This is a genomic window from Bradyrhizobium sp. Ken51 (assembly GCF_055807435.1).
The window spans coordinates 57,355-113,939 of the sequence record NZ_JBVVPB010000022.1 but is presented as its reverse complement, the minus strand read 5'-3'; the positions used below and the strand labels follow the sequence as shown (position 1 = coordinate 113,939).

Below are 56,585 nucleotides of genomic sequence, written 5' to 3'. Positions count from 1 at the left end.
CCCAGCTGCAATGCTAACGCTGGACCAACATTGCCAATTGCAGAGCGTATAGCATGGAAACTGGGAATGGCACGGTGCCGTTCCTCAATCCATTCTAGGTCGAGGCGAATTGCGCAGCCCGCTACTGCAGCACGCTGCCCTCAGAACCGCAATAACCATGGTCTATCAACTCTATGCCGCGAGATGATTTCCCTCACCGCTGGGCGACCGCCATCGTGTGAGACCGCATTTGTGGCAGAGGCGGTGGAGGATCATCCGGCGCATTGATCGCCAGATACCGGAGTGAGGGAGTGCAATATTGCGGCTGCAGACCAGCGACGTCTCTCATGGTTTTGCATGCGCCTGTGGCGGCGGAATCCATTTGCTTAGCGGTCAGGCGGACGGGTCGGCGCCATCCTGTGTAACCGCCTGCAGCTTTTTGCGACGGTGGACAATGCGGCCGGGGGTAAATCGAAGCAATATCGGTAAATCGCCAATGACGATCCGTCTATCTCCAGGCAACCAGCTTTGTTCTCAATCCCCAGAGCCGGATCGTGACTCCGTCTATTCGGCCGTCTGGGTCTGGCCCGCGACCTCAAGCCTTCGGCAAAACTAGTGAGGAGCAGTGGCAAACTATGGGGAAGGCGGATGAATGGCGCAAAAACATGTAGAGTGCCGCAGCTGCGGCGTTACCGATCCAGACCCCTGCCCTCGAGAGCTCAGGCGGAAAGCGCAGGCTCGGTGCCGACGCATGGTGCTCACGGCCTGTGTGCTCGCGTCGTCGATGGCGTTCATCGATGGGACAGCGCTGCCCGTCGTGCTGCCGATATTGCGCGCCGATTTCGGTGCTGACCTCGCCTCGGTCCAATGGGTTCTCAACGGGTATATGCTGGCGCTCGCCTCCTTGATATTGATCGGCGGAGCGCTCGCTGATGTTTATGGCAAGGCGCGCATGCTCGTCGTCGGTTGCGTCCTGTTCGGTCTGGCGTCCGCGGCTTGCGCGTTGGCGCCTTCGCCCGCTTGGCTGATCACTGCCCGGGTGGTGCAGGGAGCGGCCGCAGCGATTGTTACACCTGCAAGTCTCGCCCTGGTTGGAGCAACCTATCCGCGCGCGGAGCGGAACCGGGCGATCGGCGTATGGGCAGCGGCATCTGCTCTCACCACCGCCGGAGGTCCCGTCCTGGGCGGCTGGCTGACCGAGACTTTTGGCTGGCCATCCGTGTTCTGGATCAACCCGCCGCTCGCGCTCGTAGCAGTGGGAGTTCTGCTGGTCTTTGCAGGCAGAGATGACCTCATCCAGCGCCGGTTCGACGGGATTGGCGCCGCGATCCTTGCTTTAGCGCTCGGGACGCTCACCTGGGCGCTGAGCCAGATCGGACCAAGTCAAACTCGGGCCGCAGCGAACGCACCAGCCCAATCGGTGACGGTGCTCACGTTAGTCGCCGGGTTCGGCATTCTCGGGTTCGCCGTCTACGCCTTCTGGGAGCGCAGAAGCGAACATCCGATGACGCCACCCCGCCTGGTGGAGAACCGCACTTTTCTCGGGCTGAACGTTGCGACCCTGATGATCTATACGGGGATTTCGATCGTGTTCTTCCTTCTACCTTTTGACCTCGTCGACCGCCGCGCCCTGTCGTCGACCGATGCCGGCTTGGCATTCCTGCCTTTCACGCTCGGCTTGGGGCTCTTGTCGAGTGTCTTCGGCGGGTTGGCCGACAAGATTGGCACGCGGACCATGCTTATCGCAGGACCGGCAGGTGCCGCGCTCGCCTATGTCTGGTTGGCGCTCGGTCATAAAGAATCTTTGATGCTCGGCGTGATCGTACCCATGACGCTGCTTGGCCTTTCCTTCGCGGTGCTCGTGACACCGCTCACCGCATCCGTCATGTCGAGCGTTGACCAGACGGATGAAGGGCTCGCCTCCGGCATCAACAATGCCGCAAGCCGGGTTGCGCAGCTTGCCGGTGCAGCACTAGCCGCCGGTGCCGCGTCTTTCGAGTCCGGCTACGAGGTCGGTCTCGCCGTAGCCGCCGCAACCTCGATCTGCGGAGCTTTTACAGCCGCAATAATCGCCATGCCGGCCGACACGAAAGCGGGCGGCTCGGGAGGCGTCTAGACCCATGGAATTCAACTAGATTCGATATTGGCTTGCCAGATGCCCTCAATTCACCGAAGCAGCCATTCGGAGCGGAGTGTCTCGATCCAGGCTCAGACGCACCAGGCGCTGGAACACGAGTTGCCCGGAAGCCGGACTATCGCGATGTTCGCGACGCCGCGAGCCTCTCACGCTGGCGCCGTGAACGCCATCCTCGGACCTGATTACCGGATTCGTTAGCCGCAGGCCTCGGCCGGAAGGTCTTGCCTGACTTCATGAAGATCGGTGCGTTGACGGGCGGATGCACTCACGCCATCGCATCCTCAGGGGGAATGCTGAACGATCATAGAGGGATGGCAGTCGCCTTCCTAGTTAGTCATCTGGAACGCAACGCCGTACGTTATGGCGCGCGTTGTTTGCTGCGCTCGATATCACCGCAGAGTTCGTTACCGCATGCCGCCGACGCACCTGGCAGTCGAGTTCTTGGACGTTATTAAAAGCGATTGATGCTCACGTGAAGGTCTCGCCCATATCATTATGGACAACTAGGCCACTCACCCGGCCCCCCAACAAGCCCGGCTCATCCGCCGACCCGTCATCATGTCCACTCTACGTGATTGAACATCCTCGGCACCTGAGGCTAATTGGAGCCAGATCTGCGCCGCTCAAAGCCGGAAGTGCGTCAAAAGCGCAATCTCGCGTCACCCAGATTTGTTGATAGATGATCTCGCGCGAGAGCATCGGTTGGCCCGGAAGACTTGACGACCCCGGCCGCGCGTCGACCGACCCGTTTGACACCACCAACATCCAGAAGTGCCGTACGCATGACCGAGGGACGCCAACGTTTTTCAAATACATGTTGGCAGCGGCGGCGTGAGGAGCCGCACGCCGCCAAGCTTTGGGGTCACGACGAGCGTGGCCAGCCGGACCCTAAGAGAAGCTCGGACAGTAATGATCGGATAGCTCCAATATCATCGTCAATCCTTGGGGTGTCATCGACGGCGGTGATCTGATCGTGGATCGTCCGGAGGTCGGCGCCGACTTCCTACATGCAGGCGCAAACCCTCGGGAGCGCAGAGGACTTTGTCAATACGGCGGACACGTGGGCAAGTTGGCCCAGGGGGCTGTCGCAAAGGCGCCGACGCGCGGTCCGGGCGCACAACCTGACCTGTAAGATCCATAGCCGTAGGCTCGATAGTATGAATTATAGATTGGATCGCCCCAATACGAACTATAGGCGGGATAACCCCAGTTCGCATCATCGGTGGGATAGGCCGAGTACGAAGGATCAGGATGACCCCGCCGCGCCTGATAGCGCACGTCCATCGTCAGGGCCGGTCCCGGCGCTCTAATCGACGTACCATTAATCGGCGCAGCAGACGACTGGGCGGTCGCGGTCACTGCAAGAGGTACAGCAATCGCGAGGGCAATCGCGAGGCTGCGGGCTTGAATCTTCATGAGTAGCTCCTGTTCGTTCTACCCCCCGGCAAGAATGACGTGGCAAGGCCGGCGAGGGAAATCACCTCTGGCCATAGAGTCGATAGACGATCATTATTGCCGCCGCGCCGCATGATGCCTGAATGAGGGCTCTCAACGACTGCGTCTGCAAATACTTCCATTGCCGCGATCGGGCCCCCATTTTAACTCTGCACATTGCGGTGACGCGGTTAACAATGAAGCTGTTCTTTCATACCCAGGTCTAGCGGTAGCACGGAGCTAAGTCCCCGACCCACCACTCGATCCGAGCAGACCCGGACGTTGCGTCGCACTCGGCCCTTCGGCCATCTCCCGCGTTTTCCGCTTTTGTGCCGCTGTTGAGGGTTACGCCGAAGGCTTGGCATTTCTCCGAACGCTACGACGAGGGACTTCATTACGTTCTCTGAGTGAGCCTCACTCTGCTAGCTGCATCACCAGACAATCGTGCCCCCCCGGACCGCCATTTGTCTCACTGCCGCTGAATTCTTCGTTTCCGAAGGTAATCCCGACCGGATGTGATCAGCTCCAGTAACGCGCCACGGCGCAGCATAGCCGCAGCGGACCCTGAGCTGACCGGTTCTGGGGACGATTTGTAAGAATCGGCGCCGAGTGCATTCGACTCTCGGAGCAGACGATCGTCCGGCAGGTCGGCGAACAAGACTGGCGCGCGGCCATGCTCATCACCCGGTCGGCAGGTGCGGCAAACCGTGGGTCATGTATTATCATGTTCTATTCGCCCGGACGTAGCCGACGCCTCTTGTGGTAGCGTGGAGACGGCGCGCCCAATTAGGCGGGCCGCTAGATGCTAAACGTTCGATTTTCCGTTTCGGGTAAGTCGGTCGATCTACCCTGAAGCTCGAGACTTTCGGACTGGCGCTAGCCCCGCAGGCAGGGAGACGGAGTTACGGACGAAGACCACAGCGGCAATGACGTCCGCCGAGATGAAGATCGGTTGGGGCACTCTTCTGGTGGGCGGGAAAGGCCTAAGTAAGCGATCCACCAAACCGGATCAGACTACGGAAAGACCGCCGCCGAACGATCATCCTTTTAAATCATGACGCGACGATTCGCTGATATTTGCCTCTGACCCATTCCGGCAGTTCGGGGCGCTCCGAACAACATGTCCGCGGTGTCGCAAGTCGACTGGCTTCCACTCACGTATATCTTGGTGGCGCGCCGAGCGCGACAACAGCCCGCCCGTTCAGGTTGAGGCGTCGCGGGATGCATTTTTGCACCGGCTCGGCGCGGCATGCTTCTGCCTATTCTGTCGAATCAAGCAGCTGGCGATTAGTCACGACCGGCTTGCAGATTCTGGCGACTTTTTTGGACACAACCACCCCCGCAGCAGTATTCCCCGCTGCTTTGGAAACTATACATGCCCGCTATTGGAAAACTTCGTCCCGCGCTGGGATCAACGGGTATCGATCTGGCAGATTCCTCAAGGAAGCTCAAGCCGACCCGGAAGGACAAATACCGTCAACTCCATCGAGTGCTAGACAAATGAAATCGTCAACACGTTACCGGTCCATCCGAGCCGACGAATTCAAGTGCGCGACGCTTGTACGAACTTCAAGCGCTGGTTGACAGCGTGGGTTTCGTAGCGTCATGCGGATCGCTCGCATGAAGATCCTCCATATTGATTGTAGCCCGCGTTCAGAATCGCACAGCCGGCAGCTTTCGGCGGCGATCTGAAAAAGCTCCTTGAGGGTGCCCTGCTGCGCGCATCAGCCGGCGAGATCTGGGCAGTTGTCCCCTGTCGCATGCCTCGCCCGACTACGCCACCGCCCTGTCGTCGCCGGCCACGTTGGCGGCTCCGCCAAGCAGCGCGCTGGATCTTACCGAAGCACTTATTCGGAAGTCGAGGCGGCCGACGTCATCGTTATCGGAGCTCCGATGCACAACCTGACCGTTCCCTCGGTGCTCGAGGCGTGGATCGACCAAATCCTGCGCGCGGGGCGCACGTTCCTGTAGACCCCGGCAGGGAAGGTGGGATTGCTCGGGGACCGTCGGGTGTTTGTCGGCATCGCTTCCGGTTGAGTCTTTACTGGCCAGAAAGCCAACCAGCCCGATTTTCTCACGCCGTATCTATCGGCTGTACTGGGCAGGATCGGGCTGAAAACCGTGCAATTCCTTCCCGTGCAGTTACCGCATTCCTCGCTGGGGACCGGGCGACACTAGCGAGAGAGAAAGCGCTCGCGGCGCTCGACCTAACCGTCATGAGGAAGCTTCCGTGTCCGATCGTGTGACGCGTCCGGATGCCTATGCGCCTGGGTCGCAATTCTTATGAAGGCGACCGTCGTAACGGAGTAGGTTACAGGAACTGCCGGGATGAGGATTGTGGAGCGGCCCGAGCCGCAGGCATGGGGCTCGCGCCGCGGCCTGGTCGGAACCGCTGGGCGCTGACCGTTCGGTCAGCCGGAACGCGGCAAGACACACTCGGCAAAGCTGCTGTGTCCGTCCTTGATACCGATAGCGAGCTCGCTGACGACGTTCGTCAAACAAGCTACTAGCTTCGCCAACCAAGACTCTATTGGGATGACCTGGGCCTCAAGTTTTATCACGACGGCCGTCGGCCTTCTCACCGAAAACAAAAAATAGGCTTCGCGCCAAGCAAGAGCATCAACCCTGTCGAAAAGGGCGCTCGCCCGAGACGTTGTCGCCGAACTATCCGGTGATGTGAAGAGATTGCCGAGCCCGTGGTTACACGAGGAGCGTAGATTTGCTGCATTTGACGAGATAACAAGGACGGTGAGTGCTACCTGATGCGAGGCGAAACGATGTCATCGAGGACTACCGATTAGTAGGTTGCTCCATGGGTAGGCTCATCATCTTGCTCGGCCTAAGATATTGCCTATGAGGGAGGCGGATGCGACGTACTGTTTCACATCAACGGTCTTCTCCGATTCCGGTATCGTTTCTTCGCTTCATGTCGCGAGTGCCAGTTTGCCGTTTAGCTATGACTTCGAGCTGATAACAATTCCGATCCTATGAGCGAGCCCGGCCTCTTCTCGGTATCGCGTCGATCCTCTGTTCCTTCGCACTTGCCACGCTGTCCCTCATAGTGACAATCGCCGTTCTGGCTTTTTGTAAACTCCTCGTCGGCACGTATCAAAACGTCCGGAGGCGCTCCCACCATTTTTCCTGGGCGCATCCGGGCAGTGGTTTTGCGCTCGCATCACATGAACGCTCCGTGCACTCTCGGAGGTGTTCGATACGACCGGATGGAGTTTAGACCGAGCCAGCCGGCGCAACGGCGGGAAAGTCCTTTTCGGGATCGAACACATTGTTGAAAAAGTTCGTCAGGGAGTACATGGCCACGAGCGCGACGATCTCAATGACGTTCGCATCCGTGTAGCCGGCATCGCGGACGGTCTTCAGATCGGCGTCGCTGATCTTACCGCGGGTCTCGGCGACTCTGCGCGCGAACTGGATCCCGGCGTCCCGCCTCGGGTCGCTGGCGTGACCTATCCGAGCAAGAATTATTTCATTGGCCGGCAGCTTGGCCATATGATCGGCCGTAAAACTATGAACCGTCAGGCAATAGTCGCAGCCATTCACTTCGGACACAGCGAGACCGATGCTGTCACGCGTCTTCACGTCGAGCGACTTGCTCAAGGCGCCGAGCAGGGCGGCCCATGCGTTGAACGCGATCGGGCTTGCCGCGAAAGTCGCCATCATGTTCGGCGTGAACCCGATGTTCTTGGTGAACATGTCAAGGGTCGGCTTCGACTCGGGTGGCACTTGTTCCGGCTTTAGAGCGGCAATCCTGGGCATCATGTTCTCTGTATTTTGTTGGCTTCACTAATAATCAGACCAGATTCAACACTTCAGCCACAGGCCGTCGCGGCTTCTGTGGCCAGTTTCCCGGACGCTCCGCCCCTACGGACAACAGCATGACCGGTACTTCGTCCTTCGTAAGCGCGAACTCGCGGTGCACTGCTTCAGCATCGAAACCGATCATCGGGGTCGAGCCCAGGCCTAGCGAGCGGGCCGCATAAATCATCGCCGCCGCGCCGAAGGTGCCGGTGCGTACGGCTTCGTCGCGCTGGCGCTGCGGGTATTCCATGTACAGGTCCCGTGCGGGGATCTCCCATTCCGGCACCATCTTTGCCGGCATGATGCCCTCTTTCACCAGCGGTGCCAGACGGTCGGGTACTACGCTGGAGTCGGCCAACTGGCCGCAGATGATGAAAGTAACGGCCGCCTCGGTGATCGCGGGCTGGCTCCAAGCGATCGGACTGAGGCGAGCCTTGGCTTCCGGCGTGCGCACCGCGATGAAGCGCCAGTTCTGCAAGTGAAAGGACGTCGGCGCGGTGGTCCCGATTCGAACCAACTCGCGGATTTGGTCGTCGCTCAACGTGGCGGTAGGGTCGTAGTACTTCGTGGCCCGGCGGCTCAGGATGCATTCGATGACCTCATTGGTCATAGTTCTTCTGCTGGTCATAGTGATTCCGTTGGTCAAGTTGTTGTTCTGCGTGAGGGAGTAGGCTGCGATAATGAGGGCTTTTGCTCCTTTTACTGGAAATGCTACGGAGCCCGCTCGGTAGTTTCCCACGTTGCTCCAGCTCTTCCGATAGGACGCGCCCGGCCACGTGCATCGAAGGCGCACGTCGTTCAGGGACGAGTGCGGATGATCGTCTTCCCGTCGATGCGCTCGGTCGGATTGAAAGCGGCGACGGCGTCATCGAGGATCGAGACGGTGCCGATGTTCGTCCGCAGTCGCCCGTCCCGCACCCGCTGGACGATTTCAGTCAATTGGGCACGATCGGATTCGACGACGAAGTCGACCGCCAAGGCGCCGGCAGCGCGCGCCTCGCTCGGCCCGACGATGGACACCAGCGTTCCTCCGGCGCGGATGAGGCGGGCGGAACGCTTCCCGATGTCGCCGCCGATTACGTCGAACACCAGATCGACTCCGCCGACGTCTTCCAGGACGTCATTGTCAAGGCTAACGAACTCCTTCGCGCCGAAGTCGAGCGCCTTCTGACGATGGGCGCCACGCCCGGTGCCGATGACGTAAGCGCCGGCCTCTCGTGCGAGCTGTGTCACGATTGATCCGACTGCGCCGGCCGCGCCGTGCACGAGAACGCTCTGCCCTGCCTGAAGGCGGCCGTGCACAAATAGCCCCTGCCACGCCGTGAGGCCCGAAATTGGCAGACTCGCGCCCACTATGAAGTCGACGTCACCCGGGAGCGGGGCGAGGTTGCGCGCCTCCATTGCTATATACTCCGCCAGGGTGCCGTCGCGATACCAGTCGGCGAGGCCGAACACCCGCTGTCCAACCGACAACCCCGTTGTGCCATAGCCGAGGGCGGCGACCACTCCGGCCAGCTCGTGTCCGGGAATCGACGGTGTTCGGTCACGATCGAGGCGGTCGGTCCATGTAGAGGGCCACTCCAGCTCAGTCGGGACGAATCCCGACGCATGAACTTGAACGACGACGTCGTTGATCGCCGCTTGCGGCTGGGGCCGATCCACGAGCCTCATACCCGCAGTTCCCGCCGCCTGGTCCGTTACGACAATTGCCTTCATCATCGGTCTCCTTGTGTGTGGTGTGTCGTCATTTTCAAGTTCCCTTGCAGACGAGCAAAAATACGGTCGTGAAAATTGATGGTCTAATGACGGGTGGCTATGTAATCGATGCCAGGGACGCGAAAGCACAGAGCGCGTCGGCCGAGCGAATACCCCGCCGGGCATGGCGCGTCGCGAACTGAAGACCCTGCGGCTATGATAGACTGCGATGCCCCGGTGCTGTGATCGACGGCACGACAGACGGTCAATCCGGAGTAATATTCGGAATCGGGAGCAGAGCCAGGTCATCCTCGTAGCTGGCCTGAGGGCTTTCTTGGTGGCCGGAGGTTGTAACGTCCAGACGTGTGGTGATATCTGCACCAGTACCGAGAATTTGGCCTACGGGACACAGGTTTGCGGCTTCCATCAAGAATGTGCGCTGCTGGGCGTCGAGGTCTCCTTCAAGCACCACGGTGCGCTCGAACGAATCCTTTTCGCCTCGGGAGCCGTGATGAAAGCTGACGCCCACTTTCACGCGCTCCAGCGGTAGTTTCTGGCGCTGAGCCTGGAAACGAACGCTCATAGCACTGCATGCGGCAAGAGACGCGCTGAGAAGGTCGTAAGGATTGGGTCCAGAAGAATTGTGGCCGATGCCATCTGGGCCGCCGACAGCAAACCGAGATTCGCCGACATGGCAAATCAGCGCGCCATGATTGGTGGGGTCGGTTGCGACAACAACTTCGCGAATCTTGGTCACGATTAGGTCCCGATCCTTCGAATGATTGATCCATCGACTTCGACGAGCTTGTCCGCCAGTGACAGCAGGAAATAGATGTTAGCTGTGGTGGGAGATCCCAGCCTTGCGTCCACGCAAGCGAGCACGTTCAGCAGGTAAGTCCGAAGGCCCTTCAGGTAAAGTTATCATTTCCATAATCGCCAGGAATGCTCCGTAGAGCGTATCGTCGTCCGGGTGAACAACTCCATCAATGCGTGTGGCGGGCCTACGGTCCGTCCGGTCACGAAGAATGCATTAAGTTCCAGTCAGCCGAAGTCCCAGAGCGTGGACGAGCACACCGCTTTCCACACTCGGTCCTCAACCGATGCGTGACTTCTTCAGTGATCGTTGCGCCAGTTAAGTCCCATGAGGACGCAACGAAGCCCGTCGTACGAGCTTTGCTCGGAGCCCTTGACGCGACTTCGCGGCGGCATCGATAGCCGGTGACTGCACGCGGCCTAGAAGCCTCTGCAGAGTAACGCGGCGCCCTTGAGTGCGGTGCGGCTTCTGAGGTCCCTCCCTAGGCGTCGTGCTCGCGGGTCGAGCGGCGATAACGACCGTCTATCGACTCCATAGCAAGAGGTGATTTCAGTCACAGACATTGCAACGTCACTCTCCAAAGTATCGTCGAGGGATATTTGCGTTTTCGCGGTCGGCACGCGGACCAACATGGGAATCTTTGAGAGTGGATGGACGTGCTAAACAACGATGTATTCGAAATCCTCGCTCCATGGGCGCGCTGACACTGCGACCTCCGTCCTTAGGGGCGGCGGAGCCTCCCGCGTGTAGTTCGTTTCGTCGCCTTCGGTGCAGCGGCGCGCCGATCGTTCTGCTGCTTGCGTTGGCGCTCGTTGGCTGCCAAGACAAGGCGCAATCGCAGGCGGCCGCGCCTCCGCCACCGTCGGTGACAGTTGCGCAACCGGTGAAACGAACAGTCACCGACTGGGATGAGTTCACCGGCCGGTTCGAGGCGATCGAGGAAGTTCAGGTCCGCGCTCGCGTCGGCGGCTTCATCGACAGGGTCGCGTTCACGGATGGTGCGATCGTTCATGCAGGCGATCTGCTTTACATCATCGATCCACGCCCGTTTGAGGCGGTCGCGTTGCAAGCCCAGGGTCAACTCGACGACGCGCGGGCCAAGGAAGAGCTTGCGAAGCGTGAACTCGACCGTGGCCTGACCCTGGTTCAAACTAGCGCGGTCTCGCAGCAGGTCGTCGACCAGCGTCGTCAGGCGTTGCAGGCGGCTCATGCGGCTGAGACGCAGGCCGAGGGTACATTGAAGGCCGCCCAGCTCAACGTCGAATTCACCCATGTGCTGGCGCCGATCACCGGCCGCGTCAGCCGTCATCTAGTGACCCCGGGCAATCTGGTGCAGGGGAGCGAAAACGGCGCGACCCTGCTGACCTCGATCGTGTCGCTCGATCCGATCTACATCTATTTCGATGTCGACGAGCCGACCTATCAACGAAACAGCAAGCTGTGGTTTCAAGGCAGGCGGCCGAGTTCGCGCGACACCGCGAACCCGGTGCAGGTGTCGTTGACCGGCGAAACGAAACCCTCACATGAGGGCAAGATGGACTTCCTGGACAACCGGCTCGACGTTTCCACCGCGACGCTGCGCAGCCGCGCCATCATCCCCAACAAAGATCTCTCGATCCTACCCGGCCAGTTCGGCCGCGTTCGCCTGATCGGCAGCGCGCCCTATGAGGCGCTGCTGATTCCGGACGTCGCGGTCGCAACCGACCAGTCGCGGAAGATCGTGTTCGTGGTCAAGGACGACAATAGGGTGGAGGCAAGGCCAGTGGTGCTCGGGCCTCTAGATGACGGCCTGCGGGTGATTCGCGAGGGCCTGAGCCCGGAGGACCACGTCATCATCAACGGCATTCAGCGCGCCCGCGTCGGCGCCAAGGTGACGCCAATCATGTCGCAAACGCTGGGGGCCGACAAGACTCCGCCAGGTGCCACGCCATGAATCTCGGAAGACTTTCCATCAACCAGCCTATCCTCGCGATGGTGCTGTCGATCGTGCTTCTGATCGTCGGCACGATCGCCTATCAGACGCTGCCGGTGTCGGAATATCCGCAGGCAGTGCCACCGACCGTCACTGTGACCACGCAATATCCTGGCGCCTCGGCGCAGACCGTTTCCGACACCGTTGCTGCTCCAATCGAGCAGGAGATCAACGGGGTCGAGGACATGCTCTATCTCTACAGCCAGGCGACCTCGAACGGCCAGCTCACCATCACCGTCACCTTCAAGCTCGGCACCGATCTCGACAAGGCCCAGGTGCTGGTGCAGAACCGCGTCGCGATCGCGCAGCCGCGTTTGCCTGAAGAGGTTCAGCGCAACGGCGTCGTCACCCGCAAGAACTCGCCCGACATCCTGATGGTCGTGTTCATGCTGTCCCCCGACGAGAGTTTCGACCAACTCTACATCTCAAATTACACGCTGCTGCAGGTCCGCGACCAGCTGTTGCGGCTCGACGGCGTCGGTGACATTCAGATGTTCGGTGCACGCGACTACTCGATGCGGCTGTGGCTCGACTCGGAGAGGATCGCCAATCTCGGCCTGACCTCGACCGAAGTAATGGCGGCGATTCGGGCGCAGAACCTGCAGATCGCTGGCGGCCAGATCGCGGAGCCGCCGATCGCCGATCGCGCGTTCCAGCCGAATCTCGTCTTCACCGGCCGCCTCAAGGACGTCAGGCAGTTCGAGGAGATCGTGGTGAAGGCCGGCTCGGACGGCCGCACGGTGCGGCTGCGCGACGTTGCCCGCGTCGAACTCGGTGCGCTCTCCTATGCCACCAGCAGCCGCATCCTGCGCAAGCCGGCGGTTGCGATGGTAGTGACCCAACGGCCCGGATCGAACGCGCTTGCCACAGCGAAGGCAATCTCTACGACTATGGTAAAGCTGAAGGACAGATTCCCGAAGGGGCTCGACTACAATATCGGCTACAACCCCACCGAATTCATTGCCCAGTCGGTCCACGAGCTGATCAAGACGGTCTACGAGGCGATGGCGCTCGTCGTCATCGTGGTGCTGGTATTCCTGCAGGGCTGGCGACCTGCGATCATCCCGATCATCGCGATCCCGGTGTCGCTAGTAGGTACCTTCGCGGTAATGGCCGCGCTCGGATTCTCAATCAACAATCTGACGCTGTTCGGGCTTGTACTCGCCGTTGGCATCGTGGTCGATGACGCGATCGTGGTGGTCGAGAATGTCGAGCGACATCTCCGGACTGGTATGAGCCGGCGCGATGCGGCGCTTAAGACCATGGGGGAGGTCGGCGGCGCACTGGTTTCGATCGCACTGGTGCTCTGCGCGGTGTTTGTGCCGACAGCTTTCCTCGGTGGCATCTCCGGGCAGTTCTTCCAGCAATTCGCTGTCACCATAGCGGTCGCAACCGCGATCTCCTGCTTCTGCTCCCTCACGCTCTCACCCGCGCTAGCCTCGCAGATCCTAGTCCCGCATGAGGAGAAGCGGTCGGCTGCGCGTTGGAACCTAATCGCGCGCGGCTGGTCGGCCTTCACTGGTGTCTTCAACCGTGTGTTCGATTGGCTGTCGAATGGCTATGCGGCTGTGGCATTCCTGGGCATCCGGCATTCCGCGCCGATGCTGTTGCTCTATGTCGCGTTGATCGGCAGCGCCGGCTGGTTGCTCGCGACTACCTCGCAGGGCTTCATCCCTGCGCAGGATCGCGGTTACCTCATCATCTCGGTGCAGTTGCCGGGCGCAGCGTCGCTGGCGCGAACCGCCGCGATAGTGCGCGAGATCGAGCGGATTGCACTGGATACGCCGGGTGTCGTCCGTGTCGCGGCGTTCAGCGGCTTTTCCGGCGCAACTCGCACGCAGGCCGGCAACGCCGCGGCGTTGTTCCCGGTGTTCGACGAGCCGGAGGCACGACAGAAGAAAGGGCTGACGGCGATTGCAATCACGGCCGATCTGCGCAAGCGGCTGTCGACGCTCCAGGGCGCTTTCATCATCGTCATTCCACCGCCCGCGGTGCCGGGCATTGGCACCGGCGGCGGCTTCGCTATCCGCATCCAGGATCGACAAGGGCGCGGTCCCGAACTGCTTGCGGCTGCGACCAACGAACTCGTCAGCGCCGCGCAGAAGTCGCCAAAACTGACCTCCGTGTTCTCGCCTTATTCGGCGAACACGCCGCAGCTGTTCGTCGATGTCGATCGCGTAAAGGCGCAGAAGCTCGGCGTGCCCATCGCCAGCATCACCGACACGATTGAAACGTACTTTGGCTCGACCTACGTCAACGACTTTAACCTGTTCGGGCGGACCTACCACGTCACGGCGCAGGCCGACCTTCCATTCCGGAAGGAGACCAGCGATCTTGCGCGGCTGCGCACCCGCAACGCTGTCGGCGACATGGTGATGCTCGGTAGCATCGTGGACTTCAAAGACATTTCCGGGCCCGACCGTGTCGCGCGGTACAATCTATACTCGGCGTCCGAGGTACAAGGTGAGCCCGCGCCAGGTGTGAGCTCGACGACCGCGCTCGACACCATCCAGAAGGTCGCCGACGAAACGTTGCCGAGCGGTTTTTCCCTCGAATGGACCGATCTATCCTATCAACAAGTGACGGGCGGCAATGCCGGTCTCTATGTGTTCCCGATCTGCGTGCTGTTCGTCTATCTCGTGCTCGCCGCGCAATATGGCAGCTGGACGTTGCCGTTTGCGGTGATCCTGATCGTGCCGATGTGCCTGTTTGCCGCGACGATCGGTGTGCGTATCCTGGGCCAGGACGTCAACATCCTGACACAGATCGGCTTTGTGGTGCTGGTGGGCCTAGCCGCCAAGAACGCGATCCTGATCGTCGAGTTCGCGCGTGATATCGAGCTCGAGGGCAGGCCGCGGCTGGAGGCGGTGATCGAGGCCTGCCGGCTCCGCCTGCGGCCGATCCTGATGACCTCGTTCGCCTTCATCCTAGGCGTGCTGCCGCTCGTGGTGTCGACCGGTTCCGGCTCGGAGATGCGCCAGGCGGTCGGGGTTGCGGTCTTTTTCGGTATGCTCGGTGTTACGCTGTTCGGCCTGATCTTCACACCCATCTTCTATGTGGTGGTGCGCAACCTCGCGGAAGGAAAGAACGAAGGCAAGCCGACTCAGATAACCGCGGCTGGGGCAGGGTGACAGGCGGCGGCGCTCATCGGCGACGAGCTGCAACTTTTCAGCGCATGCGAGGAGCGGATGCGTTCACTTCTGCCGACTAACCCGCTTCTATTGCACCAGGCGAGTGGAATGGAAACGAAAACGACCCGGCATTTCTAATGGTTGGCGTGCTGGCTTACCGTTCCTCAGCTGAGCTGTCCCGTGACTGGTTTAGCGAGTGCTCGCCAGCATAGGACCGCGGAGTCGTCCGCTTGGGTCGATGCACTCTCCGCGTCGCAAGGACCCACTGTAGCAACGAAACACGTAGGAGACACCGATGTCTTCCGCTTCATCACCAAGTCTATCCACGCCTACCTCATCGATTATCCCGTCGCGATCGTCCTAATTGCAATGCCGTTCGTGCTGAGCCTCGGCCAGAGCGGACCGCTCGCAATGTGGCTTTCGGCTGTCGTCGGTGTGGCCGCGCTGCTCTTGGCCGGCCTGACCGACCATCCCACCGGGTTCGTCCGCATCATTCCCTACTGGCTGCACCTTTGGGTGGATCGCGCAGTCGGGGTGGTGTTTGTCATCGCACCCTTTGCCTGCAAATTCGATGGGATCGACGCCTGGTATTATTGGATCCTCGCTGCCGCTGTCCTGTTCACGACGTCGGTCTTGAACGCACCTGAGGATCCGGTCACGGTCCGTTCGAGATTGGGCAGGCGCACAGCGGCGTGAAGGCGGCGGCTCCGTGGTTGAGAGTCGAAATGTAGCCGGTGTTGGTCTGCGGCAGTCCGTCGCGAACCCGCGCGGAGCGTGGTATTCACAGCCGCCCTAGCGATTCTCCCGAGAGCGATACGCTTGGAACCTGGGCTGGGATCATTCTTCATAACGCCGATGGTGGGGGGGCTTGCACTTTGCAAGCCTTCGGGCGGTTCGGCCGCATCGCGCGCTTGATATTCAGGAGACTCAAGATGGCGTTTGCTCAGCCGCCGGACCGAAGCGCCGCGTTCGGGCCACGCCTCGACTATTTGGCGCTGACTCCCGCAGCGGCGGCCGTTTGCTACCCTTTTCTACTCCGGGCCTTTCATGCCGCCGTCGTCACGCAGGCCGCAACGCCCTCGCCATTCGCAATTGCCGGCGCGACTTTGATTCTGGCCATGGCGTTCGTCGTGCCGTTCCTCGCGTTCACGCTCGCTTGCCGGCCCGACGCCGATCCCGTGAGGCGGCGGCTCGCCTATGCCGGCGTGGCGACCCCAACGCTTTTCGTCTTTCTTGGCGTCATTCAGGTCCTGATTCATAGCCCATTCCCTGACGAACTCGTGTGGTGCGCGCTTTGGCTTACGATCGCGATTTGGCCACAGACCGCCGGCAATCGCGCCGCGGCACGGGGGCCAACCGTGGGGCGCTGGCGCATTGTCCACGGAATAACGGCGGGGGTCTTGTGCCTATACGTGGCTTTCCATCTAGCCAATCATCTGTTTGGCTTGATCGGCCCCGACGCACATGCGGCCGTCATGAAGATCGGCCGCGTTGTCTACCGCTCTGGCGTGGGTGAACCGCTGTTGGTCGTGGCGATGCTTTTCCAGATTGGCACCGGGCTGTTTCTGGCATGGCATTGGAGTGCCGCCCCGCAGGGCTTCCATCGGACATTTCAGGTCGCCTCGGGGGCCTACCTCTCAGTGTATATCCTTGGGCACATGAACTCGGTTTTCATCTACGCAAGAAGGTTTCTCGGCATACCCACAGATTGGAATTTCGCGATCGGCGCGCCGAGCGGGCTCATTCACGACGCATGGAACATCCGCCTTTTGCCTCACTACGCCCTGGGCGTGTTTTTTGTCCTAAGTCACCTTGCGTCGGGATTACGGATGGTACTGATCGCGCATGGCGTCGATCGGTTCGCTGCAAATCGTCTTTGGGGCGCGGGCATCGCAATAAGCGCCTTGATCTCGGCAGCGACCATCGCGGGTATGTGCGGCATTCGAATCAGCTAGGCGACAGCGGCAGGCTAACGAGCCGAAATATTACCCTGAATGGACCGTTCCGTACTTCCGTTGCTGGCCTACTAGGAAGCCGACGCGACAGCTTGAACCGGATCGAATTTGCAGCCCGACGGGCTCCTTCTGAGAGGTGATTTTCTCCGAGCGGAGAAGGCGGCCACTCTCATGGTCGTTACGCGCAAGAGCCTTAGACCGCACCGTCACCCGTCCACGCTGCGACGCACGCGGGATGATGGGGCAAGGACTAGGACGACGATTTCAGCGAATTTGTATCAACCGGCAGGCTGCGCAGACGCTTGCCGGTCGCGGCGAAGATCGCATTGGTCACCGCAGCACTGACAATGGCTGTCGCAGCTTCACCGACACCACCTGGAGCTTCCGCGTTTTTAACCAAATGCGTGTCCACGACCGGCACCTCGTCGATACGCATCGGCAAATAACTGTCGAAGTTGCTCTGCTCGACCCGACCATCCTTGAACGTGATTGACCCATAGAGAGCGGCGGTCAGACCGAAAAGCGTTCCACCTTGAATCTGTGCTTCGATCGTATCTGGATTGACGTACATGCCGCAGTCAATCGCGCAGACGATCCGCTTAACTTTGACAGAGCCATTCGCGGCCACCTCGACTTCGGCGACCTGCGATGTATAACTTCCGTATGCGAATTGCACCGATATCCCGCGGCCATGCCGCGCGGGGAGGGGTGCTCCCCATTCCGCTTTTTCCGCGGCAAGCGACAGAACAGCAAGTGCTCGCGGATTGTGGCCAAGCAATCCCTTGCGATAAGCGACAGGATCCTGCTTCGCGGCATGCGCAAGTTCATCTATGAAGCTTTCGACCACAAAAACATTGTGAGTTGGTCCGACTCCGCGCCACCAAGACGTCCGGACACCTGGTGGCTCGACCCGGACAAAGTCGACGTGGACATTTGGCAGCGCATAGGGCGGCTCGGCCGCCGCTTCTATGGCATCGGGATCCAGTCCGTCCTTGAAGTACGGAGGATAATAGCGAGCCATGACTGAGGATCCGGCAATTCGATGCATCCAGGCAACCGGCTTGCCAGCGGCATCAAGTCCAGCCGACAATCGATCGAGATAATACGGCCGATACATATCGTGCTGGATGTCTTCCTCGCGGCTCCAGATCACCTTAACCGGCCCGTCGACCTGCTTGGCGATCTTGACGGCGAGGATCGTCCCATCGGCCTCCAGCCTTCGGCCGAACCCACCCCCAATCAGATGATTGTGAATTTTGATCGCATCCATCGGCAGGCGGGTGAGCTCGGCCACTTGAGCCTGCGTGATCGTAGGTGCCTGTGTACCGACCCAAATATCGCAACGATCCTTCTGCAGATGAACGGTACAGTTCATCGGCTCCATCGCCGCATGCGCCAGGAAAGGCACCTGATAGACGGCGTCAACCCGTTGCGCTGCCTCCGCAAATGCCTTCCCTACATCACCCACCTTGCGAGCAACCGCGCCCGGGTTTTTGGATTCTTCCTCCAATTGCTTCACGATATCGGCGCTGCTGACTTTGCCGTTCGGCCCGTCGTCCCAGGCAACGGCGGCGGCCTCGAGCCCCTTCTTCGCCGCACCCATGTGATCCGCCAGCACGGCAACGGCTTCATCTACATTGACCACCTGCCGGACGCCCTTTACCGCCAGCGCGGCCTTCTCATCCAATGATTTCGCCTTGCCGCCGAGCACAGGCGCAATAGCAACCGCCGCAACCCTCATTCCCGGCAGTCGCGCATCGATGCCGTAGAGCGCGCGCCCATCGACTTTTATTGCTGAATCCAGACGCTTGGCACGCTTGCCGATCAAGGCGAACTCATTTGGATCCTTCAATTTCACTTTTGCTGCAGGCGGCACAGTCAATTTCGCCGCGGCGTTCGCAAGTTCGCCGTAGCTCAGATTCTTCGAGCCTGATGCATCGAGCACCACGCCGTCCTTAGCGCGGCAAGTTGCCGGATCGACATTCCAGCGCTTTGCCGCTGCCGCGATCAGCAGACTACGGCCCACTGCCCCTGCCTGACGAAGCGGTGTCCAGAAGGCACGGACAGACGCGGAACCACCGGTATTTTGAATGCCTATAATCGAGTTGACGTAAAGAGCATCATTCGGCGGCGCATGCTGAACCTGAATCTGGTCAAGCTTCACTTCCAGTTCCTCAGCGAGAAGCATCGAGAGCGACGTGTAAACCCCCTGTCCCATTTCGATCATCGGAATAATCAGGGTGACGACGCCGGTTGGATTAATCCGTATAAATCCGTTCGGCGCGAAAGTGCCCGTGACCTCGTTTTCCGTTACCTGCGAAGCACGCGCTGCGAACACGGGCTCTGCGCGTGCCCCGGTCATAGCAAAACCGAGCAGCAAACCTGCTCCCTGAAAAAACGTGCGCCGGGACATGGCGCTTTCACCCTCGGTGTGGTTCGTTCGAATTGGGCTAACCATGCTTCACACTCCCGCTGCTAGCTGTATCGCGGCGCGGATGCGCTGGTAGGTACCGCAACGGCAGACATTTCCCGACATCGCCGAGTCAATTTCCGCATCGCTAGGTTTAGGAGTCTCTTTTAGCAATGCCGCCGCCGACATAATCTGCCCGGATTGGCAGTAGCCGCACTGCACTACTTCCAGATCCAGCCAGGCCTTCTGCAAGGCGGCGCCTTGCGGCGTGCGCCCAACCGCCTCGATGGTGGTAACCGCGCTGTCGCCGATACTATCGACCGACGTCTGACAGGAGCGGGCCGGTCGGCCGTCGATATGCACCGTGCAGGCGCCACACAATGCTTGGCCGCAACCAAACTTGGTCCCGGTCATGCCGAGCACATCGCGCAGCACCCATAGCAAGGGGATGTCGCCGTCGACGCCGATCTCATGGGGTGAGCCGTTGATCTTCAATGTGAAAGCCATGAATGCCTCTTGATCCGCCTAGCGCGTCAGCCATGAGCCGATCAACCGCACTCATGAAATCCGCGAAAGCTCACACATTGATCGCAACAAGGGACGACGCTTTCCAATAACCGGCATGTATAGTTTTCATACCAGCGGGGAATGCCGCCAACCGGATAGCTAGGAGGACGATTAACGCAGCCAGTGTTCGCTTCGGTCTCGCCGCGCCTAGACCTCTCGCCGGATGATAGCCTGAGGGAGAACGAACGCTTCTGGCGTTCGCTCGGCGTGATGTCGTTTTGGAGTCAGCATCTACTTGGTCGATCAACCTACGGAAGGCCTGATGCCAAAGGACTGCGGATATGATCGCGGAACAATGACTAGCCCCGCCGCCGGCGGCGCATGCGTCGCTCTGGTCGAGCAGAACCTACATCCTGTTCATAGACTCCGCGCGTTAGCGCTGACAGCACTGGTCATATAGGGCAGATCGTAACCACACTCCTGGCCGAGCATATTGACGGTAGTTGGTGTGCCGGATCAACTCTTCACACGATAACGCATCGTGCAACGACGTCGCGAGGTTCGCCGGCCGAATGGCCAATATCCCAAACTTGCTAACGAGTTTCTTTACACCTATCCAGCGTCTTTCCTCGTTAGACTTAACACTTCCGCGACATTCAAGCGTGCGAGCGCGGAGGGCGCTTCATAGTCAAAAGCTCCGTCACATCATGCCGATCATCTGCGGATGAAATGGCAATTGTGAGGAATTTACCATCCGGGTGTGTCTTGGCTTTATCGTAAAGCTTGATCAACTGCGAGCGCCAGGCATTACGGCGCTCCTCAAACCTATCTCGTTCTGCTCCCCCCAAGACCACCACGGCGGAAAACCGCCTGTATTCCGGCAGCAAGGTACAAAACGCCCTTGTTTTCTTGTAGCGTAGGGACCAGCCGCGCTTCTTGCCGCCATAGAGCCATTCCGGCGCGAAGACCCCGGGGTAAATTTTCTCAATCCAATTCTGCAGAGAGGCCCAATGCTTGAACGTGCCCGGTCCGATCCAGTCCCGAACGGTGCTATCATCGGGCGATGCTGATTTGTCAGTAATCCTGTCGCCGATTTGGGGGGACTTTTCCATGCCGGTGTCCTTCAATTTTTCACGACCGATTCGAAGCTTGGCGGCCGACCTTGACCTTGTACGAAGGGATGTGTGGGCCTTCTTCCCAGATTCCGCAACTTCTGTCGCGAACCTCTCCACCATTGGGGCTAGGCGAGTTGCCTGTCAAAGCTGATATCGCGCGCGTGGACTTGCGGACACGGAAAACGGACGTCCGGTCCGTTCTTCGGGGACAGGACTGCACTGACATTTGGGGCTAGTCCGTTGCAGTGACGATCTTTCGCGGCAGAACATGAATAAGCATGCGACCACGCTAACGATTCCGCGCGCTTCCGGGCCAGCACGGTCACCAGCCCGCACGATTAGTGTGTGCGCACATCGCTGGCCGCAGCCTTTCGAGGGCGAGCGTGCGGTTCCGATATCGTGCGCCATCGCTGCGCATTGGGTTGCACACCGGTCTTTGGGTTGAAGTCGCAATCCTTAGCTAGGGCGCGCCTGCGTTCCTCGATGGCGCGCCCGGAGCACCTCGTAAGGCGATTCGTGGGACGGCTCGTCCTGCGCGTGTTCGTACCAGAGCAGCCGAGCTTGCAAGGACCTCGCGATGTAAGGCCGTTCATAGTTCGTGATCGCATGGGTTTGCTCGGGCCCACGCGCCAGCGGTCGCGGAACGATAGCCGCCAATTCGGCGCCGACCAGCAGCTGAGCGTCGAGGAGTGGCGCGGCTGCTCGATCCCGCCCGGGGCCCAAATACAGACCCGCCGCTGGTCCACGTGAAACGATCGTTCACCGGCGACGCGCGCATTTTGGCCCCAACGGCCGGTCCATCAAGCGTGTCTGCGGCTTCGACCGCCTTCACATCGTGCATCACATCACCGGCAGCCTGCGCGGCTCTTGGATGAAGTGGGTGTGTTCGACGATATCGTGACGCCGTACGGTGATCCTGACGAAGAATCGTAAGGTCGAGATACTCTAGTCGATCGGGACGCCGAGAGCGCTCGATCCCAGATGGAGCTGATAGCGGCGCACCTCTTCGAAGGTTGCCGGAGCCGAAGACCATCTGATGAACGCTGCGACTATCTGACCAGTTGAAGGTGGTCATGTTGGGTGTTTGGCGCGCACTTGCGTATCGTCATCTCATCGATCATGCGCACGCCGACGCAGCGGGCTCACTGCCTCGTTGGTCATGGGCGGCTCCTCTCGAGGGTGAAGGTTACGAATCCCTTCTCAAGAGAGCAGGCTTCGCTGCGCTATGCTCTTAGCCGCCCCGCCGGCTCTCATGCTCTAGCACTCGAGCGGTGTACTTTGAGGCATTGCGGAACTGGTCGGCTTTAAGGGCGAACGCAATGAACCTTCGTATCGTTCCATGGCGACTTTGGATACCCGACGATTTCCTAGGTCTAATTGAATCGCTGATCGCGACTATCTAGGCTGCATGCGTTAAAGGGGGCGGCGCTCAAAACAGCTCGCTCCCGCCTTCCGGTGGAATACCCCCCTCCCGCGGAAGGTCTAAGGGCGGTGAAGTCCCCCAACTTCATCGCCCGCTTTTCCACTCGATCGAAAGTACCAGAAGGAAGGCACAATGCCCCACTGCTCTCCGAGCCTTAGATCTGGCAGAGCCGCGCGATGCGCAGTTTGTGACGGCAAGTTTGGTCTCGTCCGGCACTACTCGTGGCGAACCCCCCTTTGCTCCAAGAAATGCGTTGACCGGTTCAGAACTCGGAGTGATCGCAATTGGATGGCCTGGCTCCAAATCGCTCTCGACCAGCTGCCGGAGAATGGGCCCAGAGGCGGCTCACGGCCAGACTGACGCGAATGACCCAACCCGGAAATTTGCCTCTGAGATGATGCGGCACTGCTGTGATTTCCAGCCCGTTCGTAGATTTCTGCAGCTACCACAGGAGCACACCTTGAATATCGCGTTAATGTCTCAGTTGGTAGCGGGCGTCATCGTCGCGTCCTTTGTGGCATATAACTTGTTTCATTACGTACTGTTCCTTTTGGTGACCCGACCGAAGGACGCGAGTAAAATCGGCCACCAGCTAAATGAGTTCGAGCAGCGCCAACTGATCGAGTGGACACCAAAGCCGAACGATTTTCTGAAACATGACGACGAAACGCGCACATACGATGACGTGTTCGGCAGGTATCGCGACGAACAATCAAACTACAGCACGTGTGTGTTCCCCCGTTTGACATTTTCGCGCCCTTACGAGGCCGAATATGCGCTTTTGAAGCCGAGAGACGGGATGCGATTCCTCGATCTCGGATGCGGCTCCGGCGCGGCAGCGGAATACCTCGCCAGAAGGAGCAATATCGAAGTTGTGTGCGTGACCAATTCCTCTGTCCAGGCGGAGATCTGCCGGCGCAAATTTGCGAGGCTTGGGGGACGTGGACAGGTGATAGTCATCGACTTCGACAGCCTCGATCTCCCGAATGAGCACTTTGACGGCATCTATGCGCTAGAATCGATTGGCTACACCAAAGATCTGGACGCGTGGCTAGCTAGGTGCTGGCGGATGCTCAAGCCGGGAGGACGGTTGCTGATCCATTCGCCGGGGTCGCTGGATCATTGTCGCCGTACCGAGGATTACGTGAGTGTCACCGCCTTCTTCGAGAATTGGCGTTACAATTTTGTCGGCGCCAATCTTCTGGTCTACAAGATGCGCCGACTTGGCTTCGGTCCAATCCACTATCGGCGCCTACCATTCTTGGCGTGGGGAGTAACCTGGAACTTCATTCAACACATGCTCTTGTGGAAATTCCGGCTGAAGATGCGCACATTCGTGGAACTGGAGCGAATCATTTGGCGCACGTCGAAGGTATTTGTGTTCGGTAACCCGTACAACACGGTGCTGGCCACCAAACCCAGGCACCCTCATGCTCCCACGCTCAGATGTTCGGAAGGAGTGGCTGGGGTTTCCGACACTGACCACGAACTGCGCGCATCAATACCGGCTTCATGATAATCGCTGTCTTAGAGGGCCGCGCCTCGCCGGTCTGACGATGGTCACCAGCGTTCCTCCGGCACGAATACGCCTGCGGACCGCATCTGGATGTCGCCGCCGATGAGATCAAACACCGGATCGGGCCCGCCGACGCCCTCCAAGCCGCCCTTCTCGAGGTCAACGAACTCCTTCACGCCGAAGTCGAATGCTATCTGACAGTCGGCGGCGGTCCGGTACCGATGACACAGGCGAACTGACTGCGCCTGCCGCGCCGTAGCAGTGAGCGGTGACCACTCCGGCCAGCGCGTGCCCAGGGATCGATGGTCTCCAGGCGCGGAGATAATCGCTGGTGTGGTGCTAAGACCCAAACCGCTGGAGCATAGTGTGCTGCGGGTCCGCGGCGCCCTTGGTCACCAGCGCGAGCTTGACGCCGAGCGCCTTCAGCCTGTCGATCGCATCATGCGCGCCCGGTCCGATGGACATATCCTCTTCGCGATAGCTGGTGAAGCGATCGGCCGGGCTCATGGCGAGATCGTCGGGCAGAGCGCGGTGGCCCGCAGCCGCGAGCGCGGCAAAGCCGCCCTTGACGGTCAGATGCCGGGCTTCGGCAAGCTTCAGTCGCCATGAGGCGTCCGCATTGGTCCAGACGATCTCGGGCCGGCCGTGGGCCGACAATGCCGTTGTCCATGTCGATCAGGATGGCGCGGGGGAGAAGCTTGCCCGCGCTCATGGCCACTTCACCTCCGGCGGCAGCGACGACAGGATCGAGTCGACATTGCCGCCGGTCTTGAGTCCGAAAATTGTGCCGCGGTCGTAGAGCAGGTTGAACTCGACATAGCGTCCGCGCCGGATCAATTGCTCCTCGCGGTCTTCGGCCGTCCATGCCGTCGCGAAATTGCGACGCACGATGTCAGGATAGGTCTTCAGGAAGGCGTGGCCGACGTCGTGGGTGAAGGCGAGATCGGCGCCCCAATCACCGCTGTCGTGCCAGTCGTAGAAAATGCCGCCGACGCCGCGCGCCTCTTTCCGGTGCGGCAGATAGAAATACTCGTCGCACCATTTCTTGTATTTGTCGTAATCGGCGACGCCGTTCGCTCCGGTACAGGCGTCCTTCATCGCAGCGTGGAAGGCGATGGTGTCGGCATCGTCCTGGGTGCGCCGGCGATCCAGCACCGGAGTGAGGTCGGCGCCGCCGCCGAACCAGGCCTTGGTGGTGACTACGAAGCGGGTGTTCATGTGCACGGCCGGCACCTGCGGATTGCGTAAGTGAGCGATCAGCGAGATACCGGAGGCCCAGAACCGCGGATCCTCCGCCGCGCCAGGAATCTGCGCGCGAAACTCGGGCGCGAATTCGCCGTGAACGGTCGAGCAGTGCACGCCGACCTTCTCGAACAGGCGGCCGCACATCATCGACATCACGCCGCCACCGCCGGGCGCGCCGGTGTGGTCGGTGCGCCGCCACGGCGTGCGTTTGAAGCGGCCGGCCTCGCCCGGATAGAGGCTTTGTGGCGCGTCATCCTCCAGCCGCTCGAAGCTCGCGCAGATGTCGTCGCGCAAGGATTCGAACCAGGCGCGGGCGCGGGCTTTACGATCTTCAATGATTGAAACGTCCATATCCAAAATCCTGAAGAAACCAGCCCGTAGGGTGGGCAAAGGCGCCCTTGCGCCGTGCCCACCATCCTTCACCGGCGTCTTGAATCGTGGGCACGCGGCGCTTTGCCCACCCTACACGATCTATCCCTGCGGACCGTAATCGGTGCGCTCTCGTTGCAAGTGTGGCGGTGAATGCTGACGCGGATGAGCTTGCCGATATGCCGTAGCCGCCGCCGGACGAAGCGCAATAGGTTTTCCAGGATCGGGGTGATGGGCGGACGATGCCGTGCGCATTCATTCCCGCGCGCGACGAACTCGCGTTCTTCGCCCTGATCTGGCTCTGTCGGAACATCCGTAACCCCCAACGCGCTCCCCAAACTCGTACCTGGGTGCTTCTGGGCTTTAACGTCACCTAAATCACACGGTTTCGCGGTACTCGCTTATGTGCCGCACCTCGCAGCCGGCCCCGTATTCACGCCGCATCGGAGGACGCGACCGTCGAGCCCCGCGTTTTGTCCAGCGCACTCGTCCAGTCGCGAAAACGAGCAACCTTGATAAAGGCGTCGAGCGCCGGCGAATACTGCCTCCCGGCCACGGCCAAAAGCTGCACCTCACGCCGGACAGGGTCGCCCTCGATTGGGATAGCCGCGAGCGACGGCAGCGTGGGAGCATGGTCTGGCGCCAGGATGGCCCCTAAACCGGCGGATGCCATTTGCTGAAGGTGCCTTTCCTGATCGCTCCTGTGCACAACTGTCGGGCCGGGATGGTCGGCAAAACACGCCTGCTTGAATCGCCCTGCGACGTCGCACCCGACCCTTTCGAGAAAAACCAGCTCGTGAAGGTTTTGAAGCGGGATAACTGTGTGACTCGCCATCGGATGCTTCCGTGACAAGACGAGCACATACCGCTCCTCGAAGAGCCGCCAGCGGTTGATGCGCTCAGGTACCTCCACCGCGTCGCCGACGAGTGCGGCATTGATCTTACCATCCAAAAGCATCGCAACGAGCCCGTTGGCATCGGCCTCGCGCAGATCGACTCGAAGATCAGGGATGATCCTGGCGAGTTCCAAGAGCAATTCCGTAATGAGTGCGGCGGAGATTGATGGCGCCAGCCCGATCTTCAGCGGAGCGATGGTCTTCTTTTTATAGCCTCGCGCCTGAAGTCGTACCGACTCCGTCGCGGCAAATATTTCCTCCAGCGTTGGCAAAATCATGTTGCCCAGCTCGGTGAGTTGGGTGAGGTGACGTTCACGGTGAATCAAGGCGCCACCGAGTTCTTGCTCCAGCTTGTGTATCGCCTTTGTCAGCGCCGGCTGAGTCACATTGCATTGCTCCGCAGCCCGCGTAAAATTGAGCGTCCTTGCCAGGGCTAAAAAATATCGCACCTGATGAAACTGCAGCTGCATACTTATACTCGAAAGGGTTGAGGTGGTTCGGACCATTCCAGTTCGTTGCTGGGGCGGGCAGGGGTGATGATAAAGCGGTTTGTCGCGGAGCCTCCCAGGAAACAGGTATTGTGTGCCGGCTCGGCATTCTCGGCCCGCGTCTCGCGGAACTTTTCCTCACCGACACTGCTTTGAATTAACGTTGCGGACCAAGTCATCAGCTTTTGAGCGTCCCAAAGACGCGTCCAATCGTACGAACGTTGCATTGCCTCGCTCGGATCTCGACGTACTGGTACGACCTTGAATTCGCCGCCATTGGAGTCATCGCCTGTTTGGTCAGCTAAAGTGTGAATATGTCACTCGGAGCGTGCACGCACAGCCTATCCACTGCACTTTCCGGGGCCGGACAAACGATCGGTGGATCGCTTCTCCGCATTCCTGACACTTGTCATCACATCGACCGGGAAGCCGTTTCACAACCGGTTCGATGACCTGACAGCAGAAGAGAGTGAGTGTCGTGGAGGGGCAATGGCATCGGGGAAACGTCCATCCTTGCGATAGGGAACTACAGTTCGGCTAAGCGTAGAAACATGCAGCTCCTTTCAAGGCGGATCCGATCAAATGGTCGGATCACGTCGGGCACCAGAACCCCCGTCGCGCGGACCAGAGCATCGACTTTGCGCCTTGCGCGGTGCGCGTCGTGTCCATCTGCCGATCGGCTGCAAAGCGACCATCGCCGATATCCCGTCTATGGCGATGGCCCTGCTCATGTTGTTTGAAGTTGCGGTAGCCTCGCCCGTGAGTGCGACATCGCGCGTGGTGCACGTGACAGTCACATCGTCGCCACTAGTCGCGGTGAATATCGCCGGCATCATTGTTCTCCTTATCGCCGCTAAGCCTGATGCTCTTGCGGACTACAGATATAGCGGGTTAATCACTGCGTGAAGCGCAGTTCTTGTTACGGCGTTCTCATTCTTGCGGTTTGTTGAGCGCGTATTTTATGGCGCCGAATCCGTTGCGTGCCGACAACTCAGAGGTCTGGACACCAGCTCGACCCAAATGGCTCGAACAATCCGCCGTAGTATAGAGGTGAGTATCGGTCGCGCTGTTCGGGCCGCGCGACCGCCCGTTAGACGGGTTCGCTGAGGTGCGACACACGCCACTGATACTCATAATCAAGGACCGTACTTTGCGCTCTTCGCTTGCCAAATCGAACTTGTTCCGGCGTTGACCGGACCTAGCGAATGCAATGACCGCGCACGAGGCCCGGAACGGCGACGGTGGTCAGGTTAGCGCGTCAATGCTTCCGATCACCGCTCCCATGCGGCGACACAGTATCGGCATTTCTCTTGAAGTTCGCCTCTGCTTTGTCGATCTTGGGTATGTCACGGAGAGCGGTGCTTGACGATTTCTGAGGCGCCCCCGGCGACCTCTCTCAACGCCGTGGCCAACCCGACGTCGCCGCAATACGAGCGCTCAGACTCGTCGTTTCTTAGCTGCGCTGAACGTGGAACGAGATGGACATGAGCCGTTCCAAGGAACAAGCCACGAGCATAACGACCTCCTAAATGATGAATAGCGCGCTGGCTGCGCCGGCGGAACTCCAGTGCGTGCGAGCCCAGAGTTCTTCCGGTAGCGATCCGGTCCGTTGCAGACGCGCTGCAAACTGTTCAGTTCACGCCTGATTTGACCGTGCGGGCAGCGTGAATTGAAACGTCGCGCCCCGAGGTTGAGCGGCGGTGGCCCACAGTCGTCCCCCATGCGCTTCAATGATCGTGCGGCAGATCGATAGGCCCATCCCCAAGCCGCCGGGCTTTGTCGTGTTGAAGGCATCAAAGATGCGCTCCAGATCCAGTGAACTCAGACCTGGCCCGGAATCCCGCAGTACTACCAGCACGCCGTCCGGCTCGCCCTTACCAGTGGTGATCACCAGTTCTCGCGGATCCCCACTGATCGAGCTCAATGCTTCAACGGCATTGATGATCAGGTTCATTATCACTTGTTGCAGCTGGACCCGATCTCCTTGAATGAGCGGCAAACCGTCCCCGAGGAGTGATTGCACCGAAATGCCATTCTTCACGACTTCGCCGCGGGTCAGGGCGATCACCTCAAGGATTGCTTCGTTGATGTCCACGTCTTCTTTCCGTAGAGGTGCTTTTTTGAAAAGCGCTCGTATCCGGCCGACAACCTCGCTGACGCGATTGCCGTTAGCAAAGATCCGGTTGAGAGCGTCTCGAGCTTTATCCAGATCTGCTGGTTCTTTGCTCAGCCAGTGCAACGCCGCAGAGGCATTGTTGAGCGTCGCCCCGATCGGCTGGTTGACTTCATGGGCGATCGAAGCCGAGAGATGCCCCATTGTTGCAACTCGATTTGCGTGCACGAGCTCCATCTGCACCTCACTGTAACGCCGTTCGCTTTCGCGAATTTCCTCCTCCGCCCGCTTGCGCTCAGTTAAGTCTACCACGAAGGCCGCGCCTTGGTCGGATCGCTCTCCGAAGGTCGCTGCCCCAACCAGCACCGGCACGCGGCTGCCGTTTTTCGCGAAGTACTCCTTCTCGTAGGGTTGCGTGGTCCCGGTCGCCTCCAGCTGGGCTAGTCGTCGGTCGTCGGCATCGCTCCATTCCGTGGGTGTCAGGTCCCGCCAGCGCAGTTGGCCAGAGACGAGATCATCGCGGCTGTATCCGACGATGCGGAGAAAAGCTTCGTTGGCATCGATGATCCTGCCGTCAACATCCCAGACGAAGATTCCGATAATGTTGGCATCCACTAACCGTCGGATTCTGGCCTCCCGCTCGGCTAGTTCGCGATACAGGCTGGCGTTCTCTATTGAGATAGCGGCCTGGGAAGCGAGCAGTGTGAGGACTACCATTCGAGCAGAAGTAAACGCGGCAGTCGTAAGGCTGTTCTCCAAGTACAGCAGGCCAATCAACTTGGTCTGCTTAAGTATCGGCAGGCAGAGCACTGAGCGCGAGCGACGGTCACGAATATAGTCGTCCCCTGAAAACGGATTCTGATTGGACGCATCTTGCAGCAGAACGCTTTGTTTTGTGCGAAGCACGTAGTGAAACACCGAGTTTGGGAGATCTGCGGTCGTGACGCGCGCCTGTTTCAGGACCACCGTCACGTTGTCACCGCTGGCTGTGGCCTCTGCTTCAATTTGATATTTGTCGGCTCGGGGAAGAATCAGGAGACCTCGATCTGCGCCTGCGTGTTCGATTGCCGAACTCATGAGCGTGTTCATTAACTTCTCAAAAACGATTTCGCCCGAGACCGCTTCCGAAACCTTGATTACGGTAGCCAAATCGAGTTGCTCGAAGGGTGTCACTATCGTCGCCGTGGAATTCGGGATCGACTCATCCAGCTTGAGCTGCGGATAAAGTTTCTCGAGTTGGCAAACCTTTCCGTCGGCTCCCCAGCGCTGATAGCAGCCCTGCGCGGCGCGCAAATAGGTTGCCGCGATTTTCCCGTAATCGCGCCCTGCGTAGAAGCGCGCGGCAATCTCGTTGGCAATTGCCTGGATGTGCACGAAGCCGTATTTGCGAGCCTCGCGGATCGCTTTGTCGTACAGCTCCTGAGCGTTCAGTGTTCGGCCCTCCATGCGGGCGATCTCGGCGCCGACCAAGGCGGCGCGGTCTTCGAACGTTTCCGGGTTGACCTCCGCCCACGCTAGGAGTTCCCGGTGGTGCTCAAGTACAGATGCGAAATGCGTCGGTCTCTGCTCCGGTGGGGCGTGATCCCACATCGCCGCATGCGCCAGCGCCGCATATAGGCGATACTCCGCCGACTCGAACGTTGCCGCCGACGTCCAAAGCAGGGGCTCCCCGTGCCGCGATGCATCGACCGCCGCCGCAAGCTCTCCGGCAAAAAAATGCGCCTGCAGCTTTCGCGTCCAGTAATAGAACTCCGAGAGCACGAGATCCGGGCTGTTGGCCAAACGGCGCTCGGTATCGACTTCGCTATATCCCTCATGATCCAGGCAGCCGAACGTTTCAGTCAGCCCGCGCAGGGTGAGGATCAAACCAAGTTGTGCTCCGCAGCGCTCGATGAGCGGACCGAAGCGCACCCGCCTCGCAAATGCCAAGCCCTTCTCGCATTCCTCTTGCACTTCCGCGAGTGGATCCCCGGCAGCGAGACCGACCGTGACGGTCAGCAGTTCACACTCGGCTGTCAGATATTCGATCGAGAAGATAAGCCGGTAATTGCGTTCCCAAGTCTCTTCTGTAAGAAGGGAGCGGCCGGCCCTGAGATAGATGAGAGCGGAGTCGTATGCTGTCGAGAGTTTCGCGCGCCGACCTGCGATCAGATTCAATTCTGCGACGCGCTCGCGATCCTCGACAAAGTTGATAAGGTGAGAGCCACGGTTAAGTTGATTGGCGATATCAAATATCGCCTTCTCACGTCTTTCTAAGGGCGTATGCTCAGCGAGGAGCATTCCGATGCGGAGGTGAGCCTCGGCACGCAGCTCCGCCGGGATAAGCGAGTAGGCCGCTTCCTGCACGCGGTCGTGCATGAAGCCGTAGCAATTGTCCGTGCGGAAGATCAGACCCGATCGCACCGCTTCCCAGAGATGATCGTGCATGTCCTCGACGGAGCCCTGATACCCAATCCGCAGCATCTCGAACTCTGCAGTGTTGCCCATGCAGGCGAACTGCTGGAGTAACTTCTGGGTTTCTGGCGAAAGGCGCTTTAATTTGTCCACCATCAGCTCTACGACATTGTCCGTGAAGCCTTTGGCACGAATGCGGGGCAGGTCCCATATCCAACGGCGCGCGCGGTAATCGAATGTCAGCAGGCGCTCGTCCGCCAGAGTAGAAATGAACTGGATTGCAAAGAACGGGTTGCCCGTGGTTTTTTCGTAAATCAAGTCTGCCAGTGGGGCGGCGGGCTCCAGTTGGCAGTGAAGGGAGTCCACAAGCAGTTTACCTAGATCGTCGCGACTGAGTGGTGTGAGAACGATGTCCTGCACTGCGGCTCCGGCCTGACGGATCGCTTGAAGCTTACGTACCAGCGGATGGTTGCCATTGACCTCATTGGTCCGATACGCACCAATGAGCAATAAATGCTGCAAATCGTTGCGTGTTAGCAGATCTTCGACGAGGTCGAGTGTGGCGACATCCAGCCATTGCATATCATCGAGGAAGAGCGCAAGCGGATGTTCAGGTCGTGCAAACACGCCGATGAACCGTCGAAAGACGGTCTGAAAACGTCTCTGCGCTTGCTGCGGCGGCAATTCGGGCAACGGCGGCTGGTCGCCAATGACGTGCCGCAATTCCGGGACGAGATCGACGAGGAGCAGTCCGTTTGGACCCAGGGCCTCACGAATTGCGGCCTGCCATTTGTGCAGATCTTCCTCGTTCTGGCTTAGGAGCCGCCGGATAAGGCTCTGAAACGCACCGGCCAGGGAGGCGTGCGGAATATCCCGCTTGTGCTGGTCGGATTTGCCCGACGCGAACAAGCCGCGTGGCCGCACGAGCGGTTTATGAAGCTCATTGACGATTGCGGATTTTCCGATCCCGGAGTATCCAGAGACCAGCACCAGTTCGGCTCGGCCACCGCCAACGATGCGGTCGAAGGCGGTCAGCAGAGTGTCAACTTCGCGGTGCCTCCCATACAGCTTCTCGGGGATGATGAGGCGATCCGGGGTATCGTATGCGCCAAGGGTGAAGTCATCGATCCACCCGTGGGACTCCCACTGGGATAGGCAGCGCCGAAGATCGCTCTCAACTCCCACCGCTGTCTGATATCTTTCCTCCGCGGTCTTGGAGAGCAACTTCATCGTGATCGCGGAGACCGAGACTGGTACGGTTCCCACCCGCGCTCTGGGGGCGGCTGGTTGTTTCGCGATATGACAGTGCACCCATTCCATGGGGTCGGAGGCCGTGAATGGAAGAGTCCCGGTCAACATTTCGTAAAAAGTCACTCCAAGCGAATAAAGGTCGCTCCGATAATCGACCGAGCGATTCATTCGTCCCGTCTGCTCGGGTGCCATGTAGGCGAACGTTCCCGCGATGAACTCGGGAGGATCGGGCGACTGGCGCTCGCGCGGAAGTTGGGACGCAATCCCGAATCCGGTGAGCCATGCGTTTCCGGTCTCGTCGACGAGGACATTCGAAGGCTTGATATCCCGATGGATAAGGCCCTGCTGATGGACTTGACCCAGTGTTCTTGTCAGCCCAACAGCGATGCTTAGGAACCGAGTCACATCTAGCGGTTGCCCATGGTCACGCTCAAGAATCCAATCCAGCGGCTGACCGCCGGGGTCCTGGAGTAGGAGGATCGTCCGCCCTTCGTGACGCGTAATGGCCAGAGGCTTGGCAGCCCAAGCGGGATCGAGTTCGGCGGCGATCGAGTATTCGTGCATAAGCCGCCTGATACTCTGAGGCGACGGCTGTTCAAAGAGTGCGATCGCTAGGACCGAAGAGGGGTCATCGTGTTTCCGGCCGCGGTAAAGGGTAAAATCCGCGCTTTTCCGCAGGGGCACAAGCACGTACCCCGACAGCCCCGGGATAGGTGACATTCTTGTCGCCACGGGCATCACGACCTCGGAGTATTCATTTGGACAGGACGCCAGAAGGATGTCAACTGCAACGAGATATCTGTGGCCGCGCCAGAGAACGAGTTGGTCCAATCTTTCGAACGACCTGGAACTTTCTGGGGCGCTTCGTCGACAACATTCTCCGAACCGGCACTCCGCTCATCAGACAAGTGCGTTCACTTCCACCGGGCCTCTGAGCAGATGAGCTCAAGGCAGACAGGTTAACCTCCAGCAGGCGTTTGCTCATAAAGCCGAGCCCTTCTTCGATTGTGGTTTCAGGCGATCTTCCGGCAGCGCCGCCTCCCGCAGCTCGTTAGGTCTGCAATTGGGAAAGTGACTGGTTCCGCGATTTTCACCGCGACCTTTCACGCTCCGCCCAAGTCAGGCGCTACCCTCGTCCTCGCCGCTCCCATTATTTCGCTCACAGTCCTGCTATCGGAGATGTGGCGGCTAGCCTTCGCGAAGCCCGTTTCTCAGCACTTGAGAGTTCCGCAAGAGTCTTCTTGCGTAGTCTCAAGTGCCCTCTTGACAAGCGGGATAAACGGGACATGAAATTCGATCGTCTTCTGACTCCATCGCGCAAAGGAAGTTGAAAATGGCAACCAGCGTGACACATAGTGGTTTGGCAACAAGCACGATGATTTTGGATGGTGACTTCGACGAGATCGACTTCCGAGGAGAACTCGTGGACGGCCACCTCGTCGCAAAAGGACTTCTTGCAGACCAAGCGGCAATGGATTCTATCCCTGTAGGGATATACGTCCTTGAGAAGGATGCCACCGTCGTTAAGTGCAACAAAGCTGCAATCGCCGGTTGGGGACGGACGCCGTCCTTGGGAACCTCGGAAAAGTTTTGCGGGTCACACCTGCTTCGTTACCCCTCAGGAGAAGTGATGCCGCACGAGCTTGCGCCACCTTCCGTGGTGGTCAACAACGGCGCCACCGTTCGGAACGCCGATGTAATTTGCGAGCAGCCAAACGGTTATCGTCTTCTGGCGCTAGTAAATGTGTTTCCAATTCGTGACGACGAGGACGAAGTGATCGGAGCGGTCAACATTTTCCGACACAACACCAGCAAGACTGTTCCTGGCTTAGTCTCCGAGCCTGCAACTGGTTCTAACTCCAAGAGCGGTGACGGGGAGCAGTGAGGCTCCCCCTTAGCCGCCTCGGGGACTAGCGCGTTGGTAGTTCGCTTCTCGGAATGTGGTGTACCAGAAACCATCTTCGGTGATGTCCGAGGCAACCCGGGTGACGCTTTTCAGGCTCCGAAAATCACTACGTGCGCCAACTAGGCCGCGCTACTCCTTTCGCAGTGGAGCTATTTGTGCAATCGAACGAGCGGCGCGAACGGGAGCGTGAGATGCGTGACGCTGGGCGGCTGCCCCCAGGACAGTCGCTGACGCTTAAGTGGCCGGTGCTCCATGTGGGCTCGGTGCCGCTCTTTGCTCCCACGACTTGGGATTTTCGCGTGTTCGGCCTGGTAGAGGAGCAGCTGCGGCTTTCCTGGGAAGAGCTCTGCAAACTGCCGCAAAGCGAAGTACTTGCCGACTTACACTCCGTCTCGCGCTGGAGCCGGTTCGACAACCGTTGGGGAGGGATTCTCGCCACAGAATTGATGAAGCGAGTGACGTTGCGGCCAGAGGCGCGGCACGTGATGATCCATGGCGAGAACAACTACACGGCGAACCTGCCAATCTCGGACTTTCTGCTCCCGACGACGGTTTTCGCCTTGCGGCATGACGGCGAACCCCTTACGGCCGAACATGGTTACCCGCTCCGGCTCGTCGTGCCAAACCTCTATGGTTATAAAAGCGTGAAATGGGTACGCGGGATACAGTTTTTGGATCGCGAATCGCCGGGCTTGTGGGAATTCAACGGATTTCACATCTACGGGGACCCGTTCAAAGAGCAACGATTTTCGAGCTGAAGGGAACGTTTCCTGAGCGGCAGCCGATCGATTGCTGATTACGGATTTTCATCTTATTTCCCGCGCTGTAGCGCCAATTCGATGCATCCGAGTAGAACCTTTTCGTCGATGGGTTTGGTCAGGTAGCCAACGACGCCCTGATCCAGAGCCCGCGCTCGCGCGCTGTCGTCGGGGTAAGCGGTGATCAGAACCGTTGGTATGTTATAGCCGGATCCTACCAAGCGGCTATACAACTCAGTCCCAGTCATGCGCGGCATGTGGACATCAACAATCAAACAGGAGCTATCGCGCAAGTTTCCAGACGCGAGAAACTCCATTGCCGACGAGTAGGTCTCAGTCGTGAATCCGATCGCTTGCAGGAGACCCGCTAAGGCTGAGCGAGATTGGTCATCATCATCAATGATCGAAATTCGAATCTCGCTAGACATATCCCCACCTTCGTTGCTGGGGAGGTGGCCCGCCGCATCTCGCGTTCCGTGTCCATCTCATGAAGCGCACTGCGCGGACACCATTACACGTTAACGACAAGGGTCTGAACCGGCGATTAGACGATGGACGGGCGGTGCTACGCTTTGGAACAACCGATGCTATACTTAGGAATAATCGATGCAGACTATCTGAATAGTTCAGCCCGGTTTGGGCCACGTCCGAACGCGTGCGCTGATCTCGGGTCGTTACGTTCGAAGCGGCAGCAGGGCCTGGCGGCAAGCGATTAACGCCGTCAGTTGATTTGCGCAAACAATAGCCCTCTCGGCTGATGCACTCACGTGCAAGCAGGAAGCGATTAAGACCGGGGCGACTTTATACCAAGCGTCTCCGCCATTTTGACAAGCTCGGCCAGCGATTGCGCACCCATCTTCTGCATAACATGACCACGGTGCGCCTTTACAGTGATCTCAGCTATCTCTAGCTTAAACGCGATTTGCTTGTTCTTTAAGCCAGTCGTCACGAGAGCCAACACCTCTCGCTCGCGCGCGCTTAATCGCTCGAGACGCGACTTCAATTCCGTGAGCCGCCGCTCGTTCTTCCGCCGCGTCCGATCGCGCTCGAGCGCGATCGTGACTGCATCCAGCATGTCTTGATCGCGGAATGGCTTGGTTAGAAAATCCACAGCGCCTGCCTTCATGGCCCTGACCGACATCGGAATGTCGCCGTGGCCGGTCATGAAGATGATGGGAATCGAAGCGTTCACTTTCGACAGCTCGGCTTGGACATCGAGACCGCCTAGGCCCGGCAATCTGACGTCAAGTACGAGGCAGCTCACCGCGTCGGGCAATAATTCGCCCTGCAGCAGCTCCGCTGCCGAGCCAAACATCTTGACCTTGAAGCCAACCGAGTTGAACAGGTCCCCGAGTGAGGCGCGGAAGTCATTGTCGTCGTCAACGACGACGATGGTTGGCTCCTCGGCTACCGCACGCTTTTGAATTGGCTGCGCCACGGGATACTCCCCCAAAACCGACAAGTCCGTGTAGAAATACCATCTTCACGAAGACCATTCAACAAATGACACTCCGCGAGTTCCAGCGTGGAACGCAATCGCTTGCGCGTGAAGGTGATCTGACTTTCATCGGTCGGACTAAAACAGGGGTGATGAGGGCAATCGACCTAGTCTCGCGCCCAGCCCATCATCAGTACAGATTTGCGATACGTCGCTCGGATCGCTCTAGCGGGTCCATTCACGGCGCCGCTTGCTTTCGGTCGCTTTGCCGAATTCCCGCGATGGGCTTTCTGCCTCTCTTCGCCACCAGCGGCAGGTGCATGCCTTCTTAAGGCCCGTGACCTGCTTTCTTGACGGGCCCCCAAAGCCCGATCGTCCTCATCGCAATGTGGCACCGAGACGCCGCTACCTTCGAATGGCAAAGTTGAGCGGGACGCCGCAACTCATTCATACGGTTATCGGAGGAGCCACGCTTCGGCGGTAATCCGCGGGAGCAATACCCGTCGCCTTCCGAAACGCCGTGGCGAACGCGTTACGACTGCTGAAGCCGACCGCCCGACCGATTTCCATCATAGAGCCTGCGCGGTTTGCCAGCAGTAATTTGGCCTGCTCAACGCGACGTTTGGTCTGGTACCGATGAGGCGGCATTCCGAGAGATTGCTTGAACACCCGGCAGAAATGATACGGGCTAAGACGAACGAGCTGCGCCAACGTGCCAATCGGTATCCGCTCATTGAGATGCTCCTGGATGTAGGCGGTGACGAGCCGCTGCTGCCACTGTGCAAGACCACCTTGGAGTTGACGCTGAATGCTGGGCATCCCGCAAGTGAAACGCACGACTTCATGCATAAGCAGGCTACCGAGACTCTCGAAGTAGACCGGGTCTCCTGCAGAGCTATCGACGAACGTCTTCAGCTTGAGGGCGGTGTTCCATAGCGTTTCGTCTTCGAACAGTAGGCGTGGGGAGTCCGGCAGGCCGGTGATGCCACGTTTGGAAAGAGCCTTCAGCCTCTCAGGGTCGAAGTAGAAGTACATGAGCTGCATCTGCGATCCCCGCGGCTCGTGCCAATCGTAGAACTCGCAGCCAGCAGGAACGAATGTCAGCTTCCGCTCGAGGCTCCGGAGCGCTGATGGCGGCATACCTTCTACAAATGTCTCTCCATCGCGGCGCTCCCCCTTCTCGTACATGACGAGCATATGCATTGGAGCCCTATACTGATGTTGGATTTTGCCTCGACTTGTGGATCGAATAGATTCGGCCGTCATGCCGTGCCCCGTTATGATGAGGCGTTCCACAGCCTCACGAGGAGAAATTTCAACAACAGGATGGATCACGTCCGCCGGCACCTGATCATCCAATTGACGAATTGGATCGAAAATGAGCGGCTCATGGTCACCAACAATGATCGGAGATTGAGCTATCGGCAGCAACATTCGTGATCGTGAAAGATGTTGCCGCTCATCAGGGCCGTGGCGCCAATCGCGTGGCTTCCCAAGCTTCTTGCATAAAGGGACTTGCTGGAGCTCGGGTCGCGGCGTGGAGGACGAACGTGCTGGGCGGTGTTCCACCATCGCTTCCCCCGTCTGCTGGAATTTGACCCGTGGCATCATCTGGTCATCATTGGCTGGACGCATGGAATTCGAACTCCGATTCAGGACTGCATTCATCCCTACCGTTGCGCGATCGCGGTGCCTGTTTTGGGAGTCGGCCGTCGCGCGCCGGGCCGAGCGGCAGATCCGCCCGAAAGCTGCTACAAGCGAATGCGAGGTAAGCCTGCCCTGCGACACGGAAGTCCCCAATTGCACTCGCGTTTGCGTGTCTGACAGAAAGGGCAAAACGGGATGAGACTTTTGGCGGAGCACGGCTGCGACTTTTGGATATCTCGGTTTCGACCTATTTGGCGCTCGGCGTCACTTCACCGACTCTGATTTTTGACGCGCCGGGCAGGCGAACCTCAATTTGGTTTCATCGGTCTCCCCTCAACGCCGCGCGGGCTAGAAGGCGCTCTGTCGGTCGCGGCATACGTTATCAGCAACACACGTTCCACTGAGGAGGTTGGCTTGCTCACCGATTGTCCTGGCTTCGCGGCTGCTTCTTGCAGAAGCACTCCTGACAAAATGCCGACTAGGGCACGCGCTCCGCAAATGGAACCCAATGCGTCGTGCAGCGATCAGGTGTCGGTTCTGAGGACAATCTTGGCGTACAGCTCGTGCAGCTCGGTGCTTGGCTATTGCCTCTCCTTGATCGTGTCGCTCGGTATGCAGGAGCCTTTGGCGCGGTGAAAGAGTCATGACCTCCTCAACGGAAGCTGCTCCCTACTATTTCGTCCACCCGCGCGCATCGCGATACTGGGGGCGACGACTATTCCTATCGATTATTCGTCGACGGTTACCATTCCAAAGTTGAATTTTCGTTTTCCAGAACGCTCGGTCACCATGGAAGAAACATACGCGGCCAAGTGCCGTGGGCTTACCGGGGAGAACCAGAATGGGCGATGACGTTTCAAAGGGGCCCCCGGCCAGTACGCAGGTCGAACCCTCTGCGGAGACCTTGAGCGGTTTCCGCATGCTGGACATCCGAACCGACCGCCTGCTTTCATCATGGTTGCGAGAGGCCGGTATTCCTGACGGCGCCCTGAAAGTAAACGAACTTGCCCCCGATTTTCTTCTCCCCGAGGCAGATGGAAAGCTCGTTTCATCTTTGGAGTTGCGACGAGCTGCACCGTTGATCGTCACCTTTGTTTACGGGACTTGGTCCCCATTGTGCACGGTTGGACTGCGCGCCCTTCAAAAGGCAACCTTTAGAATCCGCGCCGCCGGCGCCACAACAATTGCCATAACGCCCGAGGCTGGCGAATTGCCACGCAATTTCAAACGCGACCGCCAACTGGATCTGGAAATCCTCTCCGACCTAGATCTTGGGGTGAGCCTTTCGTTCGGCCTGGTGTCCGTGGTGCCGGCGGACATAAAGAGCCATCTCTTGCGGCGCGGACTCGATCTCTGCGCTCCCCATGGCTTCTCCTTTTGGATGTTGCCGATGCCGGCCATCTATGTCCTCGACCAACGAGGGATCATCCGTCGAGCGTTTGTCGGCCCGGACTCCTTCACGGGAGCGAAGACCGAAACCTTGCTTGCTGCCCTGTCCGAAATTGGATGGGCCTAAGCCTCGCCCTTCGAGGCTGACCGGAATGAGCCAAGTCAATTCGAGAGGCTACGCATGGGCGACTGCAACTGCGTCATGGCCCGACTTGTCCTGGCCATCAACGACTTCGCGTCACCTCAGCAACGACGGTTGGATACCCGTAACAGGCTCGGGCATGAAGAGGCGGGACCGGGGCCCGTGATCTGGATCAAGGAGCCTGCACCTTGTGCATCAGCCGAGCAAACATTGTCCTTGTTCGAGTCAGGGGCAGATGCGCGGCGGAGTTTGTCCAACGCAGTCGTCCAGTCGCGAACACGAGCAACCTTGATGAAGGCGTCAAGCGCCGGCGAATATTGCCTCCCCGCCACGGCCAAAAGCTGCACCTCGCGCCGGACGGGGTCTCCCTCAATTCGGATAGTGGCGAGCGACGGCAGTCTGGGAGCGTGCTCTGGCGCCAAGATGGCCCCCAAACCGGCGAATGCCATTTGCTGAAGATGCCTTTCCTGATCGCTCCTGTGCATAACCTTAGGGCCTGGTTGGTCGGCAAAACAAGCCCGCTTGAATCGGTCTGCGACGTCGCATCCGATCCTTTCGAGAAAGACCAACTCGTGCAAGTCTTGGAGCAGGATGACGGTTTGTCTGGCCATCGGATGTTTCCGAGACAAGATGAGCACACAGCGTTCCTCGAACAGGCGCCAGCGGTCGATACGCTCAGGCAGCTCCATGGCGTCACCGACAAGTGCGGCATTGATCTCGCCATCCAAAAGCATCGCAACCAGCCCGCTGGCATCGGCCTCGCGCAGATCGACTCGAAGATCGGGGATGATCCTGGCGAGCTCCACAAGCAATTCAGTAATGAGTGCGGCGGAGACTGACGGCACCAGTCCGATCTTAAGCGGGGCTATTGCCTTCTTTTGATAGCCTCGTGCCTGAAGCCGTACGGCCTCGGCGGCGGAGAATATTTTCTCCAGCGTGGGCAAAATCATCTTGCCCAGATCGGTGAGCTGGGTGAGATGACGTTCACGGTGAATCAGCGCGCCGCCGAGTTCTTGCTCCAACTTTTGTATCGCCTTTGTCAGCGCCGGCTGCGTCACATTGCATTGCTCCGCCGCTCGCGTAAAGTTTAGCGTCTTTGCTAGGGCTAAGAAATATCGCACCTGATAAAGCTGCAGCTGCATAGTCAGACTCGAAACATTTGCCCCGGTTCGGGCCGTTCGGTTCGTTGCCATAGTAGGCAGGTGTGATGATCAAGCGGTTGCTCGCGGAGCTTCCGATTAGACAGGTATTGTGCGACGGCTCGGAATTGCCGGCCGCGTCTTGCTGAAAGCGTTCGCATCGATGCTGTTTCCTATTGAGGTCGCGGTTGCGTAGAACATCGTACGCGAGACCAATTTGATGTCAGGTTTTGCATTGGGATCGCCTCGACCACCTTTCCATTTAGTGCTTTTTGCTCATTTTGGGACATCCTAAGGCGTCAGTTCTGGACGGTGAAATGAGGGCCGCCGGAAGCGCAGCACGCTCACGTCGTCGAAGAGGTTCCCAACTTCGCTTAGGCAGTTGGTCGTGGCGAGCAGATGCGCATCATCCTAGCCATAATACAGTTCCACGATTTGCAATTGTCCTGTCCTAAGACTAGGACATCAGCTCAATCCGAGAGTCCGAAACACATGTCCGATCGTCCAAATCTTACATTGCTTCGATCTCATCTCGATGTGCTGATGGCAACTTTGGATGTCGACGTCATCGGGCTCATCGAGTGTTTGGTTAGCCCAGGCTGGCGCCTGTCATTCGGAAGCGCGGAGGCGCCGGCTATCCACTACAATCTTTCCGGGACCGGACGAATGGTCGTGGGTGGCTTCTCTGCGTTTCCTCTAGTACCTCACACCCTTGTCATCACACCGGCCAAGAAGCCGTTTCACATCGAGGTCGATGACAGCACAGCGGCCAAGAGAGTGAATGTGGTCGAAGCGCAATGGGATCCGCGCTTCGGCGAGCGAATCCAGCGATTCGTCGCCGGGGACCTGGACCCGATGGTCATGCTGATCTGCGGGTACTTTCGCGCTACCTACGGCTCGTCGATCGACCTCTTTGCAGGCCTTTCCACGCCGATTGTCGAGCGCTTCGAACCAGCCGATGAAGTGGGGTCAAAGTTGCAGGCCGCGTTGGCAGAAATCAGCGGCGGGCGGGTTGGAATGCAGGCCATGACAACCGCCATCCTCAAGCAGGTGCTCGTCACGCTCGTCCGTCGCAGTCTCAATTCGACCAGCGTTTGGCTCGAACGCTTCTCTATTTTGAGTGACCGTCAAATCGCTCTTGCGTTCGCCGATATGCTGGCGCGGCCGGAGGCCGATCACTCCGTCATGGCCTTGGCGCAAAAGGCCGGCTTGAGCCGATCCGCATTCATGGCGCGCTTTGTGCGCACGATAGGATGTTCGCCAATGGTAGCGCTCCGGCAAATACGGATGAAGCGTGCAGCCGATATGCTCGCCGCGAGGACGTTTTCAGTTGAGCAGATCGCGCGGGCGGTCGGTTATAGGAGCTACAGTAGCTTTCTCCGTGCCTTTCGCCAAGTGCATGGATACGTTCCGGACGAATCTGAGGGTGATGGACAGAACTCCGATTGAACATACGGCGAGATTGTGAGGGCAGCCAAACGCCGCCGTGATGCGATCGCGTCTGAATTAAGCTTATGATAAATGGCTATCGGATAAATAGTCGCAGGCATTTCCCATTATCCGGCGGCGACGTCACCTCGGCAGCTCGCCTTGCGAGTTACTACCGGAGCGACCGAAACGCTTCGCCGAGCTGTCGTGGTCACAACAACGTTAGCCACCATGCGCGGCTCATCGTGGTTGGGCGCGCGATCCTTTGTCACGAATTCGATCATGGCCTCCAAAGCGGATCGCCGATTAGCAACCGATGGCACCTGCATTGCGAAACGGAACTGACTGATTTGAAGTCATGTGTGGACGGTCCAGTGTCCCGCATTTTTCTTCGCTGCTTGAGACGCGGTCGCCCTCTAACTCCTGCCGTACCGGCCTTGATCGTAGGCCTGCAGGATGCGGACAAACTCGGCCATGCTGGATCGATCCCGATCGGTCACAACCGCAACTTGAGCATTGGAGGCGGGCCGGCTCCCTTGCCGGAACCGGATTAAGAGATCGGCGATGCTTATCATGGGGGGATCTCCGCAACCATGGAAGCAAACAGTAATCACTGGCAACATGCGGCTCGATGAGGGGAAAGACCGGTCGACCATTACGTGGCCGACCTTGTCCTGCAACTGCCTGCTCGCGGGCCGGTTCCGTTGCTGTTCGCTCCGTATCATCTGGTAGCACCGAGCGCTTAGTTGTTGCCATTGCGCGAGGGTATGAAGTGACCCTACCGAGGTATAGGTCGACCAGACCTCGGTTCAATTCCATATGAGTGCACACAAAAAAGAAGGCCGCCTGCGTTGCCACGAGCGGCCCAAGTCTAGGGAGGAAACGCCCAAGGTGGGCAGCGATAGCTGGGAGGGCCACCGCACGCCTTATAGATACGACGATCGCGATTGGTGGCTCAATTGAACCTACGTACGGGTCGGGTATCCAAACGGAGTAAGGGATCTATACGAAGAAGGCGCCCTTTAAAGCGGACCGCTTACGCGGGACGAGCGCCGTCACTTTTAGCTCATTACGCCGAGCATCGACCGCGGCATTAAACGCTATCTCGACGTCGCACGCGATCGAATAGCGCGCGGCTCCCACCTGCTATCGGTCTCTCGAATTGCCGTGCCGTCTGCACGCGACAATTTCGGCCACTCCAAGTATACAAATCGGAGCCGCTCAGCTCTGGGCGCCTTGCGGGCATCAAAACAATAACTGGAGGTAATTTGTGAAATCGTCTCCGGTGTGATGCGATACTCATCGGCTTGTAGGAGCCCCAGTGGCACGAACTTTCTTCGGGAGCGCGAGCAATCCCGGCCTGCAGGTTGAATTCGAGGAGATCGGAATTTGACTCTGAACTTCACTGCGTACAGCAATCCTGGTAATTTCGTGCGTATCGCCGCGAGGCTGCTGCCTTGGCTTTGGGGTTCGACGGCGTTCGCCTTCGCAGTTGGTCTGCTTGGAACATTCGCCGCGCCACCCGACTACCAGCAAGGCGAGACGGTGCGCATCATGTACATCCACGTTCCTGCCGCGTGGACAGCGATGCTTGCCTACACGTTCATGGCGGTATTTGCGCTCGGATCCTTAGTTTGGCGTCATCCACTTTCCGATGCAGCACAAAAGGCGGCTGCGCCGCTTGGCGCGGCTTTCACCTTTATCTGCCTCGTCACAGGCTCCCTCTGGGGTAAACCGATGTGGGGCGCATATTGGGTTTGGGACGCCCGGCTCACCTCCGTGTTGGTTCTGTTTCTGATCTATCTCGGTCTGATCGCGCTCTGGCAGACGATCGAGGACCCGAACAGGGCGGCACGAGCAGTTTCGATCATGACCTTGGTTGGGTTCATCAACATCCCAATCGTGAAGTTTTCGGTTGATTGGTGGAACACTCTTCACCAGCCGGCATCGGTACTTCGGATGGAGGGCTCGGCGATTGTTGGCACGATGTTATGGCCGCTAATTGTGATGGCGCTCGCATACACGCTTTTGTTCGTGACTCTCCAGGTAATGGCCGTCCGTAACGAAGTCATGCGACGCCGAATCCGGCGGCTTGCGATCACCATGGCGGCTGCGGGCGAACCTGCGATGGCTTGCATGCTGCCTGTCGAAATGGCGTCCTGAGCAGAATGATGCAGCATAGCGGGTTCATCACAGCGACTTTTCTGGTGACGGGCACCATGCTTGCCGGGATGATCGCGGCGGTCCTCATCGACTATCGCGTTCAGCGCCGTACCTTGCGTCGTCTGCAACTTCGTCACTCCGATCCGCGCGGCCGCGTATGAGCAACATCCGAACTTCGATTCACCTCCGCTCGAGCGCCATGGCCCGTCGCCGCGCACTGGCCCGCCTGTGGGTGATTATCCCGCTTCTAGTTTTCTTCGGAATTGCGGCGTTACTCCTGGTGCGGCTCGGCGCCGGAGACCCGTCACTCGTGCCCTCCGCTGTGATCGGCAAGCCGGCACCGCAGTTTGCGCTGGAGCCGCTCGAGGGGCTTCGCACGCCTGGTCCACCCGGCTTGTCGGGCGCCGATCTGCGGAAGGGGCACGTGACAATTGTGAACGTGTTCGCATCATGGTGTATCGAGTGCAGGGAAGAACAAGGGGCTCTGATGGCGTTGGCGAGCGACCGGATGCTGCAGCGACAGGGGGTGACGCTTACCGGCATCGTCTACAAAGACGATCCCAGAAACGCGCTAGCCTATCTCGCCGCGAATGGGAACCCCTTCGCACAAGTCGGCATTGACCGGTCCGGCCGAACGGGCATCGATTTCGGCGTCTATGGCGTCCCCGAGACCTATGTGGTCAAGGGGGATGGCACAATCGCCTACAAGCTGGTTGGAGGCATCTCGGACGCAAGTCGACCTGCTTTGATGGCGGCAATTGCCGGGGCAGAGCGTCCATGACGACTGCGTTGCAAGTCCATTTACATCATTCGGGAGTGGCCGATCGGACCATGGGAGCGGCACACATAGAAGCAGTCCGATTTTCAAGCGCGCCGGATGCCCGAAAACGTGGTGCGTTACGGATTGGCGAAAACGGACGGAGGCCTTGAACGTGCTCTGGGCCGTCTTCGCAATGATGACCTTTGCAATCGTGCTGGCGCTGGCCCGGCCGCTCTCCGAGCGGCGTGAGAGCTTTGGCGGTCACGATTCCGACGTGGCCTTCTATCGCGGCCTTCTGGCCGAGGCGGATGATGACGTCCGCTGCGGACTCGTAGGGCCCGAGGATGCCATGGCCACGCGTGCCGAGATCGGGCGCCGGCTGCTTGCATCACTCGACTCCGCGTCGGAGAGCCGGCCGCATGCGTGGCCGCGCTGGCAGCCGAGACGCACTGCCGCGGCCTTGGCGATCGCCCTAGTGCTGCCACTCGTCGCTCTCGCGTCTTATCTCAAGGTCGGCGCTCCCAACCAGCCTGATATGCCGATCGCATCGAGGCGCACGGGTGAGGACTTCACTCTCGCTGCCGCGATTTCCGAAGTCGAGACGCGTCTGAAGGGCGACCCCAATGATGGCCGCGGATTCCAGGTTGTTGCGCCAATTTACCTGCGCATGGGAAGGTTTCAGGATGCGGCGCATGCGTATAGGGCGGCGCTACGGCTGCTCGGCGAAAATGCGGAGGAGCGTGCGTCTCTTGGGCAGGCGCTGACGATGGCTGCCGACGGCGTTGTGACTGCAGAAGCACGCGGTGCCATTGACCAAGCACTCGTGGATGATCCCAAACAGCCTCTGGCCCGATTCTTCCATGCGCTCGCAGTAGAGCAAGATGGCGACACAGATCGGGCGAGACAACTTTGGGAGGCGCTGAAGGCCGATACGCCAGCCGGCGCCCCGTGGATGGATGCCGTCCGCCAACACCTGGATAAGTCTTCTAGGCCAACTCAATCAAAAGCGGAAGCCGGCCGAAGCCGGACTGAAATCGCGGCGCTTCCACCGGAGCAGCGGAGAGACGCGATCCGCGGGATGGTGCGAGGACTGGCCGAGAAGCTTTCGAAGGATGGCCATGACCTTCAGGGATGGCTGCAACTGATTAGGTCCTACGTCGTATTGGGTGAACGCCAGAAAGCCGAGGCGGCCGTCGCAAGTGCGCGCGCCCAGTTAGCAGAAGATGCGCAAGCGCCAGAGCGCATCGATGAACTCGTCAGTCAGCTAGGTTTGAAGAGGTAGACTTTGACCAGAAAGGGCAGGCGCATCGCTATCATCAGCGCAGCAGGCTTCACCTTGGCCATCGCGGTTGGGCTCATCCTGTTTGCGTTGCGTGACAGCATCGTCTTCTTCTACGGGCCGACCGAGATGGCCGAAAAGGCGCCGCCGCGAGGAACCCGTCTGCGCATCGGTGGCCTGGTGAAACGTGGCTCACTTACCTATGGTGGATCGTCGACTGTCGTCTTCGCGGTGACCGACCTGAAGTACGACATCCAGGTCAGCTACACCGGATTGCTGCCGGATCTCTTCCGTGAAGGACAAGGCGTCGTGGCCGAGGGCACGGTGGAGGGACCGGGCGCCTTTCATGCGGATACCGTGTTCGCCAAACACGACGAGCGATACATGCCCAGGGACGTAGCCGACAAACTCAAGCAATCAGGCATTTGGCGGAACGAAAATGCGCGTGGGCGCAATAGCGCGGCTTTCCACGAAACACCACAACGGGACGGACCGAAAGGATGATCGTCGAAACCGGACATTACGCGCTCGCTCTGGCTCTCGCCGTCGCGCTGCTTCAGTCAGTTCTGCCGCTCTGGGGGACCCGCAGTGGCGATTCTGAGCTGACTTCCATTGCGGTCCCAGCTGCAATCACCCAGTTCCTGCTGTTGGGCTATGCCTTCGCGGCCCTGACTTACGCTCATGTGGTGTCCGACTTCAGTCTCGTGACAGTCGCCGAGAACTCGCTCACGACCAAACCACTCGTGTACAAACTCGCCGGCGTCTGGGGCAATCACGAAGGATCCATGCTGCTTTGGGTTCTGATCCTCGCGGCCTTCGGAGCGGCAGTTGCGATTCTCGGGCGCGGCATGGCAAAGGAATTGCGCGCCAATACACTAACGGTCCAAGGCTGGATCTCCCTTGCCTTCCTCTGCTTCATCCTGTTCACCTCCGATCCCTTCGTTCGACGGTTTCCGGCGCCCTTTGAAGGCCAGGATCTCAATCCGCTGCTTCAAGATGCGGGCCTTGCAATACACCCACCGCTCCTCTACCTCGGTTATGTCGGCTCCTCGATCGTGTTCTCGTTCGCGGTGGCGGCGCTGATCAGCGGACGGTTGGACGCCGCTTGGGCCCGCTACGTTCGGCCTTGGATTCTGATTGCCTGGATCTTTCTAACGCTTGGCATAGCCATGGGCTCGTACTGGGCCTATTACACCCTCGGCTGGGGCGGGTTCTGGTTCTGGGATCCGGTCGAAAACGCATCACTCATGCCCTGGCTTGCGGGTACTGCGCTCCTGCATTCGGCCGCCGTTATGGAGAAACGCGAAGCCCTCAAGATCTGGACACTGTTCCTGGCGATACTTACATTCTCGCTATCGCTGCTCGGCACCTTCCTGGTGCGTTCAGGTGTGCTGACCTCCGTTCATTCGTTTGCCAGCGACCCGACGCGCGGCGTCTTCATCCTGATCATCCTGAGCACGTTCATCGGCGGTTCCCTCGCGCTTTATGCTTGGCGTGCGCCTTCCCTGAGCCAACGTGGTCTGTTCGCGCCCGTTTCACGCGAGAGCGCGCTCGCAGTCAACAACCTGCTGCTCACCGCCTGCTGCGCTACGGTCCTGACCGGCACGCTCTATCCGCTCGCGCTTGAGGCTCTGACCGGGGACAAGATTTCGGTCGGTGCACCGTTTTTCAATTTGACCCTCGGTCCGCTACTAGCGTTGATCGTTCTGCTGATGCCGATCGGTCAGTCGCTCGCCTGGAAGCGTGGCGACCTGCTCGGCGCGGCGCAGCGGGCGACGGTTGCAGCCTTGGGGGGCCTCGTGGGCGCACTTGTGCTCGTTGCCGTCATCCGAGGCGGCCCCGTCCTCGCCACGGTTGGCCTCGGCCTCGCCGTCTACCTCATAGTCGGTTCGTTCGCCGATGTGATGTCGCGTATCTGGGCACGTGGGCAGCCCATTCGAGTGATTCTGGCCCGCGCGGTCGGGCTGCCGCGCTCCGCCTGGGGTGCTGCTATCGCTCACGCTGGCCTTGGCGTGACACTTATGGGCTTGGCGGCGACCGGTTGGGGCGTGGAGCGGATCGCGACCGTCAAGCTAGGCCAGGGGATCGATCTCGGGCCTTATCAAGCGACTATCGAAAATCTACAATCGCGACAGGGCCCGAACTACTCCGAAGTCCTGGCCTACACGGTCATAAGCCGGGGCGGCGCGGCCGTGGCCACCGTCGAGCCCGCCAAGCGCAGTTTTCCCGTACGACAGACTACCGTCAGCGAGGCAGGCATCGTGACGCTGGGTTTTGGCCAGATCTACATTTCGCTTGGGGACCAGCACGCGGATGGTTCGATCGATGCGCGCATGTTTTGGAAGCCGTTTGTGACGGCCATCTGGATAGGCGGCGTCATCATGGCGTTTGGAGGGATCGTGTCGTTGTCTGATAGACGCCTCAGAATCGGCTTCGCGCGCCGCGCGGTTCGCGTCCGCGCCGCAGCTAACCCCGCAGCAGCGCCGCAGGCCGCCGAATGACTCCGCTTCGTCGCATTCTTCTGCTTTCGATCGTGTCCGCAGGCCTCGCGCCTGGCTTGGCCAGGGCGGTGCAGCCAGACGAGGTCCTGCCCAACCCGAACCTTGAGGCGCGCGCGCGCGATATTTCCGCCGGACTGCGCTGCCTGGTCTGCCAAAACCAGTCGATCGACGATTCGAAAGCAGAGTTCGCGCGGGATCTCCGACTGCTGGTGCGCGAACGCCTTAACGTCGGCGAGAGCGACGAGCAGGTCCGCGACTTTCTGGTGAAGCGTTATGGGAAGTTTATCCTGCTGAGACCACCGCTCGACTTGGAAACCACCTTCCTCTGGGGAATGCCGGCTTTGGTGCTCGCAGCGGGCGGGATCGCTCTCCTGTTCAGATTGCGACGCCTGCAGCCTACGCCGGGGGCGCCCCTGAGCCAAGCCGAGCGAGATCGGCTCGCGGCCTTGTTAGACGCGGATACTCCGCTATAGGCATTGCCCGATGATCAAGTCGTCTTAGCTTGGGAAGCGTGCGGAGTCGTTCCGCGACGGCGCGCTCACAAGCAAACCCTTCCGCTGCAGGCGCTTGTCATTCTCCCGCCCCGCGAAGTGCCGCGGCTGCAGCGATTGGGGCGAGGGCGATGGATGCAAGTCCCAGAGCGCAGAGTACCAGGAACGGTGTCAGAACGGGCGCTGTGCCACTCTGCGCCGCGGAGACACCGAAGATCAGCACTGGTACGGCTAGCGGTACAACGAGGATCGAAAGCAGAAGACCACCCCGCCGCAGCGTGACGGTAAGCGCTGCACCGATCGCTCCCAGGAAGGTGAAAGTTGGCGTACCCACCAACAAGGTCGCTGCTACCGCCCAGAGCGCCGAGCCGTCCAAGTCCAACATCAGGCCAAACAACGGCGAGAGCAGAACGAGCGGTAGCCCTGTAACAAACCAGTGGGCCATGCACTTCACCAGAACAATGAGTTCTAGCGGCGTCGGCGACAGCAACATCTGGTCCAGCGAACCGTCCTCGTGATCCGCCTGGAACAGACGGTCAAGGCCCAATAGACTCGCGAGGAGCGCCGCTATCCACAGAATGGCTGGACCGATGCGCGACAGCAAGCGCAGGTCGGGTCCAATCGCGAAAGGCACCACAGTTACGAGACTGAGGAAGAAGACCAGGCCAAGAACTCCGCCTCCGCCGATGCGACGCGCCAGCGTGACGTCGCGAAGAAAAACGACGAGGAGAATACGGATCATGGCCCCCATCCGGCGTCGCCATTGCGTCGAGACCGTTCCGGGGAAATCAGAAAAGCGGCGTGACCTCTTCTCTCCCGACCTTGAGACAGTTGGCTATAAGGATGCCGGCCGCGCCTCAGCGGGAAGACACTCACCTGGCTCCGAGCCTGACTTGGATTGTCCCCGGCAGACCGAGTGGTTCGTGGGTGGCGGCGAGCATCAATCCTCCGCTTCCGAGATGGTCCGCGACAATAGTCTTGAGCAAGGCTCGTGCGTGCCGGTCTAGCGCTGTTAGCGGCTCGTCGAGCAGCCATAGAGGGCGATCGGCAACCAGGAGCCGGGCCAATGCGACACGGCGACGCTGCCCCGCGGAGAGATAGCCAACGGGCAGATCGACAACGTGGGCTAACTCCAGACGCTCCAGCGCGTCTAACGGGGTTAGCCGACCTCGGCCCAAAATTCCCAGGCCGATCTCGAGGTTTTCGCGGGCGGTCAACGCTGATTTCAGCCCGTCGAGATGACCCACGTAGTGGAGGCGCTCTGCCACGGGCGCTGAATCCATGGCTTCGGACTCCACCAGTGACATGCGACCAGATCCCAATGGCAAGAAACCGGCGATAGCGCGCAAAAGAGTGGATTTGCCGACGCCATTGGGACCCGTCACTTCGGCAAGTTGGCCCGAGCCCAGTTGCAAATACACTCCACCTAACACCACGCGCTCGCCGCGCGCGACGGACAGATCCTCGATCAAGAGATGACACCGCTGCGTGATATCCATTTTTATTTCCGGTTGCCCGTTGTCTCGCTCGGATCGCTTTCGAACTCCGGGTTGGAGGGCTTATCGAAATGAACGATTCTGGATCAGCATGTTCGAACGAGGGGCGGCGCCGTTGGGGAGAACCGCCCAACAGGATGACGAAGGTCAATTCTTCGAGGCTGCCCACTAGAAGAATGCGAGCCCTATTGTGATCGTAAGCAGCAAGATCTGCCACGCGATGACCCATGCAACGTAGCAGCGTGATAGAAGGGGTGGATTGGGTCGCATCACATCTTTTAACCGAAAGCGTGTCGAAACGGGGCGGGTCTCTCCTCAAACGGCCTTCTTTGGCTGGTCCGTCGTCCCAACTTGGCTGCCCCGGCCGCAACGTGGGAGGCGCGAGGCCTTCCCAGCGCGGTCCGCGCCCGCCGGGTAGCCGATGCCCCTCCGATGCACAACGTTGGGGGAGGGGGTTGCGAAGGGGGCGCTCCCAAGCACGGCTCTCAGGCAAGAGAGAGGGTCTCCCAAGTTTCCGCGAGCGCAGCTGCCAGTTCCGCTATGTGGTTATCGCCGTGACATGGCGAGGGCGTGATGCGGAGACGCTCGGTCCCACGGGGAACGGTCGGATAGTTGATCGGCTGGATGTAAATGGCGTGGCGCTCTAGAAGACGATCGGCTGCCGCCTTACACAATTCCGCATCGCCGACAATCACAGGCACGATGTGGGTGTCGGTCGGGAAGACCGGAAGCCCGGCGGCTTTGAGCGCCCGCTTCGTTGCAGCGGCTTGCCGTTGGTGTGCTTCGCGCTCGGCGGACGAGTGCTTCAGGTAACGAACGGACGCACGGGCTGCAGCGGCAATTGGTGGAGGGAGTGCCGTCGTGAAGATGAATCCGGGCGCGAAGCTGCGCACCGCGTCGCAGATCGACCGCGACGCCGCGATATAGCCGCCAACGCAGCCGAATCCCTTGGCGAGGGTACCCTCGATCACGGTCACGCGGTGCATCACGCCATCACGCTCGCTGATCCCGGCACCGTGACCGCCATAGAGGCCAACCGCGTGAACCTCATCGAGGTAGGTCATCGCGCCATACCGGTCCGCGAGGTCGCAGATGGCGCCGATCGGCGCCACATCGCCATCCATCGAGTATACGGACTCGAACACGACAAGCTTGGGGCGGTCCCCTGCCTCGCGCAGCAACGACTCAAGGTGACCGAGATCGTTGTGCCGGAAAATCCGCTTTTCGCAATTTGATTGGCGGACGCCTTCGATAATCGAATTGTGGTTATCTGCATCAGATAAGACCACGCAGCCTGGGATCAGCTTACCGATCGTCGAGATGCTGGCCTGATTCGATACGTACCCGGAGGTAAAGACGAGGCTCGCTTCCTTGCCATGCAGATCAGCGAGCTCGCCCTCCAAATCAACCAGGGGGGAATTATTGCCGGCGATGTTGCGCGTTCCACCCGCTCCTGCGCCGCAGCGGTGAGCTGCTGCGGTCAGTGCACTCACGACTTCCGGGTGCTGTCCCATACCGAGATAGTCATTCGAGCACCAAACCGTGATTTCCCTAACAGTTCCGTCAGACCGGCGCCATTTGGCGGCTGGGAAGCGGCCGGAGATCCGTTCGATGTCGGCGAAGACGCGATAACGTTGCTCCCCGTGCAGGCGCTCAAGACAGCCGTGGAAATGACGCTCGTAAGCTTCGGCCGCACAATTGTGATCGTCCGTAGCGGACGTCCCGCTGGGCGGCGTCAATGCTCTTTCCCCCGGCACTACGTCCACACACAAAAGTCTGCTACTGACGTTTCCGTGTGGCCGATGCCTTGCTTGCCAACTCGCTGGTACGTCCAGATCGTCCATCTCAATCTCTCCTGACCGTCCGTCGACCGTAGCTCATCACGCATTCGCACTCGTATTAGTTATAGTTTGCATGAGGTCCGGTTATGGTCGGGTGCCGCCTGAGCCAGCTTACAACTGGCCCGCCTGCGTCCATTTCGGAAAACCGCACGCCCGTTCTGGTGCAACTATCAGCGAGGCGGCTTTGCCGTCCTCTCCGTGACAGCGGCTGAATTGCAGAGCGTAGACACGTTCCTTGCGTGAGGTCCGAATGCATACCTGTTCTACGATGCGGCCCTTTCCATGACGACGGTATGGTCCGCCCTTTGTATGGTGGCAAGCCGATGAGCAACCAGGATCGTGGTGCGTCAGTCGTTGTGCGATCAGCGCCTACTCCAACTCGCTCGTTCCCGAGTCGAGCGTGGAAGCCGCCGTTCACGATCGCGCGGGCGACAGCGAGGCGCTGGCGTTGACCGATCGAGAGAGTCACTCCGCGCCTGCCGACCAACGTGTCGTATCCTTCTGGCGGCGGCGCGCGGTGAAACAATCAGCTGCCGCTTTGGACCATGCTACCAAGCCGCTCAAGGGCTGTTCACAACTGAAGAGCTGGGCCGGTGCGGATCGCCAGCATAAGCAAGACCAAGGTGGGGCTCGCCGGCCAACTGGCGGTGAGCATGCAAGGCATGCTTTGCAAAAGCAGGCTCTTGAGCTGAACAGGAAGCGCGAAACAGTTCGGGCCGGCCACGCTACCAGGCCGACTCGAAACGAAGTGCTTTGGACGATGGATCACAAGGCCGTACGCTTCGCGGTGATATAACAATCGCGCGGATTAGATTGCCCAAGCCGCATTCTCTCCAAGCAATCCATTGTCACGCCGGTGATTTAATGATTTCGGCGTGCGTTGCGCGGGCGAAACGCTCGTTATCGCCGAACGTAGATAGCTCGAGCGGACATCATTCCCGACGGGTATCAATTGCATGCCCTTTCGTTGCTTTCGCACACAGGCACGCACGTTTAATCTGACTTGTGCGTAGTTGATGAGACCGCCTGCGCACGAATGCCGCCACTACAGCATTCGGTGACATTACAGCTGGTCAGAGGAGAGAGATCATGAGACGCACAGTATTAGCACTATCTGCCGTCCTCGGTGCTAGCGCTATAGCAACCGCAGTCTTCGCACAGCAACCACAGCTACCACCGCCCGACGATTGGCACGCCACCGGCCGGTATCTTCCTGAATACACCAAAGATGGAGAGCTTGTTCTGCCAAAGAACTTCCACGAATGGGTTTATGTCGGTTCGCCACTGACGCCAAACTTCTTAAACCCCCCTCAAGCAAACTTCCCTGAATTTCACAACGTCTATATCGAGCCTGGTTCTTACGATATCTACAAGAAAACTGGTGTCTTCCCCGAAGGAACAATCTTCGTGAAAGAACTGCAGCTCATGCTGCCCGCCACTCATCCGGACGGTTCGAGAACTGAGCCATCTGGGAAAGGATTCTTCCCGGGCGCCTTCAACGGCGCGGATGTGACGGTCAAGGACAGCGAGAGATATAAGGCAACCGACGGCTGGGGCTACTACAACTTCAACCACCATGAACCCAAGGCAGCCACCGCGAAAGTCCGGCCAATCGAGGAATGCGCCTATTGCCACATTGCGAGTGCGAAACGGGATGACGTATGGACGCAGTTCTACGTGTTGCTCGACCAGGTGCCGGTGCCGCCTGGCCAGAACTCTTCTAAAAAAATGCCGCCCAGCCAGAATCCTTCGATTACAAAGTAGGAAACCCTGTGATGACATTTCTCAGAAGTGCGGCCGTGGCGTCCGCGTCCTTCATCGTAGTTACGGTCGGGTGTCTTGTTTCACAGCCCGTAGCCAGCCAGCCCGCCCCTGCGCAGGAACAACTTGTTGATGCGGCAGGCAACATGCATATCCCGAAGAACTACCGAACCACCTACGAATTCCTTGGGAGTTGGTCTGTCGCAGGTGACAAAGGCGCTAAGCAAATTCACGTCGTCTACGCTTCGCCCGGAACTGCGGCAAGCTATCGCACAACGGGCGCATTTCCCCAAGGTTCGATCCTGGTGAAGGAGGTTTACGACGCGGCCACTTCGGATATGACGACTGGAACGGTCAGCCATCAGGAACTTCTCAAAGGTTGGTTCATGATGGTGAAGGACAGTAAGAACAGCCATCCCGATAATAAGTTGTGGGGCAACGGCTGGGGCTGGTCTTGGTTCGACGCGGGCGATCCCGTGAAAACGACCTCAACGAACTTTCGCTCAGATTGCCTGGGCTGCCACATCCCAGCCAAGGAGACTGACTGGATCTATGTCCATGGCTATCCCGGACTAAAGAAGTGACGGATCGTTAGCCACGTCCGCTTGGATGTCGTGGGTAAGACTAGATGCGTGGGTAATACCAGACTGGATGCAGAAAAAGGTAGGGTCATGAAGCACAGTAAAAAGTTCAGCAGATGCATTTGTGGATCGATGATGATCTTTCTTCTGTCGTTTTCGGCACCCCAAGGGAGTCTAGCAGCCGGTCCGGTAACCTACAAAAAAATCACAAAGCAATTCCTCACGTCGGGCAAAGTGGACCTTGTACGGGAGGTGGTGAGCCTGCCGCTCCATCGCGGCCGTCTTGCCTCGGGAGAAACTGTTTGGTTCGTGCTTACCGACGTAAGTGACTACACTACTTCGAAAGACATGGGGCTCACATGGGCGCCGAGTCTCGCCAAGGCAAAAGACTTGACGAGCACACGGGTTGCGGAAATGGATGAGTCGGGTAACTTCACGTTCAAATCGGGCCGGGTCGATTTCTCACCGTCACAAACGTTGGTGGGGGGGGAGGCGCCCCATTTTTTCCCGCCTAGGACGGCCCGAGCCGGATCTGTCGGGGATGTGCACTACAGCCCATTGGCTCGGGTGGCTAATCGCAAGGACATTGTCTTCAACGCTCCAGTCATCGCTTTTAATGTCGAGCCCGCGAAACTCGCATTCTGCAACGGCAGTCCTGATTACTCTGTCGTGACGGACTCCGTGGCGAGCATCTGTCCTGACAAAGGTACCGTTGACTTGAAACTCCGGTCTGGCTTCGCAAACGGCAAACACCTGCGTTATCTTAGTTTTGACGCAAACTCCGAGGAGTCGGCGACCCTCGAGTCGTCCACCTTCGCGCCTGCGGAAAGCGATATTCTTCAGAGCGGCGCGATTGAGGTGATCTATACGATTGTGAACGGCAAGATGGGTGAGAACGATCCGAACCGCCAGGGGCTCGACAGTGCCATCAACGGAGAGGGCCCCTCGCTCGACATCCTCGCGCACTTCAAGGAGATCAGCGCCGGATACTCTCCGATGTGGGACGTACGACTCGCCGAATGGACCCAGGAGGCTATCTCGAAGGATCAACGGAAACTGATCACTGACGGCGACGATCTCGAAGCAAAAAGTGCGTCAGGTTTGCTGGTGAGTCCTGCGGGCGGGCCCGTGAAGACGACGGGGAATTTGGTGAATTGTCCGGTCGTAGGCTTCACCGATGAATAACCTCTTGCCCACATAACTGC

The 56,585-nt window shown here is 59.3% G+C and carries 38 protein-coding genes and 2 pseudogenes; 21 read left to right on the top strand and 19 right to left on the bottom strand.

The window, feature by feature from the left end; genetic code table 11:
* The first annotated feature begins 730 nt into the window (after nucleotides 1-730).
* Nucleotides 731-2,095 carry an MFS transporter gene (locus tag AC0L27_RS29795; RefSeq protein ID WP_473321342.1) on the top strand — a complete coding sequence of 455 codons (1,365 nt, stop codon included), beginning with the start codon at nucleotides 731-733 and terminating at the stop codon, nucleotides 2,093-2,095.
* Nucleotides 2,096-5,296: 3,201 nt separating this feature from the next.
* A complete protein-coding gene (locus AC0L27_RS29790; RefSeq protein ID WP_473321340.1) occupies nucleotides 5,297-5,521 on the top strand; it encodes an NAD(P)H-dependent oxidoreductase in 225 nt (74 codons plus the stop codon).
* Between the two features lie 1,257 nt (nucleotides 5,522-6,778).
* Here AC0L27_RS29790 and AC0L27_RS29785 read toward each other — a convergent pair.
* The 4 genes from AC0L27_RS29785 to AC0L27_RS29770 all read right to left on the bottom strand — a co-directional run bounded on the left by AC0L27_RS29785 (nucleotide 6,779) and on the right by AC0L27_RS29770 (nucleotide 9,818).
* Entirely contained in the window at nucleotides 6,779-7,324 is a 546-nt protein-coding gene (locus tag AC0L27_RS29785) for a carboxymuconolactone decarboxylase family protein (protein ID WP_473321338.1), read from the bottom strand.
* Between the two features lie 34 nt (nucleotides 7,325-7,358).
* The gene (locus AC0L27_RS29780) at nucleotides 7,359-7,976 is read right to left on the bottom strand and encodes a nitroreductase family protein (RefSeq protein ID WP_473321336.1); all 618 of its coding nucleotides are present in this window, start codon (nucleotides 7,974-7,976) and stop codon (nucleotides 7,359-7,361) included.
* 188 nt (nucleotides 7,977-8,164) lie between these two features.
* Nucleotides 8,165-9,082 (bottom strand): NADP-dependent oxidoreductase, encoded by a 918-nt coding sequence (locus AC0L27_RS29775; RefSeq protein WP_473321351.1) that lies wholly within the window; start codon nucleotides 9,080-9,082, stop codon nucleotides 8,165-8,167.
* Nucleotides 9,083-9,326: 244 nt separating this feature from the next.
* Complete coding sequence (locus AC0L27_RS29770) at nucleotides 9,327-9,818, bottom strand: OsmC family protein (protein WP_247295300.1); 492 nt, start codon at nucleotides 9,816-9,818, stop codon at nucleotides 9,327-9,329.
* 748 nt (nucleotides 9,819-10,566) lie between these two features.
* Between AC0L27_RS29770 and AC0L27_RS29765 the strand changes: the two genes are divergently transcribed.
* The 4 genes from AC0L27_RS29765 to AC0L27_RS29750 all read left to right on the top strand — a co-directional run bounded on the left by AC0L27_RS29765 (nucleotide 10,567) and on the right by AC0L27_RS29750 (nucleotide 16,933).
* Entirely contained in the window at nucleotides 10,567-11,808 is a 1,242-nt protein-coding gene (locus AC0L27_RS29765; RefSeq protein WP_473321334.1) for an efflux RND transporter periplasmic adaptor subunit, read from the top strand.
* Nucleotides 11,805-14,978, top strand: a complete 3,174-nt coding sequence (locus tag AC0L27_RS29760) for an efflux RND transporter permease subunit (protein WP_473321332.1) — start codon at nucleotides 11,805-11,807, stop codon at nucleotides 14,976-14,978. The genes AC0L27_RS29765 and AC0L27_RS29760 overlap by 4 nt, the downstream gene beginning before the upstream one ends.
* A gap of 180 nt (nucleotides 14,979-15,158) precedes the next feature.
* Nucleotides 15,159-15,674, top strand: coding sequence for an SPW repeat domain-containing protein (locus AC0L27_RS29755; RefSeq protein ID WP_473321330.1), 516 nt, complete (start codon nucleotides 15,159-15,161; stop codon nucleotides 15,672-15,674).
* 236 nt (nucleotides 15,675-15,910) lie between these two features.
* Entirely contained in the window at nucleotides 15,911-16,933 is a 1,023-nt protein-coding gene (locus tag AC0L27_RS29750) for a hypothetical protein (RefSeq protein WP_473321328.1), read from the top strand.
* Nucleotides 16,934-17,183: 250 nt separating this feature from the next.
* Here the strand turns inward: AC0L27_RS29750 and AC0L27_RS29745 are convergent, their stop codons facing one another.
* From AC0L27_RS29745 to AC0L27_RS29735, 3 genes are all read right to left on the bottom strand, one after another.
* Entirely contained in the window at nucleotides 17,184-19,346 is a 2,163-nt protein-coding gene (locus AC0L27_RS29745; protein WP_473321326.1) for a xanthine dehydrogenase family protein molybdopterin-binding subunit, read from the bottom strand.
* A 48-nt stretch (nucleotides 19,347-19,394) separates the two neighbouring features.
* On the bottom strand, nucleotides 19,395-19,850 hold the full coding sequence (locus AC0L27_RS29740) for a (2Fe-2S)-binding protein (RefSeq protein WP_473321324.1): 456 nt from the start codon (nucleotides 19,848-19,850) through the stop codon (nucleotides 19,395-19,397).
* A 656-nt stretch (nucleotides 19,851-20,506) separates the two neighbouring features.
* Entirely contained in the window at nucleotides 20,507-20,962 is a 456-nt protein-coding gene (locus AC0L27_RS29735; protein ID WP_473321319.1) for a DUF3788 domain-containing protein, read from the bottom strand.
* 1,886 nt (nucleotides 20,963-22,848) lie between these two features.
* On the opposite strand from AC0L27_RS29735, the gene AC0L27_RS29730 reads away from it, so the two are divergent.
* Complete coding sequence (locus AC0L27_RS29730) at nucleotides 22,849-23,904, top strand: SAM-dependent methyltransferase (protein ID WP_473321316.1); 1,056 nt, start codon at nucleotides 22,849-22,851, stop codon at nucleotides 23,902-23,904.
* Nucleotides 23,905-23,916: 12 nt separating this feature from the next.
* Here the strand turns inward: AC0L27_RS29730 and AC0L27_RS29725 are convergent.
* The 5 genes and pseudogenes from AC0L27_RS29725 to AC0L27_RS29705 all read right to left on the bottom strand — a co-directional run.
* A pseudogene (locus AC0L27_RS29725) lies at nucleotides 23,917-24,139 on the bottom strand (NADP-dependent oxidoreductase); the annotation flags it as partial.
* A gap of 113 nt (nucleotides 24,140-24,252) precedes the next feature.
* Nucleotides 24,253-24,616, bottom strand: a pseudogene (locus AC0L27_RS29720) (HAD family hydrolase); the annotation flags it as partial.
* Nucleotides 24,613-25,500, bottom strand: coding sequence for an oxygen-dependent coproporphyrinogen oxidase (gene hemF / locus AC0L27_RS29715; protein WP_473321315.1), 888 nt, complete (start codon nucleotides 25,498-25,500; stop codon nucleotides 24,613-24,615). The pseudogene AC0L27_RS29720 and the gene hemF, both read right to left, overlap by 4 nt.
* 451 nt (nucleotides 25,501-25,951) lie before the next feature.
* Nucleotides 25,952-26,884, bottom strand: coding sequence for a LysR family transcriptional regulator (locus tag AC0L27_RS29710; RefSeq protein WP_085385696.1), 933 nt, complete (start codon nucleotides 26,882-26,884; stop codon nucleotides 25,952-25,954).
* A 1,654-nt stretch (nucleotides 26,885-28,538) separates the two neighbouring features.
* On the bottom strand, nucleotides 28,539-33,224 hold the full coding sequence (locus AC0L27_RS29705) for a trifunctional serine/threonine-protein kinase/ATP-binding protein/sensor histidine kinase (RefSeq protein WP_473321314.1): 4,686 nt from the start codon (nucleotides 33,222-33,224) through the stop codon (nucleotides 28,539-28,541).
* Nucleotides 33,225-33,993: 769 nt separating this feature from the next.
* Between AC0L27_RS29705 and AC0L27_RS29700 the strand changes: the two genes are divergently transcribed.
* The gene (locus AC0L27_RS29700) at nucleotides 33,994-34,545 is read left to right on the top strand and encodes a PAS domain-containing protein (protein WP_247295272.1); all 552 of its coding nucleotides are present in this window, start codon (nucleotides 33,994-33,996) and stop codon (nucleotides 34,543-34,545) included.
* Between the two features lie 176 nt (nucleotides 34,546-34,721).
* Complete coding sequence (locus AC0L27_RS29695) at nucleotides 34,722-35,324, top strand: sulfite oxidase-like oxidoreductase (protein ID WP_446480901.1); 603 nt, start codon at nucleotides 34,722-34,724, stop codon at nucleotides 35,322-35,324.
* Between the two features lie 53 nt (nucleotides 35,325-35,377).
* Here the strand turns inward: AC0L27_RS29695 and AC0L27_RS29690 are convergent, their stop codons facing one another.
* The 3 genes from AC0L27_RS29690 to AC0L27_RS29680 form a co-directional block, all read right to left on the bottom strand.
* Nucleotides 35,378-35,752: a response regulator transcription factor gene (locus AC0L27_RS29690; RefSeq protein ID WP_085385699.1), complete on the bottom strand. Its 375-nt coding sequence runs from the start codon at nucleotides 35,750-35,752 to the stop codon at nucleotides 35,378-35,380.
* Nucleotides 35,753-36,108: 356 nt separating this feature from the next.
* Nucleotides 36,109-36,762: a response regulator transcription factor gene (locus tag AC0L27_RS29685; protein ID WP_473321313.1), complete on the bottom strand. Its 654-nt coding sequence runs from the start codon at nucleotides 36,760-36,762 to the stop codon at nucleotides 36,109-36,111.
* A 447-nt stretch (nucleotides 36,763-37,209) separates the two neighbouring features.
* Nucleotides 37,210-38,397, bottom strand: coding sequence for a helix-turn-helix domain-containing protein (locus AC0L27_RS29680; protein WP_473321312.1), 1,188 nt, complete (start codon nucleotides 38,395-38,397; stop codon nucleotides 37,210-37,212).
* A gap of 853 nt (nucleotides 38,398-39,250) precedes the next feature.
* Here AC0L27_RS29680 and AC0L27_RS29675 point away from each other — a divergent pair.
* The gene (locus tag AC0L27_RS29675; protein WP_473321310.1) at nucleotides 39,251-39,925 is read left to right on the top strand and encodes a peroxiredoxin-like family protein; all 675 of its coding nucleotides are present in this window, start codon (nucleotides 39,251-39,253) and stop codon (nucleotides 39,923-39,925) included.
* Nucleotides 39,926-40,041: 116 nt separating this feature from the next.
* Here AC0L27_RS29675 and AC0L27_RS29670 read toward each other — a convergent pair whose 3' ends face one another.
* Nucleotides 40,042-41,082 carry a LysR family transcriptional regulator gene (locus tag AC0L27_RS29670; protein WP_473321309.1) on the bottom strand — a complete coding sequence of 347 codons (1,041 nt, stop codon included), beginning with the start codon at nucleotides 41,080-41,082 and terminating at the stop codon, nucleotides 40,042-40,044.
* 489 nt (nucleotides 41,083-41,571) lie between these two features.
* Between AC0L27_RS29670 and AC0L27_RS29665 the strand changes: the two genes are divergently transcribed.
* The 8 genes from AC0L27_RS29665 to AC0L27_RS29630 all read left to right on the top strand — a co-directional run bounded on the left by AC0L27_RS29665 (nucleotide 41,572) and on the right by AC0L27_RS29630 (nucleotide 49,683).
* Entirely contained in the window at nucleotides 41,572-42,528 is a 957-nt protein-coding gene (locus tag AC0L27_RS29665; protein ID WP_473321307.1) for a helix-turn-helix domain-containing protein, read from the top strand.
* Nucleotides 42,529-43,896: 1,368 nt separating this feature from the next.
* Nucleotides 43,897-44,670 (top strand): heme ABC transporter permease, encoded by a 774-nt coding sequence (locus AC0L27_RS29660; protein ID WP_473321305.1) that lies wholly within the window; start codon nucleotides 43,897-43,899, stop codon nucleotides 44,668-44,670.
* A 5-nt stretch (nucleotides 44,671-44,675) separates the two neighbouring features.
* Nucleotides 44,676-44,831 carry a heme exporter protein CcmD gene (gene ccmD, locus AC0L27_RS29655; protein WP_063615308.1) on the top strand — a complete coding sequence of 52 codons (156 nt, stop codon included), beginning with the start codon at nucleotides 44,676-44,678 and terminating at the stop codon, nucleotides 44,829-44,831.
* Nucleotides 44,832-44,869: 38 nt separating this feature from the next.
* A complete protein-coding gene (locus AC0L27_RS29650; protein WP_473321303.1) occupies nucleotides 44,870-45,451 on the top strand; it encodes a DsbE family thiol:disulfide interchange protein in 582 nt (193 codons plus the stop codon).
* A gap of 151 nt (nucleotides 45,452-45,602) precedes the next feature.
* Nucleotides 45,603-46,712: a c-type cytochrome biogenesis protein CcmI gene (gene ccmI / locus AC0L27_RS29645; protein ID WP_473321349.1), complete on the top strand. Its 1,110-nt coding sequence runs from the start codon at nucleotides 45,603-45,605 to the stop codon at nucleotides 46,710-46,712.
* Nucleotides 46,713-46,715: 3 nt separating this feature from the next.
* On the top strand, nucleotides 46,716-47,213 hold the full coding sequence (gene ccmE, locus AC0L27_RS29640) for a cytochrome c maturation protein CcmE (protein WP_473321302.1): 498 nt from the start codon (nucleotides 46,716-46,718) through the stop codon (nucleotides 47,211-47,213).
* Entirely contained in the window at nucleotides 47,210-49,210 is a 2,001-nt protein-coding gene (locus tag AC0L27_RS29635) for a heme lyase CcmF/NrfE family subunit (RefSeq protein WP_473321300.1), read from the top strand. The genes ccmE and AC0L27_RS29635 overlap by 4 nt, the downstream gene beginning before the upstream one ends.
* The gene (locus AC0L27_RS29630; protein WP_473321299.1) at nucleotides 49,207-49,683 is read left to right on the top strand and encodes a cytochrome c-type biogenesis protein; all 477 of its coding nucleotides are present in this window, start codon (nucleotides 49,207-49,209) and stop codon (nucleotides 49,681-49,683) included. The genes AC0L27_RS29635 and AC0L27_RS29630 overlap by 4 nt, the downstream gene beginning before the upstream one ends.
* Nucleotides 49,684-49,780: 97 nt before the next feature.
* Here the strand turns inward: AC0L27_RS29630 and ccmB are convergent, their stop codons facing one another.
* From ccmB to hemA, 3 genes are all read right to left on the bottom strand, one after another.
* Entirely contained in the window at nucleotides 49,781-50,443 is a 663-nt protein-coding gene (gene ccmB / locus AC0L27_RS29625) for a heme exporter protein CcmB (protein ID WP_028141256.1), read from the bottom strand.
* A 130-nt stretch (nucleotides 50,444-50,573) separates the two neighbouring features.
* Nucleotides 50,574-51,200 (bottom strand): heme ABC exporter ATP-binding protein CcmA, encoded by a 627-nt coding sequence (gene ccmA, locus AC0L27_RS29620; protein ID WP_473321296.1) that lies wholly within the window; start codon nucleotides 51,198-51,200, stop codon nucleotides 50,574-50,576.
* 482 nt (nucleotides 51,201-51,682) lie between these two features.
* Complete coding sequence (gene hemA / locus AC0L27_RS29615; RefSeq protein ID WP_473321294.1) at nucleotides 51,683-53,041, bottom strand: 5-aminolevulinate synthase; 1,359 nt, start codon at nucleotides 53,039-53,041, stop codon at nucleotides 51,683-51,685.
* Nucleotides 53,042-54,127: 1,086 nt separating this feature from the next.
* Between hemA and AC0L27_RS29610 the strand changes: the two genes are divergently transcribed.
* Genes AC0L27_RS29610 through AC0L27_RS29600 form a run of 3 tightly spaced genes read left to right on the top strand, consistent with a single transcriptional unit; the run spans nucleotide 54,128 to nucleotide 56,565 of the window.
* A complete protein-coding gene (locus AC0L27_RS29610; protein ID WP_085385711.1) occupies nucleotides 54,128-54,802 on the top strand; it encodes a cytochrome P460 family protein in 675 nt (224 codons plus the stop codon).
* A gap of 11 nt (nucleotides 54,803-54,813) precedes the next feature.
* Nucleotides 54,814-55,383, top strand: coding sequence for a cytochrome P460 family protein (locus AC0L27_RS29605; protein WP_473321292.1), 570 nt, complete (start codon nucleotides 54,814-54,816; stop codon nucleotides 55,381-55,383).
* A gap of 48 nt (nucleotides 55,384-55,431) precedes the next feature.
* Nucleotides 55,432-56,565 (top strand): hypothetical protein, encoded by a 1,134-nt coding sequence (locus tag AC0L27_RS29600; RefSeq protein ID WP_473321290.1) that lies wholly within the window; start codon nucleotides 55,432-55,434, stop codon nucleotides 56,563-56,565.
* Nucleotides 56,566-56,585: the final 20 nt, after the last annotated feature.

What these genes read in the sequence shown, in the direction of transcription:
- AC0L27_RS29795 (WP_473321342.1), top strand. Translation starts at nt 731, where the DNA reads ATGGTGCTCACGGCCTGTGTGCTCGCGTCGTCGATGGCGTTCATCGAT.
- AC0L27_RS29785 (WP_473321338.1), bottom strand. Translation starts at nt 7,324, where the DNA reads ATGCCCAGGATTGCCGCTCTAAAGCCGGAACAAGTGCCACCCGAGTCG.
- AC0L27_RS29780 (WP_473321336.1), bottom strand. Translation starts at nt 7,976, where the DNA reads ATGACCAATGAGGTCATCGAATGCATCCTGAGCCGCCGGGCCACGAAG.
- AC0L27_RS29775 (WP_473321351.1), bottom strand. Translation starts at nt 9,082, where the DNA reads ATGAAGGCAATTGTCGTAACGGACCAGGCGGCGGGAACTGCGGGTATG.
- AC0L27_RS29765 (WP_473321334.1), top strand. Translation starts at nt 10,567, where the DNA reads ATGGGCGCGCTGACACTGCGACCTCCGTCCTTAGGGGCGGCGGAGCCT.
- AC0L27_RS29760 (WP_473321332.1), top strand. Translation starts at nt 11,805, where the DNA reads ATGAATCTCGGAAGACTTTCCATCAACCAGCCTATCCTCGCGATGGTG.
- AC0L27_RS29750 (WP_473321328.1), top strand. Translation starts at nt 15,911, where the DNA reads ATGGCGTTTGCTCAGCCGCCGGACCGAAGCGCCGCGTTCGGGCCACGC.
- AC0L27_RS29745 (WP_473321326.1), bottom strand. Translation starts at nt 19,346, where the DNA reads ATGTCCCGGCGCACGTTTTTTCAGGGAGCAGGTTTGCTGCTCGGTTTT.
- AC0L27_RS29740 (WP_473321324.1), bottom strand. Translation starts at nt 19,850, where the DNA reads ATGGCTTTCACATTGAAGATCAACGGCTCACCCCATGAGATCGGCGTC.
- AC0L27_RS29735 (WP_473321319.1), bottom strand. Translation starts at nt 20,962, where the DNA reads ATGGAAAAGTCCCCCCAAATCGGCGACAGGATTACTGACAAATCAGCA.
- hemF (WP_473321315.1), bottom strand. Translation starts at nt 25,500, where the DNA reads ATGGACGTTTCAATCATTGAAGATCGTAAAGCCCGCGCCCGCGCCTGG.
- AC0L27_RS29710 (WP_085385696.1), bottom strand. Translation starts at nt 26,884, where the DNA reads ATGCAGCTGCAGTTTCATCAGGTGCGATATTTTTTAGCCCTGGCAAGG.
- AC0L27_RS29705 (WP_473321314.1), bottom strand. Translation starts at nt 33,224, where the DNA reads ATGCACGAATACTCGATCGCCGCCGAACTCGATCCCGCTTGGGCTGCC.
- AC0L27_RS29700 (WP_247295272.1), top strand. Translation starts at nt 33,994, where the DNA reads ATGGCAACCAGCGTGACACATAGTGGTTTGGCAACAAGCACGATGATT.
- AC0L27_RS29690 (WP_085385699.1), bottom strand. Translation starts at nt 35,752, where the DNA reads ATGTCTAGCGAGATTCGAATTTCGATCATTGATGATGATGACCAATCT.
- AC0L27_RS29680 (WP_473321312.1), bottom strand. Translation starts at nt 38,397, where the DNA reads ATGCGTCCAGCCAATGATGACCAGATGATGCCACGGGTCAAATTCCAG.
- AC0L27_RS29675 (WP_473321310.1), top strand. Translation starts at nt 39,251, where the DNA reads ATGGGCGATGACGTTTCAAAGGGGCCCCCGGCCAGTACGCAGGTCGAA.
- AC0L27_RS29670 (WP_473321309.1), bottom strand. Translation starts at nt 41,082, where the DNA reads ATGCAGCTGCAGCTTTATCAGGTGCGATATTTCTTAGCCCTAGCAAAG.
- AC0L27_RS29665 (WP_473321307.1), top strand. Translation starts at nt 41,572, where the DNA reads ATGTCCGATCGTCCAAATCTTACATTGCTTCGATCTCATCTCGATGTG.
- ccmD (WP_063615308.1), top strand. Translation starts at nt 44,676, where the DNA reads ATGATGCAGCATAGCGGGTTCATCACAGCGACTTTTCTGGTGACGGGC.
- AC0L27_RS29650 (WP_473321303.1), top strand. Translation starts at nt 44,870, where the DNA reads ATGGCCCGTCGCCGCGCACTGGCCCGCCTGTGGGTGATTATCCCGCTT.
- AC0L27_RS29635 (WP_473321300.1), top strand. Translation starts at nt 47,210, where the DNA reads ATGATCGTCGAAACCGGACATTACGCGCTCGCTCTGGCTCTCGCCGTC.
- AC0L27_RS29630 (WP_473321299.1), top strand. Translation starts at nt 49,207, where the DNA reads ATGACTCCGCTTCGTCGCATTCTTCTGCTTTCGATCGTGTCCGCAGGC.
- ccmB (WP_028141256.1), bottom strand. Translation starts at nt 50,443, where the DNA reads ATGATCCGTATTCTCCTCGTCGTTTTTCTTCGCGACGTCACGCTGGCG.
- ccmA (WP_473321296.1), bottom strand. Translation starts at nt 51,200, where the DNA reads ATGGATATCACGCAGCGGTGTCATCTCTTGATCGAGGATCTGTCCGTC.
- hemA (WP_473321294.1), bottom strand. Translation starts at nt 53,041, where the DNA reads ATGGACGATCTGGACGTACCAGCGAGTTGGCAAGCAAGGCATCGGCCA.
- AC0L27_RS29610 (WP_085385711.1), top strand. Translation starts at nt 54,128, where the DNA reads ATGAGACGCACAGTATTAGCACTATCTGCCGTCCTCGGTGCTAGCGCT.
- AC0L27_RS29605 (WP_473321292.1), top strand. Translation starts at nt 54,814, where the DNA reads ATGACATTTCTCAGAAGTGCGGCCGTGGCGTCCGCGTCCTTCATCGTA.